This is a genomic window from Planobispora longispora (assembly GCF_016863135.1).
GTDB classification, from domain to species: Bacteria; Actinomycetota; Actinomycetes; order Streptosporangiales; family Streptosporangiaceae; genus Planobispora; species Planobispora longispora.
Genome location: NZ_BOOH01000020.1, coordinates 1 through 57671 on the forward strand (window position 1 = coordinate 1; position 57671 = coordinate 57671).

At 72.7% G+C, this 57671-nt stretch carries 46 protein-coding genes and 1 pseudogene (1 of these 47 running past the window's edge); 25 read left to right on the forward strand and 22 right to left on the reverse strand.

Annotated features, from left to right (window positions below):
- Together Plo01_RS13760 and lexA are read right to left on the reverse strand one after the other, a co-directional pair.
- A partial coding sequence (locus Plo01_RS13760; RefSeq protein WP_203890961.1) for a fibronectin type III domain-containing protein occupies nt 1-1310 on the reverse strand: 1310 nt, incomplete at its 3' end.
- Nucleotides 1311-1702: 392 nt separating this feature from the next.
- On the reverse strand, nt 1703-2413 hold the full coding sequence (gene lexA / locus Plo01_RS13765; RefSeq protein WP_239316282.1) for a transcriptional repressor LexA: 711 nt from the start codon (nt 2411-2413) through the stop codon (nt 1703-1705).
- 595 nt (nt 2414-3008) lie between these two features.
- On the opposite strand from lexA, the gene Plo01_RS13770 reads away from it, so the two are divergent.
- The 4 genes from Plo01_RS13770 to Plo01_RS13785 all read left to right on the forward strand — a co-directional run bounded on the left by Plo01_RS13770 (nt 3009) and on the right by Plo01_RS13785 (nt 7534).
- Nucleotides 3009-3278 (forward strand): hypothetical protein, encoded by a 270-nt coding sequence (locus Plo01_RS13770; RefSeq protein ID WP_203890962.1) that lies wholly within the window; start codon nt 3009-3011, stop codon nt 3276-3278.
- A gap of 368 nt (nt 3279-3646) precedes the next feature.
- On the forward strand, nt 3647-4108 hold the full coding sequence (gene nrdR / locus Plo01_RS13775; RefSeq protein WP_203890963.1) for a transcriptional regulator NrdR: 462 nt from the start codon (nt 3647-3649) through the stop codon (nt 4106-4108).
- Between the two features lie 91 nt (nt 4109-4199).
- Nucleotides 4200-7055: a vitamin B12-dependent ribonucleotide reductase gene (locus Plo01_RS13780; protein ID WP_203890964.1), complete on the forward strand. Its 2856-nt coding sequence runs from the start codon at nt 4200-4202 to the stop codon at nt 7053-7055.
- 188 nt (nt 7056-7243) lie between these two features.
- Nucleotides 7244-7534, forward strand: coding sequence for a DUF1330 domain-containing protein (locus tag Plo01_RS13785; protein WP_203890965.1), 291 nt, complete (start codon nt 7244-7246; stop codon nt 7532-7534).
- Nucleotides 7535-7595: 61 nt separating this feature from the next.
- Here Plo01_RS13785 and Plo01_RS13790 read toward each other — a convergent pair whose 3' ends face one another.
- The 3 genes from Plo01_RS13790 to Plo01_RS13800 all read right to left on the reverse strand — a co-directional run bounded on the left by Plo01_RS13790 (nt 7596) and on the right by Plo01_RS13800 (nt 10358).
- A complete protein-coding gene (locus Plo01_RS13790) occupies nt 7596-8084 on the reverse strand; it encodes a cupin domain-containing protein (protein ID WP_203890966.1) in 489 nt (162 codons plus the stop codon).
- 144 nt (nt 8085-8228) lie between these two features.
- On the reverse strand, nt 8229-9611 hold the full coding sequence (locus Plo01_RS13795) for a pyridoxal phosphate-dependent decarboxylase family protein (protein ID WP_203890967.1): 1383 nt from the start codon (nt 9609-9611) through the stop codon (nt 8229-8231).
- A 105-nt stretch (nt 9612-9716) separates the two neighbouring features.
- Nucleotides 9717-10358, reverse strand: coding sequence for a TetR/AcrR family transcriptional regulator (locus Plo01_RS13800; RefSeq protein WP_239316284.1), 642 nt, complete (start codon nt 10356-10358; stop codon nt 9717-9719).
- Between the two features lie 901 nt (nt 10359-11259).
- On the opposite strand from Plo01_RS13800, the gene Plo01_RS13805 reads away from it, so the two are divergent.
- Both Plo01_RS13805 and Plo01_RS13810 read left to right on the forward strand, forming a co-directional pair.
- Nucleotides 11260-12432 carry a DUF418 domain-containing protein gene (locus Plo01_RS13805; RefSeq protein ID WP_203890968.1) on the forward strand — a complete coding sequence of 391 codons (1173 nt, stop codon included), beginning with the start codon at nt 11260-11262 and terminating at the stop codon, nt 12430-12432.
- A 94-nt stretch (nt 12433-12526) separates the two neighbouring features.
- The gene (locus tag Plo01_RS13810; protein ID WP_203890969.1) at nt 12527-12913 is read left to right on the forward strand and encodes a VOC family protein; all 387 of its coding nucleotides are present in this window, start codon (nt 12527-12529) and stop codon (nt 12911-12913) included.
- Between the two features lie 95 nt (nt 12914-13008).
- On the opposite strand, the gene Plo01_RS13815 is transcribed toward Plo01_RS13810, so the two are convergent.
- From Plo01_RS13815 to Plo01_RS13825, 3 genes are all read right to left on the reverse strand, one after another.
- Nucleotides 13009-14172 carry a low temperature requirement protein A gene (locus Plo01_RS13815; RefSeq protein ID WP_203890970.1) on the reverse strand — a complete coding sequence of 388 codons (1164 nt, stop codon included), beginning with the start codon at nt 14170-14172 and terminating at the stop codon, nt 13009-13011.
- A 176-nt stretch (nt 14173-14348) separates the two neighbouring features.
- Nucleotides 14349-15077 carry a DoxX family protein gene (locus tag Plo01_RS13820; protein WP_203890971.1) on the reverse strand — a complete coding sequence of 243 codons (729 nt, stop codon included), beginning with the start codon at nt 15075-15077 and terminating at the stop codon, nt 14349-14351.
- A gap of 67 nt (nt 15078-15144) precedes the next feature.
- A complete protein-coding gene (locus Plo01_RS13825) occupies nt 15145-16764 on the reverse strand; it encodes an MFS transporter (protein WP_239316286.1) in 1620 nt (539 codons plus the stop codon).
- 456 nt (nt 16765-17220) lie between these two features.
- On the opposite strand from Plo01_RS13825, the gene Plo01_RS13830 reads away from it, so the two are divergent.
- The 3 genes from Plo01_RS13830 to Plo01_RS13840 all read left to right on the forward strand — a co-directional run bounded on the left by Plo01_RS13830 (nt 17221) and on the right by Plo01_RS13840 (nt 22965).
- The gene (locus Plo01_RS13830) at nt 17221-19098 is read left to right on the forward strand and encodes a hypothetical protein (protein WP_203890972.1); all 1878 of its coding nucleotides are present in this window, start codon (nt 17221-17223) and stop codon (nt 19096-19098) included.
- A 162-nt stretch (nt 19099-19260) separates the two neighbouring features.
- Entirely contained in the window at nt 19261-21600 is a 2340-nt protein-coding gene (locus tag Plo01_RS13835) for an AAA family ATPase (RefSeq protein ID WP_203890973.1), read from the forward strand.
- 258 nt (nt 21601-21858) lie between these two features.
- Nucleotides 21859-22965 (forward strand): winged helix DNA-binding domain-containing protein, encoded by a 1107-nt coding sequence (locus Plo01_RS13840; protein WP_203890974.1) that lies wholly within the window; start codon nt 21859-21861, stop codon nt 22963-22965.
- A gap of 23 nt (nt 22966-22988) precedes the next feature.
- Here the strand turns inward: Plo01_RS13840 and Plo01_RS13845 are convergent, their stop codons facing one another.
- The 5 genes from Plo01_RS13845 to Plo01_RS13865 form a co-directional block, all read right to left on the reverse strand.
- Nucleotides 22989-23858, reverse strand: a complete 870-nt coding sequence (locus Plo01_RS13845) for a 5-oxoprolinase subunit C family protein (RefSeq protein WP_203890975.1) — start codon at nt 23856-23858, stop codon at nt 22989-22991.
- A 187-nt stretch (nt 23859-24045) separates the two neighbouring features.
- Nucleotides 24046-24666 (reverse strand): 5-oxoprolinase subunit B family protein, encoded by a 621-nt coding sequence (locus Plo01_RS13850; RefSeq protein ID WP_203890976.1) that lies wholly within the window; start codon nt 24664-24666, stop codon nt 24046-24048.
- A gap of 16 nt (nt 24667-24682) precedes the next feature.
- Nucleotides 24683-25438, reverse strand: coding sequence for a LamB/YcsF family protein (locus Plo01_RS13855; RefSeq protein ID WP_203891010.1), 756 nt, complete (start codon nt 25436-25438; stop codon nt 24683-24685).
- Between the two features lie 19 nt (nt 25439-25457).
- Complete coding sequence (locus Plo01_RS13860; protein WP_239316296.1) at nt 25458-26969, reverse strand: hypothetical protein; 1512 nt, start codon at nt 26967-26969, stop codon at nt 25458-25460.
- Nucleotides 26970-27716: 747 nt separating this feature from the next.
- The gene (locus tag Plo01_RS13865; RefSeq protein WP_203890978.1) at nt 27717-27959 is read right to left on the reverse strand and encodes a hypothetical protein; all 243 of its coding nucleotides are present in this window, start codon (nt 27957-27959) and stop codon (nt 27717-27719) included.
- A 585-nt stretch (nt 27960-28544) separates the two neighbouring features.
- Here Plo01_RS13865 and Plo01_RS13870 point away from each other — a divergent pair.
- Both Plo01_RS13870 and Plo01_RS13875 read left to right on the forward strand, forming a co-directional pair.
- A pseudogene (locus Plo01_RS13870) lies at nt 28545-30638 on the forward strand (SpoIIE family protein phosphatase).
- Between the two features lie 242 nt (nt 30639-30880).
- Nucleotides 30881-32524, forward strand: a complete 1644-nt coding sequence (locus tag Plo01_RS13875; protein ID WP_203890979.1) for an RNA polymerase sigma factor — start codon at nt 30881-30883, stop codon at nt 32522-32524.
- A gap of 285 nt (nt 32525-32809) precedes the next feature.
- On the opposite strand, the gene Plo01_RS13880 is transcribed toward Plo01_RS13875, so the two are convergent.
- Nucleotides 32810-33544 carry a YaaA family protein gene (locus Plo01_RS13880; protein WP_203890980.1) on the reverse strand — a complete coding sequence of 245 codons (735 nt, stop codon included), beginning with the start codon at nt 33542-33544 and terminating at the stop codon, nt 32810-32812.
- Nucleotides 33545-33684: 140 nt separating this feature from the next.
- Here Plo01_RS13880 and Plo01_RS13885 point away from each other — a divergent pair, with 140 nt between their 5' ends.
- A complete protein-coding gene (locus Plo01_RS13885) occupies nt 33685-34428 on the forward strand; it encodes a GNAT family N-acetyltransferase (RefSeq protein WP_203890981.1) in 744 nt (247 codons plus the stop codon).
- 14 nt (nt 34429-34442) lie between these two features.
- Here the strand turns inward: Plo01_RS13885 and Plo01_RS13890 are convergent, their stop codons facing one another.
- The gene (locus tag Plo01_RS13890; protein ID WP_203890982.1) at nt 34443-34673 is read right to left on the reverse strand and encodes a DUF7455 domain-containing protein; all 231 of its coding nucleotides are present in this window, start codon (nt 34671-34673) and stop codon (nt 34443-34445) included.
- A 238-nt stretch (nt 34674-34911) separates the two neighbouring features.
- On the opposite strand from Plo01_RS13890, the gene Plo01_RS13895 reads away from it, so the two are divergent.
- The gene (locus tag Plo01_RS13895) at nt 34912-36984 is read left to right on the forward strand and encodes a DNA gyrase/topoisomerase IV subunit B (RefSeq protein WP_203890983.1); all 2073 of its coding nucleotides are present in this window, start codon (nt 34912-34914) and stop codon (nt 36982-36984) included.
- Nucleotides 36985-37338: 354 nt separating this feature from the next.
- Here the strand turns inward: Plo01_RS13895 and Plo01_RS13900 are convergent, their stop codons facing one another.
- Together Plo01_RS13900 and Plo01_RS13905 are read right to left on the reverse strand one after the other, a co-directional pair.
- Nucleotides 37339-37518, reverse strand: a complete 180-nt coding sequence (locus tag Plo01_RS13900) for a YegP family protein (RefSeq protein WP_203890984.1) — start codon at nt 37516-37518, stop codon at nt 37339-37341.
- Nucleotides 37519-37746: 228 nt separating this feature from the next.
- Nucleotides 37747-38241, reverse strand: coding sequence for a beta-class carbonic anhydrase (locus Plo01_RS13905; protein WP_203890985.1), 495 nt, complete (start codon nt 38239-38241; stop codon nt 37747-37749).
- 165 nt (nt 38242-38406) lie between these two features.
- On the opposite strand from Plo01_RS13905, the gene Plo01_RS13910 reads away from it, so the two are divergent.
- Entirely contained in the window at nt 38407-38724 is a 318-nt protein-coding gene (locus Plo01_RS13910; RefSeq protein ID WP_203890986.1) for a hypothetical protein, read from the forward strand.
- A 195-nt stretch (nt 38725-38919) separates the two neighbouring features.
- Entirely contained in the window at nt 38920-39282 is a 363-nt protein-coding gene (locus tag Plo01_RS13915) for a VOC family protein (RefSeq protein ID WP_203890987.1), read from the forward strand.
- A gap of 327 nt (nt 39283-39609) precedes the next feature.
- Here the strand turns inward: Plo01_RS13915 and Plo01_RS13920 are convergent, their stop codons facing one another.
- Both Plo01_RS13920 and Plo01_RS13925 read right to left on the reverse strand, forming a co-directional pair.
- Nucleotides 39610-42117 (reverse strand): DNA gyrase/topoisomerase IV subunit A, encoded by a 2508-nt coding sequence (locus Plo01_RS13920; protein WP_203890988.1) that lies wholly within the window; start codon nt 42115-42117, stop codon nt 39610-39612.
- Nucleotides 42118-42318: 201 nt separating this feature from the next.
- Nucleotides 42319-42897, reverse strand: a complete 579-nt coding sequence (locus tag Plo01_RS13925; RefSeq protein ID WP_203890989.1) for a GNAT family N-acetyltransferase — start codon at nt 42895-42897, stop codon at nt 42319-42321.
- A 75-nt stretch (nt 42898-42972) separates the two neighbouring features.
- Here Plo01_RS13925 and Plo01_RS13930 point away from each other — a divergent pair, with 75 nt between their 5' ends.
- From Plo01_RS13930 to Plo01_RS13950, 5 genes are all read left to right on the forward strand, one after another.
- Nucleotides 42973-43785 carry a hypothetical protein gene (locus Plo01_RS13930; protein ID WP_203890990.1) on the forward strand — a complete coding sequence of 271 codons (813 nt, stop codon included), beginning with the start codon at nt 42973-42975 and terminating at the stop codon, nt 43783-43785.
- Nucleotides 43786-43964: 179 nt separating this feature from the next.
- On the forward strand, nt 43965-44756 hold the full coding sequence (locus Plo01_RS13935; protein ID WP_203890991.1) for an SAM-dependent methyltransferase: 792 nt from the start codon (nt 43965-43967) through the stop codon (nt 44754-44756).
- A 369-nt stretch (nt 44757-45125) separates the two neighbouring features.
- Nucleotides 45126-45962, forward strand: a complete 837-nt coding sequence (locus Plo01_RS13940; protein ID WP_203890992.1) for a TauD/TfdA dioxygenase family protein — start codon at nt 45126-45128, stop codon at nt 45960-45962.
- Nucleotides 45963-46025: 63 nt separating this feature from the next.
- Entirely contained in the window at nt 46026-48095 is a 2070-nt protein-coding gene (locus Plo01_RS13945; RefSeq protein ID WP_203891011.1) for a RecQ family ATP-dependent DNA helicase, read from the forward strand.
- A 128-nt stretch (nt 48096-48223) separates the two neighbouring features.
- Nucleotides 48224-48484 carry a hypothetical protein gene (locus Plo01_RS13950; RefSeq protein ID WP_203890993.1) on the forward strand — a complete coding sequence of 87 codons (261 nt, stop codon included), beginning with the start codon at nt 48224-48226 and terminating at the stop codon, nt 48482-48484.
- 19 nt (nt 48485-48503) lie between these two features.
- On the opposite strand, the gene Plo01_RS13955 is transcribed toward Plo01_RS13950, so the two are convergent.
- Complete coding sequence (locus Plo01_RS13955) at nt 48504-48911, reverse strand: winged helix-turn-helix transcriptional regulator (protein ID WP_203890994.1); 408 nt, start codon at nt 48909-48911, stop codon at nt 48504-48506.
- 71 nt (nt 48912-48982) lie between these two features.
- On the opposite strand from Plo01_RS13955, the gene Plo01_RS13960 reads away from it, so the two are divergent.
- Complete coding sequence (locus Plo01_RS13960) at nt 48983-49783, forward strand: Rossmann-fold NAD(P)-binding domain-containing protein (protein ID WP_203890995.1); 801 nt, start codon at nt 48983-48985, stop codon at nt 49781-49783.
- A 108-nt stretch (nt 49784-49891) separates the two neighbouring features.
- Here the strand turns inward: Plo01_RS13960 and Plo01_RS13965 are convergent, their stop codons facing one another.
- Nucleotides 49892-50788: a carbohydrate kinase family protein gene (locus tag Plo01_RS13965; protein WP_203890996.1), complete on the reverse strand. Its 897-nt coding sequence runs from the start codon at nt 50786-50788 to the stop codon at nt 49892-49894.
- Nucleotides 50789-50965: 177 nt separating this feature from the next.
- Between Plo01_RS13965 and Plo01_RS13970 the strand changes: the two genes are divergently transcribed.
- From Plo01_RS13970 to Plo01_RS13985, 4 genes are all read left to right on the forward strand, one after another.
- On the forward strand, nt 50966-53623 hold the full coding sequence (locus tag Plo01_RS13970) for a bifunctional acetate--CoA ligase family protein/GNAT family N-acetyltransferase (protein WP_239316288.1): 2658 nt from the start codon (nt 50966-50968) through the stop codon (nt 53621-53623).
- A gap of 180 nt (nt 53624-53803) precedes the next feature.
- On the forward strand, nt 53804-54394 hold the full coding sequence (locus tag Plo01_RS13975) for a DUF5998 family protein (RefSeq protein WP_203890998.1): 591 nt from the start codon (nt 53804-53806) through the stop codon (nt 54392-54394).
- Nucleotides 54391-55506, forward strand: coding sequence for an alkaline phosphatase family protein (locus tag Plo01_RS13980; RefSeq protein ID WP_203890999.1), 1116 nt, complete (start codon nt 54391-54393; stop codon nt 55504-55506). Before Plo01_RS13975 ends, Plo01_RS13980 begins: the two co-directional genes overlap by 4 nt.
- Entirely contained in the window at nt 55503-56315 is an 813-nt protein-coding gene (locus tag Plo01_RS13985; protein ID WP_203891000.1) for a sulfurtransferase, read from the forward strand. The genes Plo01_RS13980 and Plo01_RS13985 overlap by 4 nt, the downstream gene beginning before the upstream one ends.
- Here Plo01_RS13985 and Plo01_RS13990 read toward each other — a convergent pair.
- A protein-coding gene (locus tag Plo01_RS13990; RefSeq protein WP_203891001.1) for a CHAT domain-containing protein crosses the window boundary here: on the reverse strand, nt 56255-57671 show its 3' portion. The gene runs 1265 nt beyond the window's last position; only the last 1417 of its 2682 coding nucleotides appear in the window; its start codon lies beyond the right edge, outside the window; its stop codon occupies nt 56255-56257. The two genes, Plo01_RS13985 and Plo01_RS13990, sit on opposite strands and share 61 nt — an antisense overlap.

Consider the following 57671-nt stretch of genomic DNA (forward strand, 5'->3'; position numbering starts at 1 on the left):
AAGCCGTCGCCGATGGTGCACCGGCCGCCCTGGACGTTGCCGAAGGCGTACATGATGTGGGTCAGCTTGGCGGCCGATCCGCTGGTCACGATGTTCTTCACGTGGTAGTTGCGCCCGTAGACGCCCCAGTTGGTGAAGTAGCCGACGAGCTTGTTCCCGCCGGTGCCGCGCTCCCTGGTGGTGACCCTCAGCTCGTTGCTCGCCCCGGACCGGTTCCCGGCGGCGTCACGGGCCTTGACCGTGTAGGTGTACTGGGTCGTGGGCGACAGGCCGGTGTCGGTGTGGCCGGTGCCGGTGACGGTGGCGACGAGGGTGGCGCCGCGGTAGACCTCGTAACCCGTGACCTTGACGTTGTCGGTCGAGGCGTCCCAGCTCAGCTCGGCGCTGTCCGCGGTGACGGTCCCGGCGCGCAGGTTGCCCGGGACGCTCGGCGCCTCGGTGTCGTCGCCGCCGCCGTCGTCCTCGGTGGTGACCTTCAGCTCGTTGCTCGGCCCGGAGCGCTGGCCGGCGGTGTCGCGGGCGCGGACGGTGTAGGCGTACTCGGTGCCGGGGGTCAGCCCGGTGTCGGTGTGGCCGGTGCCGGTGACGGTGGCGACGAGGGCGGCGCCGCGGTAGACCTCGTAGCCGGTGACGCCGACGTCGTCGGTGGAGGCGTTCCACTGCAGGGAGACACTGGTCGTGGTGGCCGCGGTGGACCGCAGGTCGCCGGGGGCGGTCGGCGGGGTGTCCCCGCCGGTCTGGCCGGTGACCGAGATCGCCGAGACGGTCGCGTAGTTGGCCCCGCCGTTCATGTTGAACTGCACGTTGAGGGCGCCGTCGGTGACCGTCACCGGGAAGGACTTGTCGCAGGCGGTCAGCCTGCCGCAGGCGGCGAAGACGTCGAAGGCGGTCAGAACGTTGGCACCCTCGGCCCGGACGTCGAACTTGCGCTGCCCCGCGGCGTTGGCCCAGTCCTCGACCATCTTCAGCGTCACCTGGTAGGTGCCGTTGGGCAGGTCGAAGCGGTAACCGCTCCAGCCGTTGAAGGTGTTGTAACTCTGGTAGAGCGCGTCGTCGTCGGTGCCGGCGATCGGGCTGCCCGTCGTGTTCGTCCCGTAGCTGGTCTGGTAGCCCCAGTCACCGCTGGTGTAAGCCTTGTCGGCCGACCACTGGACGCCCGCGCCGTCGGTGACGGCCGCGCCGCCGGAGTTGACCCGGATCGGCACGGCGGCGGCGCCGTACGCTCCCGGCGCCGTGGCGACAGCGGCTCCCAGAGGGAGCAGGAGCGCTCCCGCCGCGCCTAAAAATTTCAGGACCAGTTTGTTTCGCACGAGGAATACCTCTCCTACCTGCGTGGGGGGTGATTATTAATAGGAAGCTTTCCTATTAATGAAGCGAAGGTATCCCCCTGACCACGCTGGGTCAAGAGACCGGATCTCCCGGGGAGAACGGCGCGGTCCTGCCCCGGTGGCCCCGTACCGGCGGCGCCTCCCCGTCCGCGCCCGCGGGATCCGGGCGTCGCGGAGGGGCGGTAAGGGTGTTGTGCCGGAACGGCGGATCGGGCCGGATGATTCGGGCCTGTAAATACGGTTGTTAAGTAATGTCCGTAAACAAAACAACGACCGCCTGCCCTTGATGGACAGGCGGTCGCCGTTGAGACGCGGGGGAGGGGAGACTCGGGGGTCCGTCCCGGCTCGCCGTCGTGAACGGCGGGCCGCCGGGGTCAGAGCTTGCGCAGCACCGCCACGACCTTGCCGAGCACGGTGGCCTCGTCGCCCGGGATCGGGTCGTAGTTGGAGTTGTGCGGGACCAGCCAGACGTGGCCGTCCCGGCGCTTGAAGGTCTTGACCGTCGCCTCGCCGTCGATCATCGCCGCGACGATGTCGCCGTTGTCGGCCACCGGCTGCTGGCGCACGACCACCCAGTCGCCGTCGGCGATGGCGGCCTCGATCATCGAGTCGCCGGTCACCTGGAGCAGGAAGAGCGTGCCCTCGCCGACGAGCTGCTTGGGCAGGGCGAAGACGTCCTCGACGCTCTCCTCGGCGAGGATCGGGCCACCGGCGGCGATCCGGCCCACCAGCGGCACGTAGGCCGCGGTCGGGCGGCTGACCGGCGCCTCCTCGCTGTTCGCGTCGGGGTCGACCCACAGCACGGGCTCGCCGGGCAGGCGGACCTCCAGCGCCCGTGGGCGGTGCGGGTCACGCCGCAGGTAGCCCTTGCGCTGCAACGCCGTCAGCTGGTGCGACACGCTCGAGGTGCTGGTGAGCTGAACGGCCTCACCGATCTCACGCATCGACGGCGGATAGCCGCGCTGCTGCACCGAGTCGCGGATCACCTCAAGGATCTTGCGCTGCCTGGGGGTGAGGCCGAGGGAGTCACGCCTGCGCACCGCCAGATCGCTGACGGCCGAGCCGTTCTCTCTGTGCTCGCTCATGTGATCTTCTCGCCTCCCGGTCCGTATTCCATATGTCGCACACAGCGACCGTACTCCCGTCGAAGATCATCTTCAAACAATTGTTCGAGTTGTCCTCGAAATCAGCGACGGCGTGGTGTACAACATCGTACGGGAGTTCGATCGACATCGTGTTCGATTCGCCGATCTTTCTTCGTCCGTGTCCGGCCCGGGCGAGGGGATGGGGGCCATGATGAAGGCGACCGCACAGACACGACGACCCCGGCCTCCGCGGGCGCGAGGGGCCCGGCACCTGCGGCTGGTGACCTCCCAGCCGGCGCCGGCGGAAGAGCCCCGGCGCCCGCGGGAGGCGGGACCGCGGCAGGCGCCGGCGGAGGGGTCCGGGCGTCCGCGACAGGCGGGGCCCCGGCGGGCGCGGGCGGAGGGGTCCGGGCGGGCGCGGGCGGAGGGGTCCGGGTGCGGGAGAGTGGAGGAGATCCGGCGCGCTGGGGCGGAAGGCTCCCCCGCGGCGCGGGCGGGGAGGTCCCGGCGGGTGCCCCCGGGACGGCCCGGCCCCGGGGGGAACATCCGATATCCTCGCAGGCCTGTCCGGCTCACCCGGAGAGGGAAGATCGTGATGGTGGCCCTGCTCGTCCTGGGCGCTCTGGGGATGCTCTGGCTCGGCACCCGCATCGCCCCGGCCTCGGCCGCCGACCGCGCCGGCCGTGCGGGCCTGCCCTGGGTCGAGGCGCGTCACGGCGACGCGCTCTGGGAGGTCGCCGAGGCGGTGACCCCGGAGGGCGATCCCGCCGGGACCGTCCGCCGGATCACGGACCTCAACGGGTTGTCGGTCTCGATGATCCGGCCCGGAGGCCGGCTCTACCTGCCGGAGGGCCTGGCGGGCTGAGGGGGCGGCCCGGCGGAGCCCGGGCGGTCCCGGGGTGATCCTCGTCCCGGGCGGAAGCGCTGGGCGGGGGCCGGGGGCGGCTCCGGGGGCCGGCGGGCACGTCGCGAGGCGCGACACGCCCGGCCGGAACGGGTTCGGAGCGCTGATCAGCGACTTCGTCCGGGGGGTCGTGTCTAACTTGCGTTCATGGTCGCGCACTTCTACGGTTGGACCACAACATCTAGTGGCTTTGCCGGTGCACTCCACCACAAGTTGTGTTTCGATCGTCGCACCTCGGGGTTTTGAGGGGCGTGCGCGGCCTTGACGCGCGGGCATCGCGGGACACACGGGGCAGGCGGGCCGCTCGGCTGATCAGGGAGGCGACGCGCGTGCACTGTCCGTTCTGTCGCCACCCTGACACGCGGGTCATCGACAGCCGGTCCACCGAGGACGGCGGGGCCATCCGCCGCAGGCGCACGTGCCCGCACTGCGGGCGCAGGTTCACCACGCAGGAGACCGTGCTGCTCATGGTGGGCAAGCGTAGCGGGGTGACCGAGCCGTTCTCCCGGGACAAGGTGATCGCCGGGGTGCGACGGGCCTGCCAGGGGCGGCCGGTCAGCGAGGACTCCCTGGCCCAGCTCGGCCAGCGGGTCGAGGAGAGCATCCGGGCGACCGGGGCGGCGGAGATCCCCGCCCACGAGGTGGGCCTGGCGATCCTCGGGCCCCTCCGTGAGCTGGACGAGGTGGCCTATCTCCGGTTCGCCTCGGTTTATCGGGGGTTCGAGACGCTGGCCGACTTCGAGGCCGAGATCGAGCAGTTGCGGGCGGATCGCTCCGCCAAGCAGGACTGAAGAATTCCATCCCCGGGCGCCGGGGGACGAAAGCGGCGCGGTGTGTGGTCCGACTCGTGGGCTCGTTCGGAGCCCCGGAAGGGGAAAAGTCATGACGGAGACGGTCGGCGGTGCGGCGGTACGCGGGGGCAAGCGACCGCGCAAGGGGCTGAAGATGAAGCGCGTCTTCACCACCCCCGGCGTCCACCCGTACGACGAGATCCACTGGGAGCGCCGCGACGTCGTCATGACGAACTGGCGCGACGGCTCGGTCAACTTCGAGCAGCGGGGCGTGGAGTTCCCCGACAGCTGGTCGGTCAACGCCGCCAACATCGTCACCACCAAGTACTTCCGCGGCGCCGTCGGCACCCCGCAGCGTGAGTGGAGCCTCAAGCAGCTCATCGACCGCGTGGTGGGCGTCTACACCAGGACCGGTGTCGAGCACGGCTACTTCGCGACCGACGAGGACGCCGAGATCTTCGACCACGAGCTCAAGCACGCCCTGGTCAACCAGGTCTTCAGCTTCAACTCCCCGGTCTGGTTCAACGTCGGCACGGCCTCGCCGCAGCAGGTCTCGGCGTGCTTCATCCTCGCCGTGGACGACCAGATGGAGTCCATCCTCGACTGGTACAAGGAAGAGGGTGTGATCTTCAAGGGCGGCTCCGGCTCCGGGGTGAACCTCTCCCGGATCCGCTCCTCCAAGGAACTGCTCTCCAGCGGCGGCACCGCCAGCGGCCCGGTCTCCTTCATGCGCGGCGCGGACGCCTCCGCGGGCACCATCAAGTCCGGCGGCGCCACCCGCCGCGCCGCCAAGATGGTCGTCCTCGACGTGGACCACCCCGACATCGAGGAGTTCATCGAGACCAAGGCGCGCGAGGAGGACAAGATCCGCGCGCTGCGCGACGCCGGCTTCGACATGGACCTCGGCGGCAAGGACATCGTCTCCGTCCAGTACCAGAACGCCAACAACTCCGTGCGCGTCTCCGACGAGTTCATGCGCGCGGTGGAGAAGGGCGAGGAGTTCGGCCTGCGCGCCCGCCTGTCCGGCGAGGTCATCGAGAAGGTCGACGCCCGCGACCTGTTCCGCAAGATGGCCAAGGCCGCCTGGGAGTGCGCCGACCCCGGCGTCCAGTACGACGACACGATCAACGACTGGCACACCTGCCCGGAGACCGGCCGCATCACCGCCTCCAACCCCTGCTCGGAGTACGTCCACCTGGACAACTCCTCCTGCAACCTGGCGAGCATCAACCTGCTGAAGTTCCTCAAGGACGACGGCGCCTTCGACGTCCAGAACTTCGTGAAGATCACTGAGTTGATCATCACCGCGATGGACATCTCCATCACCTTCGCCGACTTCCCGACCGAGAAGATCGGCGAGACCACCCGGGCCTACCGCCAGCTCGGCATCGGCTACGCCAACCTCGGCGCGCTGCTCATGGCCACCGGCCACGCCTACGACTCCGACGGCGGCCGGGCCATCGCCGGGGCCATCACCTCGCTGATGACCGGCGTCTCCTACCGCCGCAGCGCCGAGCTGGCCGGGGTCGTGGGACCGTACGACGGCTACGCCCGCAACGCCGAGGCGCACAAGCGCGTCATGCGCAAGCACGCCGCCGCCAACGGCGAGCTGCGCACGCTCGACGCCATGGACCGCGACATCCACGCCGAGGCGAGCCGCGAGTGGACGGAGTGCCTCAAGCTCGGCGAGAAGAACGGCTACCGCAACGCCCAGGCGTCGCTGCTGGCCCCCACCGGCACCATCGGCCTGATGATGGACTGCGACACCACCGGCATCGAGCCCGACCTCGCGCTGGTCAAGTTCAAGAAGCTCGTCGGCGGCGGCTCCATGCAGATCGTCAACCAGACGATCCCGCGGGCGCTGGCGAAGCTCGGCTACCAGGACGAGCAGATCGAGGCGATCGTCGAGTACATCGCCGAGCACGGCCACGTCGTCGACGCCCCCGGCCTGCGGCTCGAGCACTACGAGGTGTTCGACTGCGCGATGGGCGAGCGGGCCATCGCCCCGATGGGCCACGTCCGCATGATGGCCGCCACCCAGCCGTTCCTGTCGGGCGCGATCAGCAAGACCGTCAACCTGCCCGAGTCCGCGACCGTCGAGGACATCGAGCAGGTCTACCTGGAGGGCTGGAAGCTCGGCCTGAAGGCGCTGGCGGTCTACCGCGACAACTGCAAGGTCGGCCAGCCGCTCTCGGCGGCCGGCAAGAAGGCCGAGGACAAGACCGAGGACAAGGCGGCGGCCGAGGCCGCGGAGCCGACGGTCCAGGTCGTGGAGATCAGCCGCCCGACCCGCCGCAGGCTGCCGAACCAGCGCCCCAGCACCACCACCCGCTTCACCGTGGGCGGCGCCAAGGGCTACATGACCGCCTCGTGCTACCCGGACGACGGCCTCGGCGAGGTCTTCCTGAAGATGTCCAAGCAGGGCTCGACCCTCGCGGGCGTCATGGACGCCTTCTCCGTGGCCATCTCCATCGGCCTGCAGTACGGCGTGCCGCTGGAGACCTACGTCGGCAAGTTCGTCAACATGCGCTTCGACCCGGCGGGCATGACCGACGACCCGGACGTCCGCATGGCCGCCTCGGTGATGGACTACATCTTCCGCCGCCTGGCCCTGGACCACCTGCCCTACGACGACCGGGCCGCCCTCGGCATCTTCTCCGCCGACGAGCGGGCCGCCCAGCAGCGGGGCGAGGACCCGGCCGCGCTCCACGACGACACGGTCATCGCGGAGCTGGCCACCTCGGCCCCGATCGAGAGGCCCAAGCCCTCCGCCGAGGCCCGGTCCGAGGCCGAGCTCCTGCCCGAGCCGGTGCGCGGCGGCTCCCTGGAGTCCCACCAGGGCCGCACCGCCGACGCCCCGCTCTGCATGACCTGCGGCACCAAGATGCGCCCGGCGGGCAGCTGCTACGTCTGCGAGGGCTGCGGCTCCACCAGCGGCTGCAGCTGAGGGCGGGCGCCGTCCACGGCGTGAAGGCCCCGTGAGAGCGGGGAGCCCGGAAGAGTGAGGGCGGGGAGCCCGGCGGAAGGCCGGCTCCCCGCTCTCGTTCCGCCGATCGAGCGCGGCCGGAGCGCCGCCCGCCGGCCGCCGCCGGGCGCCCGCACCTCCTGCAGAATCTTGTTCTGTACGATCTCCGCATGACCGTCTACGCAGTCGCCCAGATCTCGATTCACGACCGGCAGCGCTACGACAAGTACGTCGCGGGGTTCATGGACGTCCTCGTCAAGTACGGCGGGCGGTTGCTGGCCGCCCAGGAGAACCCCGAGGTGGTCGAGGGGGAGTGGCCGCACGAGAAGATCATCCTGCTGTCCTTCGAGGACCGCCGGGCCTTCGAGGTCTGGGCGGGCTCCCCCGAGTATCAGGAGATCTCCAAGGACCGCGTGGCCGCCACGGACGGCGTCGTCCTCGCGGTGGACGGCATCGCCTGAACCGCGTGCGCCTCCCGGATCCCCGGCCGCCGGAGGGCGGACTGAAGATCCAGGGATCGCGCTAGAGCCAGTAGTTGTCGTGGCGGAGGTAGAACTCCGCCAGTTCCTCCTCGCCGGGCCGGCCGGACACCGCGAACTCGGCGAGCCCCTCGAAGTAGCCCTCCCGGGGCGCCCCGGGGGAGAAGTGCAGGAGCATGGAGGCCGGCTCGCCCGACTCGTTGCGGAAGGCGTGGATCCCGCCCTCGGGGACGTGGATGAAGTCGCCCGGGGTGGCGTCGATCCAGCGGTCGCCGGTGAAGATCCGCACGGTTCCGGTGAGGATGAAGAACGACTCGGAGATCGACCGGTGGAAGTGGGGGCCGGGACCGGAGGGCTCCGGTCCCATGTTCCACCGGTAGAGGCCGAACTTGCCGCCGGTGGAGGCGCCCGTTGCCAGGTAGTCCACCGTGTTGCCGCTCTGGTAGGTCAGTTCGGGCTCGTGGCCCGCGGGACGGAAGGTCGCACTGATCTCCCCTTTGTCCCCGAAATAGCTCGGTTCCGGATATGTCATGATCCATACCCTAGGCGGTCCGTCCCCGGCCGGAGAGGCGGGGCGGGCGTGTCACGGGACCGCTCCGGGGGCGTCGCGGCGAGCCGTCCCGGGGGCCACGGTGCGCGCCGTTCCCGGAGTTTCACGGTGCGAGTCGTCCGGGGGTCACGGCGCGAGCCGTCCCAGGAGCCCGGCCACCCGTTCGACGTCGGCCTCGGTGGTGCGCCAGTTGCTGAAGGCGGCGCGGAGCGCGGGCACGCCGTCGTAGACCGTCGGGGTGAGGAACGCCTCCCCGGACTCGGTGATCGCGGTGACGAGCTCACCGACGCGCTCGGGGGCCTCGGCGAGGGTGAAGCAGACCACGTTGAGCCGGACCGGGGCCAGCAGCCGGTACCCGGGCAGCGCGGCGATGCGCTCGCCGAGCAGCTCGGCGAGGGCGATGTCCCGCCGGACGACCTCCGCGTGCCCCTCCCGCCCGTAGGCGGCGAGGGTGAACCACGCGGGGACGGCGTGCAGGCGCCGGGAGTTCTCGGGGGTCAGGTGCACGGGGTCGGGATCGTCGCCGACGGGGCCCAGGTAGGCGGCGGCCGAGTTGGCGAAGACCCGGGCCTGCAGGTCGCGGCGGCGGGTGAACTGGATCGCGCTGCTGTAGGGGACGTTCAGCCACTTGTGCAGGTCCACGCAGACCGAGTCCGCCTCGCCGAGCCCGTCCACCAGATGGGCGTGTGCGGGGGAGAGGGCGGCGAAGGCCCCGAAGGCGGCGTCCACGTGCAGCCAGAAGGGGTGCCGCTCGCGCAGGGCGGCGATCGCGCGCAGGTCGTCGAAGTCGACGGTGTTCACCGTGCCCGCGTTGGCGACCACGATCGCGGGCCGTCCCCCGAGCTCCTCCAGGGCGTCGGCGAGCCGCGCCACGTCGACGGCCTCCCGGCCGGGCAGCGGGTCGACCCGCCGGATCGCCGAACGCCCCAGCCCGAGCAGGGACAGGGCCTTGCCGATGCTGGAGTGCGGAGTCCCGGAGAGCACGGTGACCGGGCCGAGCGCGGCGACCCCCCGCTCGGCCACCGGGACCCCGTACCGCTCGCCCAGCCACTCGCGGGCGACGGCCAGGCCGGCGACGTTGGACATGGTCGCGCCGCTGACGAACACGCCCTGGTGCTCCGGGGGCAGACCGAACAGCTCGCGCAACCAGGAGGCGGCCTCCCGCTCCAGGTCGGGGGCGGTGGAGTCGGCACGGGAGGTGGGGTTCTGGTCGAGGACGCCGGTCAGCCAGTCGCCCGCCAGCGCGGCGGGGGTGGCGCCGCCGGTGACGAAGCCCAGGTAGCGGGGCCCGGCGCTGGCGGCGAAGCCGGGCTCCCACCGCTCGGCGAAGGTCTCCGCCGCCCCCTTCAGGCCCGTGCCCTCCACGGGCAGCGGCACGGGCTCGCGCCGTACCGGCGCCTGCGCGGCGGGCCGGTCGTCCAGACCCGCCAGGAGCCGTACGGCGTAGGCCCGCGTCTCGTCGAGCAGTTCGGGCAGGCGTGCGAGGTCGTCACGGAGAAGTGGATGCATGGGCCATCACCGTAGGAGAGCGGCGGCGTTCCGTCCCGGTCCAATATCGGATAATGGCCTTGATTCTCTCTCGTCCTCGGAACGGCTCCCGGGACGCCGGGCCCGTCAGGCGACGATCCAGCGGCGGCCGATCTCCTCCGCGGCGGGCGGCGGCCCGGGCAGCGGCTCGGCCGAGGTCAGACGGAGGCCGTCGAGGACCAGCGCCAGGTAGCGGTGCCGCATCTGCGCGGTGCGCTCCTCGTCGCCGAGGTGGATGGCGGCGATCTGCTCGAAGAGCATCGACAGGTCGGCGACGTCCAGGCCGGGGCGGAGGACGCCGGCGTCCCTGGCCCGCTCGAAGACCCGCGTGGCCAGCCCCTCGGCGTACGCCGACTCCCGGAAGAGATCCTCGTCCGGGGTGAAGGTCCCGGCCAGGCTGAGGGTGAGGGAGTGGGTGTCGGCGTCCACGATGCGGCGCATGAAGTCGGCGAAGACGGTCCAGGGATCGCGCTCGTCGGCCAGCGCCGCCTCGGCCTCGGCGATGTAGAGCTTCAGGCCGTCGGAGCAGAGCTTGCGCAGCAGGATCTCCTTGCTGGCGTAGCGGCGGTAGAGGGCGCTGATGCCCACTCCGGCGCGCTCGGCCACGGCCGAGATCGGCGCGCCGGGATCGGCGACGAAGACCGCCCGCGCCGCCTGGAGGATGGTGTGGTCGTTCCGGGCCGCCTGAGCCTTGCGTCCGCTCATCGGGGCCGAGGTCGTTGTCTCCATGCCATCACTGTAACCCACGGAACATAACATTCCGTTCTAAGATTCGACGAATCCTCTGAGCGTGGGCTTCCATGAGTGGGTCTGCGGGGACCGCCCGCGGCCGAGGCGCCGCGGGGCTTCACGCCGCCGGAGTGGGGCCGCTCGGGCGTGGGAAACGGATGATGTTGCGACCTGTGTAGGCGCGAAGGTCGATGACCTTGGCGTCGCCGGGAGCCCTGCGGCGTGTCGCGGAACGGATGTCCCTGATCTTGATCCGCGCGACATATGGTGGCACAGCCACAAGTCTCTTCATTGAGCCCCCCGGCGTGATGATTCTGTTACACGCAATATGGACGCAACCGCATAAAACGGCCGTAAAGATCTCGTCAGTAGGGCAGCCGACGGCCCGACGGGGACCGCAGATCCAGCTCGGGAACGCGGATGGGGCGGCGGGTCTGCGGCCGCTTGATTCTGATGCGTCTCATGGCCTTGCCTCCTTCCTCGCTGCCACTGTGGGTGGCGCCACTTGACGTCCGGTTGGCGACCGCTTGCGGGCTGCCTCCCCGGAGGTCCATGCGGGCAAACCTATCGGGGTGGCGTGTCCCGGTTCAATAGGTTTGGTAACTCAGAGAATCCGTATTTTTACGTGTAGTGATGCGATGTGCCGGGCACCGGCCCCGGCCTGGGGCGACGTCGGCCCCGGTCTCGGCTCCGGCGACGGCCTCCCGGTGGAGGGGCCGTGCTTCCCCTTATGTCTTCACCGTAGTTCGACCGACCGACATTCCTGGACTTATCCGACGCCAGATCATCCTTTCGGTCACCGGCGGTGGATCCATCGGCTAACCCGCTCCCCTTGGGGTCGCACTCCCGGATCGGCATCGGGAGTGATCTATCGGGGCGGCGCCGTCCCTACGGTCGAACCATGAATCCGTTGAATTCCCCGAGTCCGCCTGGTCTCCCCGGAAGCGCCCCGATCCGGGCCTCCGTCCCCCGCATCGCCGCCCTCGACGTCCTGAGAGGGTTCGCGCTCGGCGGCATCCTGATGGTCAACATCGGCCCGATGGCCTACCTCCTCGGGTTCGGCGACGGCCCGGCGGAGGAACTGGTGAACGTGCTGTTCGCCGGCAAGTTCTACGTCCTGTTCTCCTTCCTGTTCGGTTACTCGTTCACGATGCAGCTCCGCTCGGCCGAGCGGGACGGGACCGGCGCCGCGGCCCGGACGGTGCGGCGCTGCCTGACGCTCATCACGCTGGGCGCGTTGCACGCGGTGTTCCTGTGGCTCGGCGACATCCTGCTGCTGTACGGGGTCGCCGGCCTGCTCCTGCTGCTGACGCGCTCGATCCGGCCCCGGACCGCGCTCATCGTCGCCGGGGTCCTGCTGGTGGCCAGCACCCTGCTCTACCTGGCGATGAGCTTCGTGGAGGGCGACCCCACCGGCGGCCTGCTCGGCGACGCCAACCAGGCGAGGATGCTCGCGGAGTTCCGCTCCGGCTGGCTGGAGGCGGCCGGCGTGCGCTGGGATCTGTACGCCTCGATCGGCGTCTTCCTGCTGGTCTTCCAGCTCCCGAGCGTGTTCGCCATGTTCCTGGTCGGCCTGGCGGCGGGCAGGAGCCGGGTGCTGGAGGATCCCGCGCGCTATCTGCCGTTCCTGCCCCGGCTGCAGCTGGCCGGGTTCGGGATCGGCGGCACGGTGACCGCGCTGATCGCCGTCTCCCGCTGGGCGGGCTGGGGCGCGGCCCCCTACCTGGAGCCGCTGGCCGAGCTCGCCTCACCCCTGCTCGCGGCGGCCTACGCGGCGACGGTCCTGCGCCTGATGCACCGCTACCCGGCGGTCCCGGCGGCGCTGGCCCCGGCGGGGAAGATCGCGGCGTCCAACTACATCGGCCAGTCGGTGGTCACCTCGATCCTGTTCACGGTCGTGGCGCTGGAGCTCTCCCCGTGGGCCGTGCTGGCGGTGGCGGTGGCGATCTACGCGCTCCAGCTCCCGCTGAGCGCCTGGTGGACCCGGCGGCACCGGTACGGCCCGGTCGAGTGGGTGTTGCGCACGGCGACCTACGGGCGGCGCCGGAAGCCCGGAGCGACCGCGGGAGCGTAGGAATGGGAGGGCCGGAGCCGCTGTTTCCGGGGTCGAGGGTTCTCACACTCGGCTGAGAACGCGAGAGCGCGACGTTCACCCGGAGGAGTTCACCGTGGCGGTCGAACTGAACCACACCATCGTCATGGCCCGTGACAAGAAGGCGTCCGCCGACTTCACGGCCACCATTCTGGGGATGGAGGTCGGCCCGCAGTACGGGCCGTTCCTGCCGGTCCAGACGGACAACGGCGTCACCCTCGACTTCATGGACGCCGGCGACGGCCCGATCACCCCCCAGCACTACGCCTTCCTGGTGTCCGAGGAGGAGTTCGACGCGATCTTCGCCCGGATCCGGGAGGCCGGGATCACCTACTACGCCGATCCCGGCCACCGGCAGGAAGGCCGGATCAACCGCAACGACGGCGGGCGCGGCCTGTACTTCGAGGATCCGGACCGGCACAACCTGGAGATCATCACTCGCCCGTACGGCAGCGGCGGCTGAACCCCCCCGGGCGCACGGGCCGGCTCCCGTCCGGTGGATCTCCTCGCCCGCCGCGGCCGCCGGCCGTCACGCGGGTGGAGATCCACCGGATCGGCCTAGGCTGCGGAGCGGACCGGGGCGGCCCTGCGCTCGAGGACGACCACCCCGGCGACCAGGACCACCAGCGCGGCGATCTGGGCCAGGGCGGACCAGACCCCGAATGCGACGGTCGCCGGCGCGGCCAGCGCCCCCACGGTCCGGAACCGGTTGCCCGCGATGCCGAGCACCCGGCGGAACCAGGCGTTGCCCGCCAGGAACAGGGCGACGCCCGCGGCGAGCGTCACGGCGGCGCTGAGCTTCAGCGGGTCCACCGGGTGCGCGATCGCCTTCTTGACCCCCGCGGCGACCGCGACGACGCCGAGCATCATCGGGATGTGGGCGTAGAAGTAGGCGCCGAGGACCAGCCGCGTGCGCCGTACCGGCTCACTGCTCTCCAGGGCGTGTTCGGCGTGCACCTCGTCGTCGCCGCCGAAGTAGATCCACCACAGGCCCGCGGCCAGGGCGAGTCCCAGCACCGCCGTCAGGCCCAGGGCGAAGCCGACCGGCAGGCCCTCGGCGCCGATGCCGATCGCCACGATCGACTCGCCGAGCACCACGATCACCAGCAGCCCGTGCCGTTCGACGATGTGCCCCGCCTTGAGCGCGAAGCCCTTCTGCCCGATGAAGTACGGGCTGCCCCAGAGCAGGAGCACCGCCGCGCCCCAGAGCAGGTAGTCGTAGGGCGCGTCGAACAGGCTCGCCACGCCGATCAGCGCGGCTCCGCCGAGGTTGAACGGCAGCACGCGGGCGAAGGCGGCGGTCGCCTGCAGGTACAGCCCCGCGTGGACGAGGATCAGCACGAGGTAGCCGAGTGTGAAGGCGACGCCTCCGCCGTCGAAGGCCGAGGGGATCGCCAGTGCCACGATCAGGAAGCCGGCCATGCCCAGCAGGATCAGCACCCGCCGGGCGGGCCGCACCGGGGGGATGGCGTTGGTCAGCCAGGCGTAGCCCGCGTACATCCACCAGATGACCCCGAACACCAGCAGCGCCTGCAGGGCGCCCAGGACCGGGGAGCTCTGCCCGGTGTCGTCGGGGGTCATGCCGGTGACGAGCAGCAGGGTGAGCTGGGTGACGGTGAAGACGAAGACCAGGTCGAAGAAAAGTTCGAGTGTGGAGACGCTCAGTTCGGTCTCGGGGGGTGCGGGTTCGGCCCGCTCGGCGAACCAGCCAGGGAGGCGCATGCCGCTCATTGTGTCCCGGATGCGGGGAATCGTGCTTTGGCTTCGCTATGCGTGAACGATCATCGTGTGGCGCCCGGCGGCGGACGCCCGGGTGACCTGATCCCGCCCGGGGCCGTCCGGGACTGCCCGGGACCCCGGGACCGGCCGGCGGGGCCGTCGGCCCGGCCGGTGCCGGCTCAGTCGTCCGCCGGGGCGTCCTTGCCCCTGGCGACCAGGGTGTCGCCGCGCTTGGCGGGGGTGGCCTGCTCGGTGGGGCGGCGACGGGGCCGGGGGCGGGGGGAGGGGTATTCGGCGGTGTCGGTGTCGCGCTCCGGATCCTCGGCGCTCTCCGGGGCCGTGCTCCGGGAAGCCGTGCGCTTGGCGGCGGGCGCCGGCGCGCCCTCCGGTTCGGCGGCGGGAGGGATCGGTTCCCCGGGGGCGATCGCCTCCGGCTCGCGCAGCGAGGCGAGGACGTCGTCGGCCTCGGAGTCGGCGGCGAAGTCCTCGGCGGCCTCGGCCTCGCGACGTTTGATCACCACCATGTGGTCGACCGAGAGCCGCCCGGCCCCGTTGACGGCCAGCATGATCGAGGCCGCGCCGAGCGCGACGATCAGACTGACCTCGCCGCCGGTCAGCGGCAGGCCGCGTTCACCGCTGGCGACGATGAACACCGCGAGGGCCTCGACGAACAGCAGCAGCCCGCAGGCGGGTACGGCGAGCCCGGCGATGAGCAGGGCGCCGCCGAGGAGTTCCATCAGCATTGTGACGGCGGACCAGAGCTCGGGCAGGGGCGCGCCCAGCGCGGCGAACTGGGTCTCGGTCGCGTCCAGGCCCGCCCTCAGCTTGGTCCAGCCGTTGGCGAAGAAGATCCCGCCGACTCCCAGCCTGGCGGCCAGCGCGGCGAGATCGCGGAGGGATTGTCGCACGGCTCCTCATTCTGGCTGGATTCGCTGCCATTGCCCATAGAAAGCGGCGATGGACCAGCCAAATCTGTTATTCCGGATTGGTCTGAACCGCGGTGAGCGGGAGGTGGCGATCCCGGCCGTGCCGGGGCGGACCTGCGGGGACGGGCCCGGGCGACCGGCGCCCACGAGGAACCAGGAACGCCACGGCGGCGGCGGTGGCGCCCAGCAGCAGCACGCTCACCACGATCGTGGAGTGCAGCCCGGCGACGAACGCGACCCTGGCCCGCGCCAGCAGCTCGGCTCCGGCGGCGCCGCCGATCTCCCCGGCCACGTGGGCGGCGGCGGCGAGCGACTCGCGGGCCTGGGCCATCGGCCCGGCCGCGACGCCCGCGACGGACGGCAGCGAGGGGGCGTACACGGCGGCGGTGATCGTGCCGAGCACCGCGACGCCCAGTCCGGCGCCCAGCTCGTAGGCCGTCTCCTCGATCGCGGCGGCCCCGCCCGCGCGGGACTCGGAGGTCGAGGACATGATCGTGTCGGAGGCGGCCAGGAGCGCGACCTGGATGCCGAAGCCGATGCCGACGAAGCAGAGCGCGAGCCCCACGGAGTGCCGCTCGGTGCCCCAGGAGAGCGTGGGCGCCAGGGACGACGCGGTCAGCGCCAGCCCGCCGCCCATCGTCGCGCGCAGCCCGAAGCGGCTCAGCAGGTGCGCGCCCGCCAGGCCGCCGGCGACCGAGGCCACCATCAGCGGGAGCATGCGGACGGCGGCGCCGGGCGGGCTGTCGCCGAGCACGAGCTGCAGGTACTGGGCGAGCATCAGCTGGAGGCCGACCAGGGCGAAGACCGTCAGCAGCACCGCGATCACCCCGACGGTGAACGCCCGCCGCCGGAACAGGTCCAGGTCCAGCAGGGGGTGGGCGAGCCGCCGCTGCCTGCGTATGAACCAGGTCAGCAGCGCCAGGCCGGCCAGGAACACGACGCCCCCCGCCGGATGGCCCGTGCCCGCCTCCTTCAGCCCGAAGGCCAGGGCGAGGATGCCGAAGATCGACAACAGCGCGCTGGGGACGTCCCAGGGCTGCCCGGGGCGCGGGCGCGACTCGGGCAGGAGCCGCGCCGCGGCGGGGAGCAGCGCCAGCAGGATCGGCACGTTGATCAGGAAGACGGCCCCCCAGTAGAAGCGCTCGACGAGCAGGCCGCCGATCAGCGGTCCGGTCGCGGCGCCGGCCGCCGCGACCGCGCTCCACACGCCCAGCGCGATCGCCCGCTCGCGCCGGTCGGTGAAGACCTGCCTGATGATGGAGAGGGTGGCGGGCATGATCATCGCGCCGCCGACTCCGAGGAGCGCCCGCGCGCCGATGAGGGCGTGGGGGGTCGGGGCGAACGCCGCCGCGGCCGAGGCGGCCCCGAACACCAGGTAGCCGATCAGCACCAGCCGCCTGCGCCCGAAGCGGTCGCCCAGCGTGCCGAAGGTCAGCAGCAGCGGGGCGACCACCAGGGAGTAGACGTCGATGATCCACAGCAGCTGCACCGAGCTCGGTTCGAGCGCGGAGGTCAGCGCCGGGACGGCGATGTGCAGGACGGTGGCGTCCACCGTGATCAGCAGGAGGCTGAGGCACAGCAGGACGAGGACCGACCAGCGGCCGGTCCTGGGTGAGTGCCGGCCGGTCTCCGCGCGCGCCGCGCGGACGTCGACCTCCACGGCGGTCACGGGGCTAGGGGGTACCGGCCTGGGAGAACATGCGTGGCAGCTTAGGGCAACTTCCGTACCGGATGAGAGCGTATCGGCAGATCGATTCGGGGCGATATGCGACTCGGGGGGCCGGGAACCGCGACCTCTCTAGAGAGATAGAGCCCTGTATCGGGGATCTAGGCAAACGGCGGAGCCGCACGGACCATGGCGGTCGTGGGAGTCGGCGCGAGGGTGAGCCGTCGTGGTGAGGGTGAGCGAGGTTCGTGGGTTCCCGATGATGAACAGGCGCGAGGTTCGCGAGCCGCGATGGTGAGCGATTCCGATGATTCCGTCGGATACGGAGGCTCCGGCGGACCCCGAGACTCCGGAGGCTACGAGGACTCTGACGCCTATGAGGGCGCCCATGAGGACTCCGGCGGCGGCGATCCGGACGCGGTTCCGCGGGATCCGGGCGGTCCCCGGGAGTGGTGCGCCGTGGCGGCCGCCCGGCTCGGCCGCGGCCAGCCGGAGGCCGCGCTGGAGGCGGCCCGCCGGGCGGTGGACCTCGACCCCCGGGCCGAGGCCGGGGCCGACTGGGGATACCGCCTGGCCAGCCTGGCGTTCGAGCGGCTGGGCCGGGACGCGGAGGCCGTGGCCGCCGCGGAGGAGGCCGTACGGCTGGCGCCGGGCTCCTGGACCGCGCGGCTGCGTCTGGGAACGGCCCTGCGCCGGATCCCGGGGCGGTGGACGGAGTCGCGGGCGCAGGCGGCCCGGGCGGCGCGCTACGCCCCCGAGGAACCCGATCCGCACGTGCTCGTGGGAGACCTGTCGCTTCTGCGCGGGGACTACGCCCAGGCCCGGACCGCCTACCGGCACGCGCTGCGCCGCCGGGACGACCATCCCGGCGCGCGGATCAACCTCGGCCTGGCGCTGCTGCGCTGGGAGCGGTCCCGCGGGCACCACGACCCCGCCTGGCCGGTGGACCCCAGGGAGACCGGCCGGGCCCGCCGCGCCCTGGAGGTGTGGTCCCGCCAGGTCCGGCTCCTGCTCGCGGTGGCGCTGCTGGGGATCGCCGCGGCCGTCTTCGGCCCCGGCCTGGCCGCCGCGCTGGGCGAGGGGGGAGCGGCGGCCTTCGCGCCCGGCCTGCTGACCGAGGCCAGGGTCGGCGGGGGAGCGGCGCTCGCCGCCGTCCTGGTGATCACCCTCCGGCAGGCCCGCAGGGTCAGGCTCTGGCCGTACGTCCCCGGCATGCTCGTCCGCGACCCGTGGCTCTTCCTGAGCGTCGTGATCACTCTGCTGGCGGTCGCCGCCTACGGCGCGGCGCTGGCCACCCTGCCCCGCGCCGCGCGGCAGCTCGCGTCGGCGGTGACGGAGGCGGACCCGGCGGATCTGCCGGAGAACCTGCTGGGGAACGTGTGGGCGGTCCCCGTGCTCCTGGTGCTCCTCAACGGCGTCGCCCTCCCCGTCCTGCGCACGCTGGCCGAGGCGTGGCGCGGGCGGCCGGTCAGGGCGCTGGCCCAGTTCACCGAGGCCGACGAGGACCGCACGGCCGGACGCGACATCGACGTGACGCTCTGGCTCGTGGCGGTCCGGGCCTGGTCGGCCCTGGCCGCGGTCGCGGCGGCGGCGTGGTTCCTGGAGGACGGGCGCTGGGCGTTCACGGCCCTGGCCGTCCCGGTCGTGCTGCGCTGGGCGTACGGCAGGGCCGGCCGGCCCTCCCGGCTGCGCGGGGTGCTCGCCGGCGACCGGTGGCTCGCCGGGGTGCTGACCCTGCTCGCCGCCGCGTCGCTCGTGCTCGCCGCGGCGGCGGCCGTACGGGCTCTCGGACTCCCCGGTCCTCTCGATCGCCGGGCGTGGCAGGTGGGGATCGGGGTTCTGGCGGCGGTGGTGGCCGCCTACGTCGCCAGGGCGGCCCGGGCGTGGTGGCAGGGCACGCCCGGGCCGGGGCGCGCCTCGCTGATCATGTGCGAGAGCTGCGGGCGGCGCCTGCCCGGCGACGCCCGCCCGCCGGTGGGGCTCAGCGGCGAGGTGCGCCGGGCCTTCGCCGACGGTCGCGGGGTGGTGCTCGCCTACGCCGACTCGACGGGGCCGAGAGCGCTGCCCGTCGGTTCGGTCGGCTCGGTCGGCCCCGGCGGCGAGCTCCGCCTGATCGCCGCCGACGACGCGTGGGAGGCGGCCGAGCGCGACCCGAGGGTGGCGGTGTTCGTCGCCGATCCGTTGGAACGCCGTTTCTGGGCCGAGGTGCGCGGCGTCGCGGTCGGGGACGCCGAGGCCGAGGTGCTCCGGGTCACCCCCAAACACGTCATGGTCGGCGACTATCCCGGACGCCACCAGGGACGGCTCCGCCCCCGGGACGGCAGTCCGGCGCGCTGACGCCCGCTGCGTACTTGCCTGGGGGTGACAGTTCCTCATCGTGTGAATCGTCCGCACTCGTCCGTTTGCTGGATTGTGTCGGCGCGACGGCGTGGCGTAGTGCCGGGGCGCCCCCAAATCTCCGTCCGGTGCGGTATAACCGGGGGCGACCGGGGAGGCGTGATGCGGGACTCCGACAGGGCCAGGCCGGCCGGGCGGGCGGCGGCACGGGATCTGTTCGAACAGGTGCGGGTGCGCTACTTCCACCTTTCCCCAGCCCTGCGGAGGCTGCTCCACGTCGCCGCCTTCCTGACCGCGATGACGCTGGCCGCGGTGCTGGGCTGGCCCCTGTTCACCACCGCCCTCGTCGCGATCGCGCTGCTCGGCTTCGTGGCGCTGACCCTGCGCTTCCCCCGCGCCGCCGCCACCGTGCTGGTCCTGGCCGGATGGACGCTCGTCCTCGGCTTCTTCATGGGCCTGTACGGCCCGCAGTCGCCCGCCCCCCCGCTCCTGCTGGTCCTGGGCGTGGCCGTGGCCGGGGTCGCCCACCTCATCCGCTGGGTCCCGCCGTGGCTGACCACGCTGATGGCGCTGGTCCCCGCCGCCGTGGCGGCCTTCGCGCTGTTCTTCCTCGCGCCCGCCGCCGGCCCGTGGGCCGCGTACGGCGTGGCCGCCGCGGTGCTGGTCCACCGCTTCCTCGCCGCCCGCCGGGTCAGGGGGATGCTCTCCGACCACGAGCAGCAGGTCAGGGTCCGCGTCCAGGAGGGCGGGCCCCAGGTCCACGGGCACGGCGGCAGGTCCGCGCCGCCGCCGATCTCGGTGGAGGAGGCGCTCGGCGAGCTCGACGCCATGATCGGCCTGGATCCGGTGAAGGAGCAGGTGCGCTCGATCGCGGCCTCGATCGAGGCGTCCCGCCTGCGCAGGGAGGCGGGGTACGCCACCGAGCCGCCGATGCGCCACTTCGTGTTCGTCGGCCCGCCCGGCACCGGCAAGACCAGCGTGGCCCGCACCGTCGCGAAGATCTTCTACGCCTTCGGCCTGCTGGAGACGCCCTACGTGGTGGAGGCCCAGCGCGCCGACCTCGTCGGGGAGTTCCTCGGGGCCACCGCGATCAAGACGAACGAGCTGATCGACCGGGCGCTGGGCGGGGTGCTGTTCATCGACGAGGCCTACAGCCTGATCAACTCCGGTGACGGGCAGCCCGACCGGTTCGGGGCGGAGGCCGTGCAGACCCTGCTCAAGCGGGCCGAGGACGACCGCGACCGGCTGATCGTCATCCTGGCCGGCTACGAGAAGGAGACGACCTCCTTCCTGACCTCCAACCCCGGCCTGTCCAGCAGGTTCGCCACCCGCGTCCGCTTCCCCGGCTACGCGCCCGAGGAACTGGTCCAGATCACCGACCTGCTGCAGCGGCGCCGGGGCGACCGGCTGGCCGAGGACGCCAGGCCCGCCCTCCTGGCCCGCTTCGCCGACGTGCACCGCCGCGGCCTCGTCGACGAGCTGGGCAACGCCCGGTTCGTCCGCAGCCTGGTGGAGGCCGCCGCGCAGGCCCGCGACGTGCGGGTGGTCGGCGCGGGCGGCTCGCCCACCACCGAGGACCTGGTGACCACCACCGGGCCGGACGTCGCCAAGGCGTTCGAGGAGCTCACCGCCCGCTACCGCGGCTACCAGGCCACGCCGACGCTGGAGGAGGCCCTGGCCGACCTGGACCGGATGGCCGGTCTGGAGCCGGTCAAGCGGCAGGTCCACGCGATCGCCGCCCAGCTGCGGGTGGCCAGGATGCGACAGGAGCGCGGGCTGCCCACCCCGCCGCAGATGCGGCACTTCGTCTTCACCGGTCCGCCCGGCACGGGCAAGACCACCGTGGCGCGCATCCTCGGCCGCATCTTCGCCGCCCTGGGCCTGCTCGCCCGGCCCGACGTGGTGGAGGCCCAGCGCGCCGACCTGGTCGGCCAGCACCTGGGCGCCACCGCGATCAAGACGAACGAGCTGGTCGACCGGGCGCTGGGCGGGGTGCTGTTCATCGACGAGGCCTACAGCCTGGTCAACAGCGGTTACGCCGGGGGTGACGCCTTCGGCGCCGAGGCCGTGCAGACGCTGCTCAAGCGGGCCGAGGACGACCGCGACCGGCTGGTGATCGTCCTGGCGGGATACGAGCGCGAGATGAACGCCTTCCTGGCCACCAATCCGGGCCTGGCCAGCCGGTTCAACCAGCGCGTGCAGTTCCCCTCCTACGCCCCGGACGAGCTGGCCGAGATCGCCGGGCTGCTCGCCGACGGGGCGGGCGACCGGTTCGACGACGAGGCCAGGCAGAACCTGGCCGAGGTCTTCACCTGGGTCTGCGAGGACGGCCTGATCGACGGCCTGGGCAACGGCCGTTTCGCCCGCTCGTTGTTCGAACGCGCCGCGATGCGCCGCGACGTGCGCCTGGCGGACCTGGGCGGCCCCGCCAGCGCGGCCGAGCTGACCACGATCACCGGCGCGGACGTGCGCACGGCCGTGGACGAGATCTCCGGCCGCTGACCGGGCCTTCCGGCCTCCGCCGCCCGAGGGCCCCGTAGCCCCCTGCGGGCGCCGCTCCGCCGGCCGCGGACCGTACACCGCGGCGGGGAAGGACCCGCGGGGGCGCCTCCGCTGGAACGCGAACCTCGGCCGCATCGGCTCCCGGGAGATCGACGCCGCGCTGGACCGGGCCGCCGCCGAGCCGGACCCGGTCCGGGTCCGCCCCTCCGCGCCCGTCCCGGGCCGGGGAATGTCGGCCGCCGGGTGTAGGAAGGGGGCATGGCGATCTCGGTGACCTGGCCCCAGGTGCTCGCGTGGCGGTTGAAGCGGCAGTTCGTCGATCCGGCGGCCGGGGAGGACGCGGTCTCGGTCATCCGGAGGCTGACCGGGGTCCAGGCCCAGGTGGCCTCCTCGGCCGAGCTGGCGGTCGCCGTACGGCGGGCGGAGCCCCGGCGCGGCGAGATCGACCGGGCCCTGTGGCAGGAGCGCACGCTGGTCAAGACCTGGACGGCGCGCGGCACGCTCCACCTCGTCCCGTCCGACGAGCTGTCCTGCTACGCCGCGGTCCTGGGCTCGTTCCGCCACTGGGAGAAGGGGTCCTGGCAGCGCGGCCACGGGGTGACCGCCGCCGAGGTCGCGGCCATCCTCGACGCCGTCCCCCGGGCGCTCGCCGGGCGCACCCTCACCCGGGAGGAGCTGGTCGAGGCCGTCATCGAGGCGGCCGGCGACGAGCACCTGAGAGAGGCGCTCACCTCCGGCTGGGGAGCGCTGCTCAAGCCGCTCAGCTTCCTGGGCGAGCTCTGCTACGGCCGGCCGCGTGAGGGGCGGGTCACCTTCGCCGCCCCGCGCGACCAGGTGCCGGGCTGGCCGGCCGCGCCGCCCACGGCCGAGGAGGGCGGCCTGGTCCTGGTCCGCTCCTTCCTCGGCGCCCACGGCCCGGGGGCCCCCGAGACCTTCGACGCCTGGCTCTACCGGGGCGCCGCCCGCAAGGCGACCCTGCGCGGCTGGTTCCGCGATCTCGCCCCCGAGCTGGCCGAGGTCGAGGTCGAGGGCCGTCCCATGGTCCTGCTCGCCGAGCACCTCGACGACCTGGTCGCGACGGAGCCCGCCGCCGGCGTGCACCTGCTGCCCGGCTTCGACCAGTACATCCTGGGCGCGCCCCGCGACCTCGAACCCCTCCTGCCCAAGGAGGCCAGGGCGAAGGTCAGCCGCGCCGCCGGATGGATCTCCCCGGTCGTGATCCACGGGGGCCGGGTCGCCGGAGTCTGGGAGGCCAAGAACGGCGAGATCACCCTCGACCTGTTCGAGGACGTGCCGGCCGCGCCGCTCAAGGCCGAGACCGAGCGCGTCGCGGCGCTGCTGGGGTCTCGCGAGGTTTCCGGATAGCGGAGACGGATCTCCCCGGGCGGTCACAGGCGGAAGCGGACCGCGTCCCCCGGGCGGAGCTGCGCGGCGCGGGCCAGATCGGCCGGGGACAGGACCGCGATGACGGGATAGCCGCCGGTCGGCGGGTGGTCGGCGAGGAAGACGATCGGCTGCCCGTCCGGCGGCACCTGCAGGGCCCCGGCGACCATGCCCTCACTCGGCAGCTCCCCGTCCCGGACCCGCTCCAGCGCCGCCCCGCGCAGCCGTACGCCGACCCGGTTGCTGTCCTGGCTCACCTCGTACGGCCCCGCGCACAGCGCGGCCGGCGCCCCCGGTGCGAACCAGTCGTCCCGGGGGCCGGGGATCAGGCGCAGGGGCCGCGACTCGGCGGGGCCGGGCGGGGCGGCGTCCACCGTGATCGGCGGCAGGCCGCGGACCGGGCCCACGGGCAGGACCAGACCGGGGGCGAGCGGGGCGGGGCCCAGGCCCGACAGCGAGTCCGTCGAGCGGCTGCCCAGGACCGGCGGCACGTCCACCCCGCCCCGGACCGCGAGATAGGTCCGCAGCCCGATCGCGGGCGTGCCCACGCCCATCTCCCCGCCCTCGGGGACCCAGAACGGCGCGCGCATGCCCGCCCTCGCGTCCCGGCGGCCGCCCTCCCCGGGGAGGAGCAGTTCGACGGGGCAGGGGGCTCCGGCGAGCGCGACCCACGCACCGGCGGAGAAGCGCAGCCGGCACCCGCCGAAGGTCAGCTCGATCCCGGCGGCGGCCTCGGGGTTGCCGACCAGGCGGTTGGCCAGCCGCAGGCTCGGCGCGTCGGCGGCGCCGGAGCTGGGCACCCCGAGGTGACCGTATCCGGGGCGGCCGAGATCCTGCACCGTGGCGTACGGCCCGGGCGCGATCACCTCGATCATGCGGCCGCCGGACGTGCCGGAACGCGGCCCGGCCCGCGGTGAGGCACGGAGCGTGCGCGCAGGAGCCGGGTGGCCGTCCGGGAGACGGGATGCGTCGGGGCAGACCGGGCGGCCGTCCGGGAGGCGTGGCGCGTCGGGGCAGACCGGGTGGTCCTGCGGATGGAGGGCGCCGGAGCGGGCCGGGCGATCATTCCGGGACCGCCCGGAAGCGTACGCGCGTGCCGGGGGTCAGCAGGGCGGGCGGGTCGGCGGTCACGTCCCACACCGGAAGCGGCGAGCGGCCCAGCAGCCGCCAGCCGCCCGGCGAGGCCGAGGGGTAGACCGCGGAGTACGGGCCGGCGATCGCCACCGCCCCGGCGGGCACCGAGGTCCGGGGCGTGGCCAGCCGCGGCACGTGGAGAACCGGGTCCAGGCCGGTGAGGTAGGCGAAGCCCGGGGCGAACCCCAGCCAGCCCGCCACCAGCTCCCGGCGCGTGTGCCGGTCGATCACCTCCGCCGGTGTCAGCCCGGTCAGCTCGGCCACCTCGGACAGGTCGGCGCCGTCGTAGACCACGGGGACCGTCACGGTCCGTTCCCGGGCGGCGGCCCGCGCGCCGGGGGCGCGCGCCGTACGGGCCAGGAGGGAAAGCGACGAGCGGAGCCCGGCCGGATCCGCGCCCGGCGCGACGACCAGCACGGTGGCGGGACCGGGGACGATCTCGGTCACCCCGGCCGGGCGGTCGGCCCGCAGCAGGGCGTCCAGCCGGTGCGAGACCTCCAGCGTCCCCGTCTCCACCAGCAGCCCGTGCTCTCCCGCCTGTCTGATCACAACCGCCGCCCCGGCCTCACGTGAACGCCTTGAGGGCCACCCCGGCCTCGGCCAGGCTCTCGCGGACGGCCCGCGCCAGCCGTACGGAACCGGGAGTGTCGCCGTGCACGCAGATCGAGCGGGCCTGCACCGGGACCTGGGAGCCGTCCACGGCGGTCACCACGTGGCCGGTCGCCATGCGCACGGCCCGTGCCGCCACCGTGCCGGGGTCGTGGAGCACCGCGCCCGGGGAGCGGCGGGGGACCAGCGCGCCGGCGGGAGTGTAGGCGCGGTCGGCGAACGCCTCGGTGACGGTGGCGATCCCCTCGCGGGCGGCGACCTCGTGGACGGCCGAGTCCGGCAGGGTGAGCACCGGCAGGCTCCGGTCGTAGTCGAGGACGGCCGACACGACCGCCTCCGCCTGCCCCGGGTCGCGGCAGATCCGGTTGTAGAGCGCGCCGTGCGGCTTGACGTAGGAGACCCGGCCGCCCATCGCCCTGGCGATGCCGTCCACCGCCGCCAGCTGGTAGAGGACCTCGGCGCACAGGTCCTCCGGATCCACCTCCATCTCGCGGCGGCCGAAGCCGGCCAGGTCCCGGTAGGAGACCTGGGCGCCGATGGCCACCCCCCGGTCGACCGCGGCCGCGCAGGTGCGGCGGATCGTGGCGGGGTCGCCCGCGTGGAACCCGCAGGCGACGTTGGCGCTGGTCACCACGTCGAGGAGCGCCTCGTCGTCGCCCAGCCGCCAGATGCCGAAGCCCTCGCCGAGGTCGGCGTTGAGGTCGATCTCCACATTGATCACCGTGCCTCGCCTATACCGGAGGTCCGTCGGGGATGTCGGCGATGTCGTCGAGGGCGATGGCGAGCTCCTCCGGGTCGTCGCCGATCCGCTCGGCGATCTCGATCAGCACGTGGAGCACCTCGTGCCGGTCGTGCCCGAGGTCCAGCAGCCGCTGGGCGGCCTCCCACAGCTGCGGCGGGTCGCCCTCCCACAGCCGCGCGGCGATCTCCTCGTGCCAGGCCAGGTGCTCGTCGTAGTCGAACCGGTCGCGGTCGTCCGCGTGGTCGATCTCCAGCAGGACCCTGCGGTCGGTCTCGTCGGAGGGGTTGAGCAGGTCCAGCTTGATCTCTCCGTGCATGCCCTGCAGGAAAGGGAAGGCGAAGACCCTCCGGGCCAGCGCCGACAGGTCGCCGTCCGGCAGCAGCCGCTCCACCAGGCGGCGGTCGAGGCCGAAGGTCGTCGGGTCGCGGTAGGTCTCGGCGAACTTCCCCGTCGCCTCCCAGACCCCGTCCAGGGTGGCGCGCAGCCCTTCCTCCGCCAGGCCGGTACGGCGCGCGGCGAAACGCGCCCAGGCGCCCAGGACGTGCGGCATCGCCTCCTGCTCGGCCGGGCTCAGCATCACCTTGCGCGGCAGCCAGTCGAGCAGGAACGTCTCGCACTTGGTCGGGCTGACCCGCAGCGGGCGGCCGAAGTCCTGCTCGCAGCCGTAGTCGATGATGTGGTCGGCGCAGCGGGAGGCGGCCGACGGGTCCGACAGGTGCTCGGCGGCGTCCGAGGAGAGGAACTCGGCGGCCAGCATCGCCCGGCGGTCGCGGCTGTAGGGGGCCTCGCTGTGCAGCGGGGCCGGACGCTTGCGGCCGGGCGGCAGCGCCTTGATCCGGGAGCGGGCGAAGGCGTGGTAGGCGCTGTAGCTGTCGCTGACCGGGGCGGTCGTCTTGCGGTCGCCGTACTCGGCCGTGGCCTTCATGGCCGACTCCAGCAGGGCCCTGGCCTGCTGCGGCTCGATCTCCTCGAAGCGGAGCAGCGGGTTGGCCTCGGCCTCCGCGCGCGCCTGGTCCAGCAACTTGTCCACCTGCGAGGAGACCCACGCGTCACGGGCGATGCCCCGCATGTTGTAGTCGACGACCACGACCAGCGCGTGCCGGTCCTCGCTGCTGTCGGAGCCCCGGTAGCCGAAGGTGCACACCACGGTGTCCTGGTCGCCGTAGGCGTCGCGGGAGACGTAGCAGCCGGTCGGCTTGACCACGCCCAGTCGGTCGGCCCAGCGGGGCCGGGCCACGCCGCGCTCCATGAGCGCCAGCGCCGCGCCCTCGGCCTTGGCGGCCTGACGCGCGGTGCCCAGGTAGGCCAGCGCGATCAGCAGGGTCAGCGCGGCCGGGGAGCCGGCCTTGGCGGCGTAGTCGACCAGTCCCTCGCCGAGGACCTGCTCGGCGTCCCCGCGCCGCAGCCGCCGCCCCCACCACGCCCCGACCATGTCGGAGACCATCAGCTCGGCGTCCAGCGGGCTGCGTACGGCCAGCAGTTCGCGGGCGGCCAGCAGCATCTCGGAGAAGACCTCGTCCGGCGCCTGGGTCTCCCGGGGGTCCCTGCGATGTCGGCGGCTCAAGCGGCTTCCTCCACCGGCCCTGCGAGCCCGGGTCTGTGAGGGGCGTCGTGCCCTGGGGCTCGCTCGCTCATTTCGACTCCTCCCTCTCGTGAACCGAAAGGGATTCCTGGCTCACGCCGCTCGATCGACCGGCGGACGATCAAGTCTTACGCGATCAGCACCAGCCGGGACGAGACCCGCCCGGACCAACATCATATGCGGGGAGCGCCCGTCCCTCGGGGGTACGGCTCCGCCGGTGGTGACATCACCCCTCCTCGAAGGGAGCAGCTTCTCACTCCCGGGGGAGGGAGACGACGGCCAAGCCTTGACCATCCAAGCACCAGAACCATAACAGGGAAGCGGTTCCCACGCCGGATAAAACCGGCCGCCCCGCCGGACGAACCTGGAGCTCCGCACGCCGGGCCCCTCGCCGGGAGCGCGCGACGGGCCTCCCTGGGGGCGGGCCGCGGAACCTCCCGGGGAACAGGCCGTGCGGCCTCTCGGGGAGCGGACCGCGCAGCCTCCCGGCGAGTCAGGGCGGAGCCTCTCGGGGAGCGGGCCGCGCAGCCTCCGGCCGGGGACGGGCCGAAGGCCGGTCCCGCGGGCGGCGACGGCCGGTTCGCGGTCCCGTCGCAGGTGGGACCGGTCACCGGCCGCCGGGGCGGGACCGGCCTTCGATCACGGCGCCGGCCGGTCGATCGTCTCCTACCGGAAGCCGCGCGGCGGCGGCGCGGAATTGACGATGGCCAGGAGATGTTCGCGGGCGACGCGCTCGACCACCTCGGGCGTGGCGTCGACGCCGAGATGCTCGGTGCAGGCGCGGACATCGGCCACACACCTGTCCACGGTGTCAAGAGGGACGGTGAGGAACTCGGCGGCCAGACGGGTGCTCACGGGCTCCTGCGTCGCCGTGGTGGCGCCGGTGAAGTGGATGGCGAGAGCGGGCATGGAGGTCACATTCCTCCCGGTTACCAGGGACATCGCCCCGGGTGGGCGGCGGGGACGTGCGCTTTCATTCCACAACGTATCGCGGTGGTGTCAAGACTCCGATGGGCGAGAGGGAAAGTTGACCCATATCTTGACTCAAGGCGGTATAGGGAAGGTAAATGGGTGTTCCGGAAGGGGCAGCCAAATCGGGCCCGAATCAGTAGCCTGATCTTGTCAGGGACGTCGGCGGAGGCGAGGTGGGCGATTGTCGGGACGGTCAGGCTCGATCCTGCTAGTGTCCTGGCCGCGAGCGCTCGAAGACGCCGAAGGTGAGCGCGCCGGTGGGGTGGGGGCGGTGAGTCAGATGGTTCTGGAACCCCCGTGGGGCGTCAGGCCCCGGTGCTGGGATCCCAGCGCGTTACCGTGGGCATCCCGGTCCCTGGGCTGGGCAGTTTCATCGCACTTTGGGCGGGACTTCCGCCCGTAGGTGCCCATCGCCGATGATGTAGGGCGGGGTCCGGTTCTCCGGAGCTCTGCTACGCCGAATTTCGCAAGTTTGGAGATGTGCCTCGTGGGAGACCCTGGCACGCGACGGAGGTGCCGACCATGAGCGCCGAAACCTCCGTGCCCCGTCCCCGGGAGTCGGGTGTGGACATCTCGGACTCCGGCCTGTTGCAGGGCCTGTTGTCGCAGTCGCCGTTCGCCTTCGCGTTCTTCGACCCCGCCGGTCGCTTCCAGCGGGTGAACGAGGTCTTCGCCGGGCTGGTGGGCCTGGCCGCCGAGCGGCTGGCCGGCCGTGATCCGGGCGAGATGCTCTCCGCCGACCTCACCGCCCTGATCACGGGCTCCGTCCGGTCCGTCGTGGAGGGCGCGCCGATCGAGGGGGACCAGCGGATCCGGGTGCGCACGGCGGGCGGTGACACCCGTCACTGGTCCCTGACCTTCTCGCCGGTCCACGACGACAAGGGCGCGCTGCGCGCGGTCTGCCTGGTCGGCGCGGACGTCACCGAGAGCAAGCAGGTCGAGGAGGACCTGCGGCGCAGCGAGGAGCGCTACCGCTCGCTCGTCGAGGCCCAGTCGCAGCTGGTGTGGATCACCGCGCCCAACGGCGGGATCCTGGAGGACGCGCCGCAGTGGCGGGCCATCACCGGCCAGGGGCTGGAGGACTACCTCGCCTACGGCTGGCTGGAGGCCGTCCACCCCGACGACCGTCCGCACACCGAGGACGCGTGGCGCGAGGCGCTGCGCGGGCGGACGATGTTCGAGTGGAGCTACCGCGTCCGGACCCGCGCCAGCGGCTACCGCCACTTCGAGGTCCGGGCCGTGCCGATCATCCGGCACGGCAAGGTGGTCGAGTGGGTCGGCGCGAACACCGACGTCACCCCGCAGCGTGAGGCCGAGGAGATGCGCGGCCGCCTGACCGACCAGCTCGGCGCCGCGGCCCTGCGCACGGCGCGGCTGCAGGGGGCCACGGCGATCCTCGCCGAGGCGCTCACGGTCGAGCAGGTCGTCCAGGTCATCATCGACGTGGGCCGTACGGCGCTGGCCGCCGACCGCTCGGCGGTGGCGCTGCTCGACGCCGACCGGGCCGTGCTGAAGCTGGTCAACGGCGGCGGCATCCCGGACGTCCCCGGCGCGCCCGGCGACGAGATCCCGCTCTCGCACTCCAGTGTGATGACCATGGCGGTCAACAGCCGCCGCCCGGTCTTCGCCGAGTCGCCCGAGAGCCTGCTGTCCCAGCTCGTGGACGCCGGCGGGGACGAGGAGGCCATCAGCGGGTTCATCGGCCACAGCGACGAGCGGGCGTGGGTGGGCCTTCCCCTGCTGGCCGCGGGACGGGCCCTGGGCGCGCTCCGGTTCTCCTTCACCCGCCCCCAGAAGATCTCCCAGGAGGACGGCGTCTTCCTGGAGGCCCTCGCCGGGCAGTGCGCCCTCGCTGTCGAGCGGGCCACCCTTTTCGAACGGGAGCACCGCACCGCCGAGACGCTCCAGCGCAGCCTGCTGCCCGATCGCCTGCCGGTGGTCCGGGGGCTGACGCTCGCCCAGCGCTTCCGCTCCGGCAGCCGTCACGTGCAGGTCGGCGGTGACTGGTACGACGCGTTCGTCCTGCAGGACGGCCGGGTCGCGGCGGTGGTGGGCGACGTCATGGGCAAGGGCGTCAAGGCGGCGGCCGGAATGGGCCGCATCCGCAACGCGATGCGCGCCCTGGCCCTGACCAACCCGCCGCCCGCGGCGGTCCTCACCGGCCTGGACCGGGTCTTCGAGGCCACCGAGGAGGAAGAGCAGGTCACCACCCTCGCCTACATGGTGGTCGAGCCGGGAACGGGGTAGGGCACGCTGGCGCTGGCCGGTCACCCGCCGCCCCTGCTGGTCTCACCCCAGGGCGTGCCGCTGCTGTGCGAGGGGGAGCCGGGCACCCCGCTCGGCTGGCCGGCGAGCCGCCGCCAGTTCCGGTTCTGCGTCCCGCCCGGCCACACCGCGGTCCTGTACTCGGACGGTCTGGTGGAGAACCGGAAGCGAGGGCTGGATGCCGGACTCGCCGAACTTTGCTCTGTTGTGACCGAAGCGCCTCCCGAAGTGGTGGGAAGTCCGCATATGCTGTTGGATTTCCTGGTAGATCGCATGCTGGCGGGGTATGAGCAGGATGATGACGTCACGGTGCTGGCAATTCATGTCCCTCCGACGACGAAGAGTGACTGAATGAAACAGTCATAAGGGTTGCTTTCGGGTATCGGTGCGCTCCTTCCGTACGCACTACTGTCTTCGTCGGCCTAGGGTGGAGAGCAACCGCCAGGAGGCGGCCGTATGGATCACGGTGTCATGCCAGAATGCTGGGCAGGTGCGTCGCGGTTCGCACGGCCTCGCTGACCACAACCTAGAGGCATCCGCCCCTAGCGGGCATCTGAGTCCATTCTCGTCTCGCTTTCCTTCGAGAGGTGTTCGTGTCGCCTGCAAGTTCGACTCGCTCGAAGCCATCCGAGCTGAACGAGCCCGTCATTCAGCAGCTGATGGAGCGGGGGCGCTCGCAGGGGTTCCTCGAGTCCGAGGATGTCCGCAAGGCCGTCGAGGAAGCGGACATCCCGATGGCGCAGGTCGCTGGGATCCTGCGCAGCCTCAGCAAAGAGGGCATCACCGTACGACTGACTGCTGAGGACTCCGCGGCCCCCAAGAAACGGCCCCAGGCCAAGCGCCGGACCGCCGCGCCCGCCGCTCCCGTCAAGAAGACCAAGACCGCCGCGGCGGCGGCAAAGGAGCCGCAGCCGGAGACCGTCACCGCGGTCGTCGGCGGCTCCGAGCCCGCGCCCGTGGCCAAGAAGCCGGTCCCCGGTCCGCCGAAGAAGGCAGCTCCGGCGAAGAAGCCGGTCCCCGGTCCGGAGGCCGTGGGAACCGGGCCTCAGCCCCCCGCCGCCGCGCCCAAGGCCGACTCCAAGCCGAAGGCGATCGACGCCGAGGACGAGGAGGAGATCGACCTCGAGGACGTCGAGCTGGAGGACTTCGACCTGGAGGCGGAGGCCGAGGAGGTCGAGGTCGAGGTCGAGGCCGAGCCGGAGGCCGACGAGGAGCCCAAGGCGGAGGCCGAGGCCGAGGCCGTCGTCGTCCAGAGCGACGACGAGGTCCTGATCCTCTCCGATGACGACGACGACGCCCCCGTGGCGCAGGTCGCCGCCGCCGGCGCCACCGCCGACCCGGTCAAGGACTACCTCAAGCAGATCGGCAAGGTCCCCCTGCTCAACGCCGAGCAGGAGGTCGAGCTCGCCAAGCGCATCGAGGCGGGCCTGTTCGCCGAGGAGCAGCTGGCCAACGACGGCGACAAGCTGCCGGTGGACGTCCGCGCCGAGCTGGAGTGGATCGCCGAGGACGGCCGCCGGGCCAAGAACCACCTGCTGGAGGCCAACCTCCGTCTGGTGGTCTCGCTGGCCAAGCGCTACACCGGCCGCGGCATGCTCTTCCTGGACCTGATCCAGGAGGGCAACCTGGGACTGATCCGCGCGGTGGAGAAGTTCGACTACACCAAGGGTTACAAGTTCTCCACCTATGCCACCTGGTGGATCCGGCAGGCGATCACCCGCGCCATGGCCGACCAGGCGCGGACCATCCGCATCCCGGTCCACATGGTGGAAGTGATCAACAAGCTGGCCCGCGTCCAGCGGCAGATGCTGCAGGACCTCGGCCGCGAGCCGACCCCCGAGGAGCTGGCCCGCGAGCTCGACATGACCCCCGAGAAGGTCATCGAGGTCCAGAAGTACGGCCGCGAGCCGATCTCCCTGCACACCCCGCTGGGTGAGGAGGGCGACAGCGAGTTCGGTGACCTCATCGAGGACTCCGAGGCGATCGTTCCTGCGGACGCGGTCAGCTTCACGCTCCTGCAGGAGCAGCTCCACTCCGTTCTGGACACGCTGTCCGAGCGCGAGGCGGGGGTCGTCTCCATGCGGTTCGGTCTCACCGACGGCCAGCCGAAGACCCTGGACGAGATCGGCAAGGTCTACGGGGTGACGCGCGAGCGCATCCGCCAGATCGAGTCGAAGACCATGTCCAAGCTCCGTCACCCGTCCCGGTCCCAGGTCCTGCGCGACTACCTGGACTAGGAACGGCCCCGCGCCCGTGCCGGTGATCCCGCCGGCGCGGAGGGCGGGACCCACGAGCAGCGCCGCCGAGCGGCCCGCGCCGTCCGGCGCGGGCCGCTCGCGGTTTCACGCGGTTCTCTCCGGTCGCGAGGGTTCTCGCGGAGCCGCGCTCTTCGGGGCACGTTCTGCGGGGGCGTGCTCTTTGAGGCACGCTCTGTGGGCTCGCGCCCTTCGAAGGCGTGCTCTTCGGGCGCGCGTTCTGCGGGGGCGCGCCCCACGCCCGCCGAGCGGGCGTGGCCGCGCTCGTCAGGCCGGCACGTCGAGGACCCACGGGCGCCTGCCGGACGGGGCGGGGCCGAGGCTGACCGTGTGGCCGAGGTCGTCGAGAACCTTGGCCAGCTCGTCCGGGGTCTGCGGGTCGGCGTCGCACTCCAGCAGGCGGCGGGCGACCGCGCCCCGGGTCGCCTTGGCCATGTGGCTGACGACCTTGCCGTCCTTGAGCACCCGCACCGCCACCGCCCGGCCGCCCGGCTGCCAGGCGGCGGCGTAGGTGCTGGAGCGCAGGTCGACCACCAGGCCGGGACGCGCGTCCAGGAGCGGGGTGATCGAGCGGCGCCAGAAGGCGCCCAGCCCGCCGAGCGGCGGCAGCTTCACGCCCATGGAGAGGCGGTACGGCGGGATCCGGTCGGTGATCCTGAGCAGCCCCCAGAGTCCGGAGAAGACGAGCAGGCTCTCCTCGGCCCGGGCGGCGGCGTGCGGGGACAGGGACGCCAGGCCGAGATTGTCGTAGAGCACCCCGGTGTAGAGCTCGCCGGCCGGCAGGGTGGCCGCCGTCCGCAGCCGCCGGTTCTTGGCGATCTCGTCGGCCTGGCCGTCCGAGAGACCGAGGACGGCCTGCGCCCGCGGGGTCTCGCACAGCGCGACCAGCGCGTCCAGGACGGTCTGGCGGGGCAGGGACGGGAAGCTCAAGGCGGACAGGTCGAGGGCGGGACCGTCGCCCGCCCCGGCCTTGCCCTCCGACGGAGGCAGCAGGATAAGCACGGTCTCCGAGCATAGGCGGTGCGCGAGAGCCCCCCGGTCCGCTCCGGCGCGGCCGCTTCCGCCGTACCGCGGGACAGGCTCGGCCCGGGCGGCCGTGGCGGGCGAGAAGGCCCGTGAGGCACGCTCTAGGATCTGCTGGTGTGATCGATGGGACGTTCGACCGGCTGGTCGACCGGGCATGGCCGGCGTTCGAGCGGGTGGAACGGGACGGCTGGACGCTGCGGACCGCGGACGGGGTGACCAAGCGGGCCAACTCCGTGCTTCCGCTCGGGGCGCCGGCCGACCCGGAGGCGGCGGTGGGCCGGGCGGAGGAGTTCTACGCCTCGCGGGGGCAGCCGTGCGTGTTCTCCATCGGCCGGGGCGCCACCGCGGGGCTGGACGCCCTGCTTGATGCGCGCGGCTACCGGCTGGTCGACCCCACACTGGTGATGACCGCGCCGCTGGCGGGAGCCGTGGCGGACCGCTCCGAGGGCGGCGCGGACGGCGAGAGCCCCGGGACGGAGGTCCGGTTCGCGACGGCGCCCGGGCGGGAGTGGATGGACGTCTGGTGGAGTGTGGACGGCAGGTACGGCCCGGGCCGGGACACGGTCATGCGGATCCTCACCGGTGTGCCCGCCGTCTACGCCTCCCTGGACGGCGAGGCCGTGGGCCGGGGAGTCTCGCAGGGGGAGTGGTTCGGGGTCTACTGCATGGCCACGCTGCCGCACGCGCGGCGCCGCGGTCACGCGGGGCGACTGCTGGACGCCCTGCTCTCACACGGGCGAGAACAGGGCGCGGAGCAGGCATATTTGGTCGTGGTGGAGGCGAACACCGCCGCCCGGTCGCTCTACGAGCGGCTGGGCTTCACGGTGGCGGGCCGATATCACTATCGGATCCGCGGCTGACCTCTACCGTTCGGTCATCTCTCGTCGCTTGGCGCGACCGCGGGAGTGGCGCTGAGGCGCGCCGACTCGTCCTGGATGTCGGCGCCCTTGTCACGCAGCACGGCCACGTGCTGACGCCCGTGGTGAGCGCAGAACAGCAGCTCCCCACCGACGGGAAGGGTCGCGCGGATGTAGGCCTGGGCGCCACACCGGTCACAACGGTCCGTGGCCTTCAGGGGCTTGGCGGGGGCGAGGGCTCCAGTCACGTATCGCCTTTCGGGTCATCCCCGGGGTAGGGGATCTGGCGTCAGTCACTTGAGACAACATCTAACCGGATACGGGCGTTCCCAACCGACCCATGAGTACGCCGAGAGCGGAATGTATCTCTTGGTGATGGGAATCGCGCCCGATGTAACGCTGACAGGGCCCTGATGGCAAGCTATGACGCGCCACATCGGGAAGAACGGTAGGCTGCGCACAAGTGTTCGAGCAGAGGGAGTGGGTGTGACCGCAGTTAGCACGGAGACGGGTTATACGGCTCGTCATCTGTCGGTTCTGGAGGGTCTCGAGGCCGTCCGCAAGCGCCCGGGCATGTACATCGGGTCCACCGACAGCCGCGGTCTCATGCACTGCCTGTGGGAGATCGTGGACAACGGCGTCGACGAGGCGCTGGCGGGCCACTGCGATCGCATCGAGGTCGAGCTGCACGCCGACGGCTCGATCGAGGTCCGCGACAACGGCCGCGGCATCCCCGTGGACATCGAGCCGAAGACCGGCCTGGCCGGCGTGGAGCTCGTCTACACCAAGCTCCACGCGGGCGGGAAGTTCGGCGGCGGCTCCTACGCCGCCTCCGGCGGCCTGCACGGCGTCGGCGCCTCCGTGGTCAACGCCCTGTCCTCCCGGCTGGACGTCGAGGTCGACCGCGACGGCCGGATCCACGAGATCAGCTTCCGCCGGGGCGTCCCCGGCGTCTTCGACGGCGACGGCCCCACCGCCAAGTTCAAGAAGAAGTCCGGCCTGCGCGACGGCGGCCCGCTGGCCCGCAGGGGCACCGGCACCCGCGTGCGGTTCTGGGCCGACCGGCAGATCTTCCTGAAAGAGGCGGAGGTCTCCCTCGACGAGATCCACGTCCGGCTGCGCCAGACCGCGTTCCTGGTCCCCGGCCTCACCCTGACCGTGCGCGACAGCCGCGGCGAGGAGCCCGTGGAGGAGGAGTTCCGCTTCGACGGCGGAATCTCCGAGTTCACCGACTTCCTCGCCCGCGACGAGGCCCTCTGCGACGTGCTGCGGCTGCAGGGCGTCGGCCACTTCCACGAGACCGTGCCGGTCCTGGACGACCTGGGGCACATGCACTCCACCGAGGTCCAGCGCGAGCTCACCGTGGACGTCGCGCTGCGCTGGGGCAAGGGCTACGACACCACCGTGCGCTCCTTCGTCAACGTGATCGCCACCCCCAAGGGCGGCACCCACGTCAACGGCTTCGAGCGGGCCATGGTCCGCACGGTCAACGAGCAGCTGCGCGAGACCCGCCTGCTCAAGAACGGCGACGCCCCGGTCACCCGGGACGACATCTTCGAGGGCCTCACCGCCGTGGTGACCGTGCGGGTGCCCGAGCCGCAGTTCGAGGGGCAGACCAAGGAGGTCCTGGGCACCTCGGCGGCCAGCCGGATCGTCTCCCACGTGGTCTCCAGGGAGCTCAAGGAGCTGTTCACCAACCCCTCGCGCACGCTCAAGCCGCAGCTGCGCGCGGCGCTGGAGAAGATCGTCGCGGCGGCCAAGGCGCGCATCGCCGCCCGTGAGCACCGCGACAACCAGCGGCGCAAGACCGCGCTGGAGAACTCGGCGCTCCCCGCCAAGCTGGTCGACTGCCGCAGCGACGACGTGGACCGCAGCGAGCTGTTCATCGTCGAGGGCGACTCGGCGCTGGGCACCGCCCGCGCCGCCCGCGACTCGGAGTTCCAGGCCCTGCTGCCGATCCGCGGCAAGATCTTGAACGTGCAGAAGGCCTCGGTCTCCGACATGCTCAAGAACGCCGAGTGCGCCGCGATCATCCAGGTCATCGGGGCCGGCTCGGGCCGGTCGTTCGACATCGAGGCCGCCCGGTACGGCAAGGTCATCCTGATGGCCGACGCCGACGTCGACGGCGCGCACATCCGCTGTCTCCTGCTCACCCTCTTCCACCGCTACATGCGTCCGCTGGTGGAGGCGGGGCGCGTCTTCGCCGCCGTCCCGCCGCTGCACCGGATCGAGATCACCAATCCGGGCCGGGGCCAGGCGAAATACGTCTACTGCTACTCCGACGCCGAGCTGCACCGGGTCCTGCGCGACCTGGAGCGCCGCGGCAAGCGCTGGAAGGATCCGGTCCAGCGCTACAAGGGTCTGGGCGAGATGGACGCCGACCAGCTGGCGGAGACGACGATGGAGCCCCGCCACCGCACCCTGCGCCGGGTCCGGATCGAAGACGTCGAGGCGGCCGAGCACATCTTCAACCTGCTCATGGGCAGCGACGTGGCCCCGCGCCGGGAGTTCATCGTCAGCAGCGCGGCCGAGGTCGACCGCGACCACATCGACGCCTAGAGCGCACCTTACGGATCTCCGCGCCGGCGGTGATCCGCATGGTGCGGCCACAGGACGCGCCCCGGATCCCGGCTGTCGTACGGCAGGCGGAAGACCCGGGAGACGCGCTCCAGGCGGACGTCGTTCTCGGAGAAGACGCGCTCCAGGCGGACGTCGCCCCCGAGAGAGGCGTGCTTCAGACGGACGTCGCCCCTGGGAGAGGCGCACTCCGGGCGAATGTCGCTTCCAGGGCGGGCGCACCGGTTCAGAGCAGGGGCGCCGATCTCCATGGCTGCGCCTGCCGCCGGGGCGCCAGTGGCTCTTGCCCCGGTGCCCCGGCGGTGGACGGCTCACGGGCCGCCGGCCCCGGCGGCGTCAGTTGCCGGTCTGGTCGTCGACGGGGGCGTTGGCATTGGCCTTGACGGCCTCGATGCCCTTCAACGCGCCGGCCTTCGTCGTGTACGACTCGCTGGTGGCGATGATCTCACCGTTGCCGGCCACCAGGTTGAAACGGAATCCCGCAGAGGTCTTCTTCACCACGTACCGCGCTGCCACGAGACAACTCCTTGCCGAGAATTGACCGGATGATTGCGTCTGCCCGTTCCCGGCACGGGCGCCGGTATTCCTCTGGCTTGCCAGACCCTGTCCCCGGAGGGGTGCGCCCGGCGGATCGCGTGGCCGCGGCGGGGGTGCGATCCGCCGGGTCCACGCGATCCCCCAGGCGCGTGGCCGCGGTGGGGACGGCGCGGCGGCCGTCCGGCGGTCACCGTACGGCCGGAGCCGTCACAGCTCGACGGGGAGGATTTTCCCGGTGCGCACGTCGTAGATGGCCCCGCCCACGGGCATGTCCTGCGGGAGGAACGGGCTGGTCCTGATCCGGACCAGGTCGTGCCGGAGGGCGGCGTCCTGGTCGGGGACGGTGTGGAACTCCAGGCTGCGGGTGTCCACCCCCCGTTCGGCGGCGAGGCGGTGCACGTCGTCGTCGGTGACCTTCGCCATCCCGCAGTCGGTGTGCGGCATGACCAGCACCCGGCTCACGTTCAACAGAGTGACCGCCAGGACGAGGGTGCGCAGGACGTCGTCGGTGACCCGGGCCCCCGCGTTGCGCAGGATCTTGGCGTCGCCCGGCTTCAGGCCGAACACCCCCAGCGGGTCGATGCGGGAGTCCATGCACGTGACGATGGCCAGCCCCTGGGCCGCTCTCCCGGTCAGCTCCGCGTCGGTGAACGTGGCGGAGAACTCCTCGTTGGCGGCCAGCAGGTCGTCGAAGGCGGTCACCTGATACACCTCTCGGTCAGCGGAATCATCGGGTTAATGATCCCTCATGCCCGTTTCGTAGATATTTCCGGGGGGCCACCGGCGGCCAAGTTACAGAAGATCGCGCGATCATCGCTCGCTATAGGTAATGATGCCGTGACGCAAAGCAATCACATGGAGAGAGTCATGAGCAGGAGCGAATCCCTGGCCGGCTATCTGCGCGAACAGGCCAGAAGGAAGCTGGACCGGGTGGAGGTCCGCGACAGGGGGCGCAACGCGCGTTCGGCGCTCGCGCTGCTCGACGCGACCGCCTATGTCGAGACGCTGGCCGACGACGACCCGTTCCTGGAGGCGCTGGCGGCGGCGGGACGCTTCGGCCCGCATGGTTTCGGCGATTTCCAGCCCGGTGATGAGATCGCCAAACTGGTGCGCTTCTGGGAGACCGGAGAGCCCAGGCAGTTGCTCACCGAGATCACCTCCCTTCTTCAGGGTTCGCCGGTCTGAACGGCCGCCTTCGGTCTGAACGGCCGCCTCCGGTTTGAACGGCCGCCTCCGGTTTGAACGGCCGCCCGGGGCGTCGGACGCCGCCTCGGCGGTCGCGATCCTGACGCATGTCCGCGCGGGGTCGGGGCAGTTTCCTGGCGAATCGATCGGAACACCGTCATCATCTGTTTGATGGTGTCTCGCGTGGGAGGAATCATGGGAATCGCCCGGATGCGATCCGTCGTCATCGACTGCCCCGACCCGAAGCGCCTGGCCGACTTCTACAGCGCCCTCGTCGGCTGGGAGATCACCAGCGTCGAGGACGACTGGGTGGTGGTCACCGACGGGACGGGGCGCCTCTGCTTCCAGCTGGCGGCCGACCACCAGCGGCCCGACTGGCCCAACCCGGACCGGCCGCAGCAGTTCCACCTCGATGTGACCGTGGACGACCTGGACAGGGCCGAGGCCGAGGTGCTGGCCATCGGCGCGGTCAAGCACGAGCACCAGCCCAGCGAGGACGGCGAATTCCGGGTCTACCTCGACCCCGCCGGTCACCCCTTCTGCCTCTGTCTGCCCTGAGGTCACCCCGGAACGTCCTGAGGTCACCCCGGAACGTCCTGAGGTCACCCCAGGACGCCCTGAGACCGCCCCGGAACGCCTTGAGCCGCATCCCGAGGGGCTGAGTCGTGCCCTGAGGGGCTGAGGTGCATCCGAGGGGTATTTGGTCCTCCCGGGCCGGAACCGCACTCAGGGGGCGCGTGGCCGCTTCCTGGGCCGGGTTGCGGCTTGGAGCCCACGTCGCCTCGCGGGGCCCGCTTCGCACGTCTTCTCGCCTGCCGCGGCCGCCCGATCGGCGGTCACGGCGAAGATCTGTGAGGCGGCCCCGGCGGAGGGCGTCGTCCCCCGCTATTCCTCGCTCTCCCCGGCGGACCTGGGCTCGCCGGCGGGCACGTGGACGGTCGTTCCCAGGGCGCCGCCCACCGCGGCCACGGTGTGGGTGAGGCGGAGGCCGGAGCCGTCGCGGCGGCCGAGCTCATCCGGGAGCGGGACCGGCTTGCCGGTGGCCGAGACGGCGCGGGCCGGGCCGGGGCCGGCCCAGGCGAGCAGCAGCACGTCTTCGCCCTTGAGGAACCGCTGGGCGCGCACGCCGCCGGTGGCACGGCCCTTGGGCGGGTATTCGGCGTAGTCGGAGATCTTCGCCCCGCCGATCTGAGTGCCGGGCAGGGCGGTGGAGGATCCGGCGATCGTCACGACCCGGGACTCCAGGGCCGGGTCCACGGCGCCGAACCAGATGACCCGGGCCGAGTCGTCCAGCCGGACTCCGGCCATGCCGCCCGCCGGGCGGCCCTGCGGCCGGACGACGGAGGCGGAATACCGCAGGAGCTGCGCGTCGGAGGTGATGAAGACCAGGTCGTGGTCTTCGGAGGTCAGCTCCACCGCGCCGACCACGGTGTCGCCGTCCTTGAGCCCGATGACCTCGAACTCGTCGCGGTTGGGCGGGTAGTCGGGCACGACCCGCTTGACCACGCCCTGCGCGGTGCCCAGCGCCAGGCCGGGCCCGTCGGGATCGAGGGACCCGATGCCCACGACCGTCTCGCCGGGGTTCAGCGTGACGTACTCGGAGATCGGGTGGCCGCCGGACAGCGACGGCAGGCCGGTCGCCGGCGGCAGCGTCGGCAGGTCGACCACCTGGACGCGGATCATCCGGCCCTCGCTGGTGACCGCGCCGATCTCGCCCCGCACGGTGCTCCGCACCACCGAGACCAGCACGTCGTGGGTCGTGCGCCTGCCCTCGCCCGGGAGCGGGGTGGCGTCGGCCGTGCGGGCCAGCAGGCCGGTGGAGGAGAACAGCACCAGGCACGGGTCGTCGGCCACCTCCAGCTCCAGCGGGGCCGCCGTCTTCTTCGTGACCCCCGAGGCCTCCACCAGGACCGTGCGGCGGGGGGTGCCGTAGGTCTTGGAGACCTGCGCGAGCTCGCTGGAGACGACCTTGCGCAGCTGGTTCTCGGAGGACAGGATCTCGGTCAGCTCGGCGATCTCGTCGAGCAGGGTCTGCTTCTCCCGGTCGAGCTCCAGCTTGTCGTAGCGGGTCAGGCGGCGCAGCGGGGTGTCGAGGATGTAGTTGGCCTGGATCTCCGAGAGCTCGAAGGTCTCCATCAGGCCCTGGCGGGCCTGGGCCGAGTCGTCGGAGGCGCGGATGAGCCGGATGACCTCGTCGATGCTGAGCAGGGCGATGATGAGGCCCTCGACGAGGTGGAGCCGGTCCTCCCGCTTGCGGCGGCGGTGCGCCGAGCGGCGGCGGACCACGTCGAGGCGGTGGTCCACGTAGACCTGGAGCAGCTCGCGCAGGCCCAGCGTGCGCGGCTCGCCGTCGACCAGGGCCACGTTGTTGATGCCGAAGCTCTCCTCCATCGGCGTCAGCCGGTAGAGCTCCTCCAGCACGGCCTCGGGGATGAAGCCGTTCTTGATCTCGATGACCAGGCGCAGGCCCCGGTGCCGGTCGCTGAGGTCCTTCAGGTCGGAGATGCCCTGGAGTTTCTTGGCGGTGACCAGCTCGCGGATCTTGGTGACCACCCGCTCGGGGCCGACGTTGAACGGCAGCTCGGTGACGATGATGCCCTTGCGGCGGGGGCTGACCTGCTCGATCGAGCACGTGGCGCGCATCCGGAAGGTGCCCCGGCCGCGCGCGTAGGCGTCGCGGACGCCGTCCAGCCCCATGATCATGCCGCCGGTGGGCAGGTCGGGGCCGGGGACGAACTGCATCAGCTCGTCGAGCGTGGCGTCCGGCTTCTTGATCAGGTGGCGGGCGGCGGCGACCACCTCGGCGAGGTTGTGCGGCGCCATGTTCGTGGCCATGCCGACCGCGATGCCGGTGGCCCCGTTGACCAGCAGGTTCGGGAACGCCGACGGCATGACCGTGGGCTCGGTCTCCTGGCCGTCGTAGTTGGGCTTGAAGTCGACGGTGTCCTCGTCGATCGACTCCACCATGGCCATGGCCGAGGCGGCCAGGCGGGCCTCGGTGTAGCGCATCGCGGCGGGAAGGTCGTCGGGGGAGCCGAAGTTGCCGTGCCCGTCGACCACCGGCAACCGCATCGAGAACGGCTGCGCCATGCGGACCAGCGCGTCGTAGATGGCGGTGTCGCCGTGCGGGTGGAGCTTGCCCATGACGTCGCCGACGACCCGCGACGACTTGACGTGTCCCCGGTCGGGCCGCAGGCCCATCTCGCTCATCGAGTAGAGGATGCGGCGCTGCACCGGCTTGAGACCGTCGCGGGCGTCGGGCAGCGCGCGCTGGTAGATCACCGAGTATGCGTATTCCAGGAAGCTGGTGCGCATCTCCGCGGACACGTCGATATCGACGATCCGCTCCTCGAAGTCCTCGTCAGGCGGGGGTGTGGTCGTCCGTCGGGCCATGTCGAACATTCTGCCGAAGTCTGGGGGGTGCCCGCGACTTCACCGTGGTGACGGACCGTTATGTGGGGATATGGGGTGGCGGTTGACCGGCGGATACGGCGATTCGCGACCGGAGGCGGATGATCTCCGCGGTGGGCGCGGGCCCCCGGTCGTCATGCGGACGGTCCCCGCGGCGGGCGTGGCTCCCCGGCCGCCGTGTCGTCATGAGCCGGCGCGCGGGCCGGCGCCGGGCCAGGGGCCGGGGGTGACGCCCTCGTCCTCGTCGCCGGGCACGTTGAGCCTGCTGTCGTAGATCCGGAACCCGCGTGCCTGGTAGGCCGGGAGCGCCGCCGGGCCGTCGAGGGAACAGGTGTGCAGCCAGACCCGGCGGGTCGGCTCGCGGTCGGGGCGGCGTTCGGCCAGATCCCAGGCGCGGGCCGCGCAGAACTCCAGCAGGCGCCCGCCCGCGCCCTTGCCGATCGCCCAGTGCATGAGGCCGAACGAGGCCACCTCGACCGCCGCGCCGTCCTGCGGGACCAGCTCGGCGTATCCGGCGGGCGTGCCGCGGTGGTAGGCCACCCAGGTCTCCACGCCGCGGCCGAGCCACTCGCTCCACTCCCGCCAGGTCCACGGCAGCCGCTCCGTCCACTGCCAGTCGCCGCCGACGGCGGTGTAGAGGAAGCGGTTGAGCTCGGGGGAGGGGATCTCGGCGCGGACGATGTCCAGCTCGATCGCCGAAGGCTTGGCGGGGATCAGATCGGCGGGGGAGGTCTGCTCGAGATACCAGGTGGTGACGTCCATAGTGGCCCTCATGAAACCACGGCCCGAAGGTCTCACCGGGCGGAGGGGTGGGTGGTTTATCACTAATATCCCGCCATGCTGAGACGAGCGATGATGACGATCACGGCGGCCCTCCTTGCGGGGACGCTGGCGGGCTGCGGAATCGCCGGAGGCGTCCTGGCGGAGATGGCCGACCCGGCGGTGATCACCGCCGATGCGCCGTTCAGGGGGTCGCCCGCGGAGAAGTTCGCCGACGGCGCCGCGGGGATCGCGGTTCCCGAGGCCGAGGCCGTGGGGAGCTTCTCCGCCGAGGACGTCCGTTCGGCCCTGGAGACCAGCAGCCGCCTGCTGCAGGCCGCCTACCTCGACCGGCAGACGCTGCTCGGCGGGAAGCCGGACGCCTACGCCGCGCTGCTCGATCCGGAGCAGCGCAAGGGTTTCCTGAAGGACCTCGATCACAAGGACCCGGAGAAGGACACCCGGGGGTGGGTCAACAGCTTCGCGCCGGGGACGACGGAGCTGGTCGGCGACGTGATCAAGGTTCAGGGGAGGCTGACCCCCGTGGCCGCCAAGGACGCGGACGGCGAACCGGAGCTGAGGGTGGACTACGAGGCCCGTTTCGTCTACGCCGTACGGCCCGCCGGCAAGCAGGAGCCGATCGTCAGGGTGATGACCTACGTCAAGGCGCATCACCTGTTCTGGCGGGACAGGCCCGGGGGCAAGCTCCGGAACTGGGATGGCGAGACGGCGAACGCGTGGAGCGCCGGGATCCGGTGCGACTCCACCGGCGCCTTCCTGCAGCCCGACTTCACCTTGCAGGAGGGAGGGGACGGTCCGGTGACGGACGCCTACGACGGTGAGTCGGCCCCGATGAAGGAAGGGGAGTGCGGGTCGGTCGAGGAGATCTGATGGCCCCCGCTCGGGCTCGTCCCTCTGACCTCCTTCCGGCGACACGCCGCGTCCGGCTCCACGGGGCGGTACGGCGACGGCACGGCGGTGCGGTCTCCGCCGGTCTATTGCCGCTCATGTCGTGACACGGCATGATCAACACCGGATCTTTCCGTACCTTCCCCCCTGACGGAGCAGCCGTGTCCGACGACAGTCAGCATTCCGCGCCCGACCTGGGAATGGGCCGCCCGCACCCCGCCCGGATCTACGACTACCTGCTCGGCGGCAAGGACAACTTCCCGCCGGACCGCGCCGCCGCGGAGCAGGGGCTGGCCGCCGCCCCGGACGTCAGGGACATCGCGCTGGCCAACCGGCGCTTCCTGGTGCGCGTGGTGCGCCACCTGGCGGGGCTGGGGGTGCGCCAGTTCCTCGACGTCGGGACCGGGTTCCCGACCAGTCCCAACGTGCACGAGATCGCGGGGGAGGACTCCCGGGTCGTCTACGTGGACATCGATCCGGTGGTCGTCAATCACGGCAGGGCGCTGCTGGCCAAGCGCGCGGGCGTGCGCATGCTCGAGGGGGATCTGCGTGAGCCCGAGGCGGTCCTCGCCGAGGCGGGGGAACTGCTCGATCTGGGCGAGCCGGTGGCCCTGCTGGTCGTCTCGGTGACGCACAACGTCACCGACGCGGAGGATCCGGCGGGGATCCTCGCCCGTTACATGAAGGCGCTGGCCCCCGGCAGCTACCTGGCCGTCTCGCAGATGGCCTCCGACGTCAGCCCCGAGCGTTCGGCGGCGCTCGCCGACGTCGCCGCCCGGCAGAGGACGACGCTGCTGCCGCGCACCCACGCGGAGGTGCTGAGCCAGTTCGGCGGCCTGGAGCTGCTGGAGCCGGGACTGGTCCAGGTGCCGCTCTGGCACCCGGACGAGCAGGAGAAGGGCGTGGACCTGTCGCGCGTGTGGACCTACGGCGGTGTGGCGCTGAAGGCGTGACCGCCCGCCGGCTCCCGGCGGGCCGCCGGGTTCTGACGATCTGCCGGGCTCCGGCGCTCCGCAGGATCTGACGGTCCGCCGAGCTCTGACACTCCGCCAGGCCCGGCGCTCCACCGGGCCCCGGCAGTCCGCAAGCCCCGGCGCCCCGTCGGGCGCCGGGGCTTGCGCATGCGGGGAGCCCCCGGCCCACGCGGAGATTCTCTCCTGCGAGTGACCCACGTCACTCTCTTCCGGGACGCGGTTCGGGCATATGCTTGACCAAGCGGTTGCTTGATTGGCGCGGTCGGGCTCCGCTTGGGACAACGGGTCACGCGCGGCCTGGCCGCCTCCGTGACCGGCATGCGGCCACCGATGGAGGAGCGTCCGGACATGATCGAGTTCAAGCAGGTGACCAAGCACATCGGCGCCGAGGTGAGTGGCGTCGACCTGCGCAAACCGCTGTCGCAGGGCGAGGTCGACGAGATCCGCCAGGGCTGGCTGAAGCACAAGGTCCTGTTCTTCAGGGACCAGCAGATCACCGACGAGGAGCACATCCGCTTCGCCGAGAACTTCGGCACGATCAACCACCCGGCCTTCAAGAAGGACAGCGGCTCCGCCATCCACGTCCTCGACCAGATCGACCCCAAGGGCGAGGGCGGCGACGAGTGGCACAGCGACAACACCTTCGAGCCGATCCCGCCGATGGGATCGCTGCTGCGCTGCGTCCAGCTGCCCAGCGTCGGCGGCGACACCCTCTGGGCCAACGCCTGCATGGCCTACGAGGCGCTCTCCCCGTCCATCCAGCGGCTCTGCGACGAGCTCACCGCCATCCACGACATCACCGCCTCGATGAAGAAGGCCATCTCCAAGGGGCACGACTTCGACCTGGCCGAGATCCAGGCCAAGTGGCCGCCGATCGAGCGGCCCGTCGTGCGCGTGCACGCCGAGACCGGGCTCAAGGCGCTGTTCGTCAACCGCGCCTCCACCACCAGGCTCGTCCAGCTCAACGACCGGGAGAACGAGGCGCTGCTGCCGTACCTGATCGACCACATCCGCTCCCCCGAGTTCCAGGTCCGGCTCAACTGGCGTCCGGGCACCCTGGCCTTCTGGGACAACCGGGGCACCCAGCACTACGCGGTGGCCGACTACACCGAACGGCGCCGCATGCACCGCGTCACCATCAACGCCTTCCCCGAGCACCTGGACCCCGAGTACCGGACCAGCTGAAATCCGGCGGCGGGGCGAAACGTCACCGGGACCTGATAACAAGGACCGGTGAGCGAAGAGCTGATGCTGCGGGAAGAGGCCGAGGAGCGGCTGCGCGCGCTCGCCGGAGAGCACGCCAGGCTGCGCGAGGACCAGTGGTCTGCCATCAAGGCGCTGGTCATGGACCGGCGCAGGGTGCTGGTGGTGCAGCGCACGGGCTGGGGCAAGTCGGCGGTCTACTTCGTGGCCACCGCGCTCCTGCGCGAGCTGGGCGAGGGGCCGACGGTCATCGTCTCGCCCCTGCTGGCGCTGATGCGCAACCAGATCGCCGCCGCCGAGCGCGCCGGGATCCACGCGGTCACCGTCAACTCGGCCAACCCCGAGGAGTGGGAGGAGATCTACGGGCAGGTCGCCGACGGCCTGGTCGACGTGCTGCTGGTCAGCCCCGAGCGGCTCAACAACCCCGACTTCCGTGACCAGGTCCTGCCCGCGCTCGCCGAGAGCGCGGGCCTGGTCGTGGTGGACGAGGCGCACTGCATCTCCGACTGGGGCCACGACTTCCGCCCCGACTACCGGCGGCTGCGCACGCTCTTCGAGAACCTCCCCGAGGGCGTGCCGATCCTGGCGACCACCGCGACCGCCAACGCCCGCGTCACCCACGACGTCGCCGAACAGCTCGGCGAGGAGACGCTCGTCCTGCGCGGGCCGCTGGAGCGCGAGAGCCTCCACCTGAGCGTCGTACGGCTGCGCGGCGCCGAGCAGCGTCTGGCCTGGCTCGCCCGCACCCTGCACGAGCTGCCCGGCTCCGGGATCGTCTACACCCTCACCGTGGCCGCCGCCCAGGAGATCGCCGCCTACCTGCGGGAGCAGGGGCACGAGGTGGCCGCCTACTCCGGCCAGACCGAGCAGGCCGAGCGGCTCGCCGCCGAGCAGGCCCTGCTGGACAACAAGATCAAGGCTCTCGTCGCCACCTCCGCGCTGGGCATGGGCTTCGACAAGCCCGACCTCGGGTTCGTGGTCCACGTCGGCGCCCCGCAGTCCCCGGTCGCCTACTACCAGCAGGTCGGCCGGGCCGGGCGCGGGGTCGAGCGGGCCGAGGTGATCCTGCTGCCCGGCGCCGAAGACCGCGAGATCTGGGCCTACTTCGCCTCACTGGCCTTCCCGCCGGAGCCGGTCGTGCGGAGCGTGCTGGACGCGCTGGCCGAGGGCGGGGTGATGTCCACCGCCGCCCTGGAGAGCCGGGTCGACCTCAGCCGCACCCGCCTGGAGAGCATGCTCAAAGTCCTCGACGTGGACGGCGCGGTCCGCCGGGTCCGGGGCGGCTGGGAGGCCACCGGCGAGGAGTGGGTCTACGACGCCGACCGCTACGCCAGGGTCGCGGCCGAGCGCGAGGCCGAGCAGAAGGCCATGCTCGACTACCTCGGCACCACCGGCTGCCGCGAGGAGTTCCTCCGCCGCCTGCTGGACGACGAGTCGGCCGCGCCCTGCGGACGCTGCGACAACTGCACCGGCGTGCACCGCTCGCCCGAGGTCGAGGCGGACGCGGTCGAGCGCGCGTCCCAGAGCCTGCACCGGCCCGGCGTGGAGATCGAGACCCGCAAGCAGTGGCCCATCGGGCTGAGCGACCTCAAGGGACGGATCAAGCCGGAGCTGGGCGCCGAGCCCGGCCGGGCGCTGGGCCGCCTCACCGACATCGGGTGGGGCAACCGCCTGCGCGGCCTGCTCGCCGACGGCGCCCCCGACGGCCCGGTCCCCGACGACGTGTTCGCCGCCGTGGTCACGGTGCTGTCGTCCTGGGAGTGGGAGCAGCGCCCGGTCGCCGTGGTCGGGGTGCCCTCGGCCGCCCGCCCCCAGCTGGTCCGCAGCCTGGCCGAGCGGCTGTCCCAGGTGGGCCGCCTGTCCTACCTGGGCGACCTGGGCTACCGGTCGGGGCCGCCCGCCCGGCGCTTCAACAGCGCCCAGCGGGTCCAGGCCGTCCGGGGCACCCTCGCCATGCCCGCCGCCCTGGGCCCGGCGGTCGCCGCGGCCGGCGGCCCGGTCCTGCTGGTGGACGACCGCGTCGACACGGGCTGGACGATGACCCTCGGAGCCGCCCTGCTCCGCCACGCCGGCGCCCCCGCCGTGCTGCCGCTGGCCCTGGCGGTGACGAGCTGACCGCCGAGCCGCCGGGCCCGCCCGACACTTCGGCCGCCGCCGTCGCCGTGCGTGCATCGTTGACGGCGGTCCCGTCACGCGGGCCGTACGCCCCGGTAGAAGCAGGGCCGCCGGGGTAGGTGAGCGCCATGAGCGACACCGAACGTGACGACAGCTGGGCCTCCGACCCCGGCACGCCCGCCGACCAGCGGATGGAGGACACCGTCGGCAGCGCCGGCTCGCCGCTGGAGACGTCCTATCCGGACGCGGAGACGAATCCGGCCGACCGGGCGCACGGCACCGGCTCCGCCATGCCGCCGGGCGCGGCCGGCCTGGGCGAGACGACCGGTGAGGGCGCCGATGTGAAGGCGGACGGAGCGGACGGGGGCTCGGCGCGCCAGGGGGAGTGATCTCACCGGGGCGGCGGGGTCAGTGGACGCCGGAGCCGGGGTTCTCGGCGTCCCAGCGCCGGCGGGATTCGGCGATGCTCTCGCGGTGCGCGGCCGACCAGTCGGCGAGGGCCTTGAGCAGGTGGGTGAGGCTGTGGCCGGTGGCCGTGAGCTCGTATTCCACCTGCGGCGGGACTGTCGGGTAGACGGTGCGGCTGACCAGCCCGTCACGTTCCAGGCGGCGGACGGTCAGAGTGAGCATGCGCTGTGAGATGCCGTCGACGGCGCGCAGGAGTTCACGGAAGCGGCGTTTGCCGTGGGCCAGTTCCACGACCACGAGCACGGACCACTTGTCGCCGATGCGGTCGAGCACGTCGCGGATGCCGCAGTCCTCGGCGCAGGAGACGGCCGGTGCGGGGGTGGTTACCGCGGTGTGCGTGGCTGACATGAATGTGCCTCCTTACGCGGGCGCGGCTGGGAGCGCCAGGGTGGTTCTCCAGGAGAACCACCCTAAGGGGGATGAAAATGCTTCTGGTGACGGGCGTCTCGGGTGAGCTGGGCACATTGATCGCGGCGGGGCTGGCCGGGCGTGCGGATGTGGTGCTCGCCAGCAGGAATCCGGAGTACGGCCGGCGCCGGGTCGACTTCGACGACCCGGCGAGCCTGGACTTCGCCGGCGTGACCACGCTGCTGCTGATCTCGGCCGGGTACGGCGAGGACGACGTGGTGATCGCCCGGCACGGGGCGGTGATCGACGCCGCGGAGCGTGACGGGGTGGGGCACATCGTCTACACCAGCCTGGCCTCCGCCGGAGACCACCTGCCGTACGCGCTGCCCCACCGCTGGACCGAGCGGCGCCTGCGGTCCGGCACGGCGGCATGGACCATCCTGCGCAACGGTCTGTACGCCGAGCTGCTCGCGTGGCTGGCGGCTCCGGACGCCGAGGGACGGATCACCGCGCCGCTGGGCGGGGGGAAGCTGGCGGCGGTCGCCCGCCGGGATCTGGCCGACGCGGCGTGCCGTGTCGCCCTGGATCCGGCCCCGCACGCGGGCGAGGTGTACGACCTGGTCGGGGAGGAGGCCGTCGGCGGCGCTGAAGTGGCCGAGGCGCTGGGCGGGGTCTACCGGCCGGGCACGATGGCGCAGGCACGCGCGCGCATCGCGGCCTCCGGCGCCGCGCCGTTCCAGACGCCGATGCTGGTGGGAACGTATTCGGCGATCGCCCACGGATTCCTGGACGGTACGGGGGGCGAACTGCGCGCGGTGCTCGGCACGGCGCCCAGGAAGGCGCTGGACGTGATCGCGGGGAAGGCCGGCTGACGGTTCGGGAGCCGGGGATGAGGACGGACCGGGCGCCGGAGCGGGCCCGGCCGGGGCCGGAGACGGAAGGAGGGAACCGGGCCCCGGAGCGGGGCCCGGCCGGGAGCGTCAGAGACGCGGGCGGGCGCCCAGGTGGGCGAGGGCCTTGACGGCCAGGCCGTTGCCCGCGGCGAGGGAGTCGGCCGGGGGCTTGCCCTCCAGCCAGGCCGGGAGGAAGCCCGCGACGAAGGCGTCGCCCGCACCGGTGCCGTCGACCACGCGCTCGATCGACTCGGCGGGGGCGCGGACCGGCTCGCCGCGGTTGCTGGCGCTGTACCACAGCGCGCCCTCGGCGCCGAGCTTGATCACGACCTGGGGGAACCAGGCGGTGAGCACCTTGGCGGCGGCCTCGGGCTCGTCGCGGCCGGTCAGGACCTTGGCCTGGTCGGCGTTGGCGAACAGCAGCTTGGCGCTCTGGGTCCACTCCAGGAACGGCTCGGCCCCGGTGCGCTCCAGCGGGGCCGAGGAGGAGCAGTCGACCGAGATGGACATCCCGGCCCGGTGGGCCATCTCCAGGGCCGCGAGACCCGCCTCGCGGGACCCCTCGTTGATCAGGGTGTAGCCCGAGACGTGCAGGTGACCGCCCTGCGAGAACAGGTCGCGGGGGAGGTCCTCGGGGGACAGGGCCGCGTTGGCTCCGGGATCGGAGAGCATGGTGCGCTCGCCCTTGTGCGTGACGAGCACGACGCAGGTGCCGGTCGGCCGCTCGGGGTCCATGACGAGGCGGGCGTCGACGCCGTACCCCATCAGCTCCATGTCACGGTTGCGGCCGGTGATGTCGGCGCCCCGGCGGCCGATGAAGGCCACCTCCGCGCCCTCCACCGCGAGCCAGGAGGCGATGTTGGCCCCGGAGCCGCCGCCGTGCATGGTGACGATGGCCGGTGTGTCACTGGCTCTTGCCAGTGGGTAGCGGGCCCGCGCGACCGCGTCGGTCATGAGATCGCCCACCACGACCACCCGCGTCATGATGTCACCACCTTGTTGCCTTCGATGCCGACGTGCTTATGGAGCCGTCAAAAACCTAACAGCTTCCGGCCAGGTAATGGGGCTCGGATCGAAGACCGGGTCGTAGTCGATGCACAAGCGTTGCGTGAATCCGCCCGGCTGATCCCACATGTGAGATTCGCGTCTACTCTCGGGACTGTGGATGCTCAGTATCCCGCCCACTGGGAGGCGGACGTCGTCTTGTCCGACGGGGGCACGGCGCACGTGCGCCCGATCAAGCCCGCCGACGCGGATCGGCTGCGGGCCTTCTACTCCCGGCTCTCCGAGGAGTCGATCTACTTCCGCTTCTTCGGGCCCCGGCCCCGGCTGTCGGACCGCGAGGTGACCTGGTTCACCACCGTCGACTACGTGGACCGGGTCGCGCTGATCGCCACGATCGGCACGGAGATGGTGGCGGTGATCCGCTACGACCGGATCGAGCCGGGCGAGGCGGAGGTGGCCTTCCTGGTCGAGGACGCCCACCAGGGCCGCGGCGTCGCCTCGGTGCTGCTGGAGCACCTGGCCGAGACCGCCAGGGAGAACGGCATCGCCAAGTTCGTCGCCGACGTGCTGCCCGCCAACCAGAAGATGATGGCGGTGCTCAAGCAGGCCGGCTACACCGCGCAGAGCCGCTTCGCCGACGGCGTCGTACGGATGACGCTCGACCTCACCCCGACCGAGACCTCGCAGGCGGTGACCGCCTCCCGCGAGCACCGGGCCGAGGCCCGCTCCATCGAGCGGCTGCTCACCCCGGGCTCGGTGGCGGTCGTCGGCGCGGGCCGCGAGCCGGGCGGCGTCGGCCAGACGGTGCTGCGCAACCTGCTCGGCGCGGACTTCACCGGCCCGGTCTACCCGGTCCACCGCGAGGCGCGGGCGGTGGCCGGGGTGCGGGCCTACCCGAACGTGACGGCCATCGACGGCGAGGTGGACCTCGCCGTGCTCGCCGTACCGGCCGACGCGGTGATCGACGTCGTGAAGGAGTGCGCGGAGAAGGGCGTGCGCGGGCTGATCGTGGTCTCCTCCGGGTTCGGCGAGACCGGGTCCGAGGGACGGGCCCGCCAGGACGAGCTGGTCCGCATCGCCCGCGCGTACGGCCTGCGCGTCGTCGGCCCCAACTGCCTCGGCATCGCCAACACCGACCCCGCGGTCCGGCTGAACGCCACCCTCGCCGCGACCATCCCCGGCCGGGGCCGGGTCGGCTTCTTCAGCCAGTCGGGCGCCCTGGGCACGGCGCTGCTGCAGCGGGTCGCCCAGCGGGGCATGGGCATCTCCTCGTTCGTCTCGGCGGGCAACCGCGCCGACGTCTCGGGCAACGACCTGCTCCAGTACTGGGAGGAGGACCCGGCCACCGACGTGATCCTGCTCTACCTGGAGTCGCTGGGAAACCCGCGCAAGTTCGCCCGCCTGGCCCGCCGGATCTCCCGGCGCAAGCCGATCGTGGTGGTCAAGAGCGGCGGCACCACCCAGGGCGTGCCCACCGGTCACGCCGCCCCCGTGCTCGGCCTGCCCGACACCGCGCTCAGCGCGCTGTTCGAGCAGGCCGGGGTGATCCGGGTGGACGACCTGATCCAGCAGTTCGACGTGGCGCAGCTGCTGGCCTGCCAGCCGCTGCCTGCGGGGCCCCGGGTCGGCCTGGTGAGCAACTCCGACGCGCTGGCCCTGCTCGCCGTCGACGCCTGCGCGCGGGCCGGCCTCGAACCGCGCCCGCCGGTCAACCTCGGCGCGCGGGCCGGCGCCGCCGAGTACGGCACGGCCCTGGCCTCCCTGCTGCCCGAGGTGGACGCCGTCGTCGCGATCTACATGCCGCCGATCCCGGGCCGGGCCGCCGAGGTCGCCGCCGAGCTGCTGCGCGTCTCCCGGGAGGGCGGCAAGCCGGTCCTGACCACCTTCGAGGGCAAGCTCGGCATGCCGCCCGAGCTGCGCACCGGCCCCGCCCCCGAGCAGGGGTCGATCCCGTCCTACGCGGCCCCGGAGGAGGCTGTCCGCGCCCTGGCCCACGTCGTGCGGTACGCGCGCTGGCGCGAGCAGCCCGCGGGGACGCCGGTGGAGATCGGCGACGTGGACGCCGCCGCCGCGCGGGAGCTCGTGGAGCGGATGATCGAGAATCCGCCGCACACCGGCCCGCTGCGGGAGATCCCCGGCGAGCACGTCCGGACCGAGGTCGAGGCGTCGGAGCTGCTGGCCCGCTACGGGCTGACGATCTGGCCCGCCGAGGTGGTCTCCTCGCCGGAGGAGGCCGTGGCCGCGGCCGAGCGGCTGGGCTGGCCGGTGGTGCTGAAGGCCGCCGACCCGGAGGCGGCCAAGCGGGCCGGGACGGTGCGGCTGGGCCTGGCCGGGCCCGACGGGGTGCGGGACGCCTTCGCGGACCTGACGCGCCAGCTCGGCCCGGACGCCGTGCTGGCGGTGCAGCGCATGGTGCCCCAGCCCGCGGTGCCGACCGTGGTGAACGTCGTGGACGATCCCGCGTTCGGCGCGGTCGTCTCCTTCGGGCTCGGCGAGGTGACCGCCCGCCTGCTCCGCGACGAGGTGTACCGGCTCGCCCCCCTGACGCCCGAGGACGCGGCGGCGCTGGTGCGGGCGCCCCGCGCGGCCCCGCTGCTGTTCGGCGAGTACGGCTACCCGCCGGTCGCGGTCGAGGCGCTGGAGGACCTGCTGGTCCGGGTCGGGAAGCTGGCCGACGATCTGCCCGAGGTGGCGCGGCTCGACCTCGACCCGGTGCTGGTGGGGGAGTCCGGGGTGATCGTGCTGGGCGCGCGCGCCGTCCTGCGCAGCCCCGAGGGGCCCCGGCCCGACGACGGCCCGCGCCGTCTCAGCTGAGGGGCTCTTGACCGGCCGGTCGTGTCTGACGGCTTCCACCTGGCGGCCGGCCCGGATGGTCCGGATGGTCCGGGCGTTCGGGCGGTTCGGGTGGTCCGGGACCGGGTTCGGGCCCGGCGGAGGCCGTACCGAGAGACGCTCGGGATGAAACCGCCACCCCGGACAGGGCAGGATGGACCCATGAGGGAAACCCGACTCCCGTCCGCCGGCCTGCGCGACGCGATCGACCGCAGTGGCTACTACCCCGACCTGGTCGCCGACGCGGTCGAATCCGCCCTGGGCAAGGAGCAGGTGAACGCCTACGTGGTGCACCACGAGGCCACGTTCGACCCGGCCATGGAGGTGCGCAGGCACGTCACCGTGCTGGTGCTCTCGCCCACCCGGCTGCTCGTCTGCCATACCGACGAGCACCCCGCGGTGGAGGGGGTCTCGGCCGCGCACGCCTCCACGACCACCGAGGCCGTGCGCCTGAGCCGGATCCAGTCCGTCGCCGTGACCCGGGTCGTCCCCGACCCCGCCTCCTACGTGCCGGGCGTGCCGCCCACCGAGGTCACGCTCACCATCGGCTGGGGCGCGATCTCCCACGTCGACCTGGAGCCGGCCACCTGCGGCGACGAGAACTGCGAGGCCGACCACGGCTACACCGGCGCCATCACGGCAGACGACCTCTCCCTGCGGGTGAGCGAGGCGGCCGACGGGCCCGAGGCGGTCTCCCACGTGCTGGCCTTCGCCAAGGCGCTGTCCGAGGCGACCGCCCGCGCCGCCTCGTGAGCCCCCTCGTCCCGGCGTACGGCGAGGCCTCGCTCGCCGACCTGTCCGCCTCGCTGCTGGCCGTCCTGGGGATGGACTCCGCCAACCCGCTCGGGCTCGCCCCCGCGGAGCGGATCCTGCTCTTCCTGGTCGACGGCCTGGGCGCGGAGCTGCTGCGCGCCCACCCGGAGACGGCCCCGTTCCTGTCCTCCCGGCTGGACCGGACGCTCACCGCGGGGTTCCCCGCCACGACCGCGACCAGCCTCGGCACGCTCGGCACCGGCCTGCCCCCGGGCGAGCACGGCATGCTGGGCTACCAGGTCGCCGTGCCCGGCGCGGGCCACCTGTTCAACTGCCTGCGCTGGACCACTCCCGGCGAGCCGATCGAGCCCGAGGACTGGCAGCCCACCCCGACCGTCTTCGAGCGGGCGGCGGCGGCCGGGATCTCCGCCAGTTACGTCGGCCCCGCCTACTTCGAGGGCACCGGGTTCAACCGGGCCGTCTACCGGGGCGTGCGCTTCATCGGCGCCGACGAGGTCGACGACCGGATCGAGGGAGTCCGCCGAGCCCTGGCCGAACCGCGCGCCCACGTGACGGTCTACTACGGCGACCTCGACTCCTTCGGCCACCTGTGCGGCTGGGGCAGCCCCGAGTGGCTCGACCAGCTCGCCCTGGTGGACCGGATGGCCGAGCGCCTGGCCGGGACGCTCCCGCCCGGCTCGGCGATGTATGTCACCGCCGACCACGGCATGGTCAACGCCGCCGAGCGCGTCGACGTCGACGCGGTCCCCGAGCTGCGCCGGGGCGTCGCCCTGCTCGGCGGGGAACCCAGGGCCCGGCACGTCTACGCCGCGCCCGGAGCCGCGGGGGCCGTGCTGGAGACCTGGCGCGGCCTGCTGGCGGGCAGGGCGTGGGTGGCCTCCCGGGAGGAGGCCGTGGCCTCCGGCTGGTTCGGGCCGCGCGTGCGCGACGAGTGGCTGCCGAGGATCGGCGACGTGGTCGCCGTGCCCAGCGACGACGCCGTCATCGTCGCCTCGGAGGCCGAGCCGCTGGAGTCGTCGTTCACCGGATACCACGGTTCGCTGACCCCCGCGGAGCAGTACGTCCCGATGCTGGAGGTGAGCACCCGATGAACCCGCTGATCACACCCGCGGACCTGGCCGCGCTGGACGGGGCCGTCATCCTCGACGTGCGCTGGAAGCTCGGCGGGCCGCCCGGGCGCGACTCCTACCGCGAGGGGCACGTCCCCGGCGCGGTCTTCTGCGACATGAACGCCGACCTCGCCGCCCCGGCCGGGCCCGGGGGCCGTCACCCGCTCCCGGAGACCGGCCGCTTCCAGGAGGCGATGCGCCGCCTGGGCGTCTCCGGCTCCCGGCCCGTGATCGTCTACGACGAGGCCGACGCGATGGCCGCCGCCCGTGCCTGGTGGACGCTGCGCTACTTCGGCCACTCCGACGTCCGGGTCCTCGACGGGGGCCTGCGGGCCTGGAGAGCCGAGGGCCGCCCCCTCTCCGCGGACGTGCCGGAGCCCGCGCCCGGCGACTTCACCGCGCGCCCGGGCGGCATGCCCATGCTCGACGCCGACACGGCCGCGAAGCTGGCCTACGACGGCCTGCTCCTGGACGCCCGCGCCGCCGAGCGATACCGGGGCGAGGTCGAGCCGATCGACCCCGTCGCCGGGCACATCCCCGGCGCGGCCAGCGCGCCCACCACGGAGAACGTCGACCCCGCCGGCCGCTTCCACCTGCCGGAGTTCCTCCGCGAGCGGTTCAACACGCTCGGCGCGGTCCCCGGCGTCGACGTGGGGGTCTACTGCGGCTCCGGCGTGACGGCCGCCCACCAGGTGCTGGCCCTGGAGGTGGCGGGCATCCCCGCGGCCCTCTACGTGGGGTCCTGGTCCAACTGGGTGGCCGACCCCTCCCGGCCGGTCGCCACCGGCTGATCGCCGTACCCGAAGCAGACGAACCCGGCGACCCCGCCCAGCCCGGTCCTCCCGCCCGCCAGGGCCAGCGCCCGGGCGGGCGGGTGACCGGCGGCCAGCAGGCCGTGGAAGGCCGTCATCAGCGTCAGGGTCTCCTCGTCGCGCACCGGCACCAGGCCCGCCACCACGCACCGCGCCCCCCGGTCCAGGAACGTCCCGGCCAGCCCCAGCGGCGCCCCGTCGGCCGGTGCGCGCGCCATGCCCGTATCGCACGCCGACAGCACCACCAGGCCCGGTGACAGGCGGAGCCGGAGCAGGTCGTAGGCCATGAGCCGGCCGTCGTCGAGGTCGATGCCGGACAGCAGCGGGCTGTGCGCGCAGAACGTGCCGTGGGCGGCCAGATGCGCCACCGCCGCCCGCTCCAGCGCCGCCGTGACCGCCCGCCGCGTCGCCGCGACCCGCTCGGTCCCGGGGCGGTGCGCGGCGACCATGCCCGCCTCGGCCTCCGCGCACCGCACTCCCGGGCCGGCCACCACGACGGTCCCGGCGCCGTTCCCACCCCCGCCGGGTAGGGCGTGCGCGCGGCGCGCGGCCAGCCAGGCGGCGGCGCTCGCCGCGACGGTCACCGGCCGGTCCGCGTTCGCCGGGAGCGCCGGCCAGGGCAGGGTGTGCAGGGCGCCGGTGGGCACGACCACCAGCGGGCGATCGCCCAGCAGGCGCAGGAACGGGCCGAGGACCAGCCGTTCCACCGCGGCGGCCTCCCCCGCCGTGCCGGACGCGGGGCCGTCCCGCAGGTGCGCCCGGCGCAGGCCGTACCGGAGCCTGACGGTCGCCTCGGCGACGGCGGCGCGGGAACCCAGCCGGCGCAGGGTGATCCGGCCGGGGGTGACGGCCACGGCGACCAGGTCGTCACCGTGCCGGACGAACTCCACCAGCGCGCTCTCGCCCAGAGCGGCCCGCAACTCCCCGGGATCGGGTGCGGAGGGCCGCCCCGCGCCGCGGACGACGGCCCGCCACCGTTCCGCCCAGGCCAGCACTCTCTCGCCCCGGTTCGTCTCCAGCGCGAGGGACAGGCCGAGCCCGGCCAGCGGCTCACCGGCCCGTACGGCGTGCGCACGCACCGCGGGATCACTCAGCCGCGCCGCGTCCGCGCCCACCCCGGCCAGCCCCGTGCGGATCGCCGCGAACGCCCCGCGCCGGTCTCCCGCCGCCGCCCGCCGCAGGGCGGTCGCCTGCCGCGCCACCACCCCCCGCCCGGCCGAGGCGAGCCGGTCGAGCTGCGCGTGCGCGGTGCGGCCGTCACCCAGGTGGAGCGCGAGCTCCGCGGCGGTGAGCCGGAGGGACTCCGACGGATGACCCGCCGCCTCGAGGTCGCCC

Excerpts from the sequence above, each read along its gene's own strand:
- lexA (WP_239316282.1), bottom strand. The coding sequence starts at position 2,413 with ATGAGCGAGCACAGAGAGAACGGCTCGGCCGTCAGCGATCTGGCGGTG.
- Plo01_RS13770 (WP_203890962.1), top strand. The coding sequence starts at position 3,009 with ATGGTGGCCCTGCTCGTCCTGGGCGCTCTGGGGATGCTCTGGCTCGGC.
- Plo01_RS13780 (WP_203890964.1), top strand. The coding sequence starts at position 4,200 with ATGACGGAGACGGTCGGCGGTGCGGCGGTACGCGGGGGCAAGCGACCG.
- Plo01_RS13785 (WP_203890965.1), top strand. The coding sequence starts at position 7,244 with ATGACCGTCTACGCAGTCGCCCAGATCTCGATTCACGACCGGCAGCGC.
- Plo01_RS13790 (WP_203890966.1), bottom strand. The coding sequence starts at position 8,084 with ATGACATATCCGGAACCGAGCTATTTCGGGGACAAAGGGGAGATCAGT.
- Plo01_RS13795 (WP_203890967.1), bottom strand. The coding sequence starts at position 9,611 with ATGCATCCACTTCTCCGTGACGACCTCGCACGCCTGCCCGAACTGCTC.
- Plo01_RS13800 (WP_239316284.1), bottom strand. The coding sequence starts at position 10,358 with ATGGAGACAACGACCTCGGCCCCGATGAGCGGACGCAAGGCTCAGGCG.
- Plo01_RS13805 (WP_203890968.1), top strand. The coding sequence starts at position 11,260 with ATGAATCCGTTGAATTCCCCGAGTCCGCCTGGTCTCCCCGGAAGCGCC.
- Plo01_RS13815 (WP_203890970.1), bottom strand. The coding sequence starts at position 14,172 with ATGCGCCTCCCTGGCTGGTTCGCCGAGCGGGCCGAACCCGCACCCCCC.
- Plo01_RS13835 (WP_203890973.1), top strand. The coding sequence starts at position 19,261 with ATGCGGGACTCCGACAGGGCCAGGCCGGCCGGGCGGGCGGCGGCACGG.
- Plo01_RS13840 (WP_203890974.1), top strand. The coding sequence starts at position 21,859 with ATGGCGATCTCGGTGACCTGGCCCCAGGTGCTCGCGTGGCGGTTGAAG.
- Plo01_RS13845 (WP_203890975.1), bottom strand. The coding sequence starts at position 23,858 with ATGATCGAGGTGATCGCGCCCGGGCCGTACGCCACGGTGCAGGATCTC.
- Plo01_RS13860 (WP_239316296.1), bottom strand. The coding sequence starts at position 26,969 with ATGCTGCTGGCCGCCCGCGAACTGCTGGCCGTACGCAGCCCGCTGGAC.
- Plo01_RS13865 (WP_203890978.1), bottom strand. The coding sequence starts at position 27,959 with ATGCCCGCTCTCGCCATCCACTTCACCGGCGCCACCACGGCGACGCAG.
- Plo01_RS13910 (WP_203890986.1), top strand. The coding sequence starts at position 38,407 with ATGAGCAGGAGCGAATCCCTGGCCGGCTATCTGCGCGAACAGGCCAGA.
- Plo01_RS13915 (WP_203890987.1), top strand. The coding sequence starts at position 38,920 with ATGGGAATCGCCCGGATGCGATCCGTCGTCATCGACTGCCCCGACCCG.
- Plo01_RS13920 (WP_203890988.1), bottom strand. The coding sequence starts at position 42,117 with ATGGCCCGACGGACGACCACACCCCCGCCTGACGAGGACTTCGAGGAG.
- Plo01_RS13925 (WP_203890989.1), bottom strand. The coding sequence starts at position 42,897 with ATGGACGTCACCACCTGGTATCTCGAGCAGACCTCCCCCGCCGATCTG.
- Plo01_RS13930 (WP_203890990.1), top strand. The coding sequence starts at position 42,973 with ATGCTGAGACGAGCGATGATGACGATCACGGCGGCCCTCCTTGCGGGG.
- Plo01_RS13940 (WP_203890992.1), top strand. The coding sequence starts at position 45,126 with ATGATCGAGTTCAAGCAGGTGACCAAGCACATCGGCGCCGAGGTGAGT.
- Plo01_RS13945 (WP_203891011.1), top strand. The coding sequence starts at position 46,026 with ATGCTGCGGGAAGAGGCCGAGGAGCGGCTGCGCGCGCTCGCCGGAGAG.
- Plo01_RS13950 (WP_203890993.1), top strand. The coding sequence starts at position 48,224 with ATGAGCGACACCGAACGTGACGACAGCTGGGCCTCCGACCCCGGCACG.
- Plo01_RS13955 (WP_203890994.1), bottom strand. The coding sequence starts at position 48,911 with ATGTCAGCCACGCACACCGCGGTAACCACCCCCGCACCGGCCGTCTCC.
- Plo01_RS13960 (WP_203890995.1), top strand. The coding sequence starts at position 48,983 with ATGAAAATGCTTCTGGTGACGGGCGTCTCGGGTGAGCTGGGCACATTG.
- Plo01_RS13965 (WP_203890996.1), bottom strand. The coding sequence starts at position 50,788 with ATGACGCGGGTGGTCGTGGTGGGCGATCTCATGACCGACGCGGTCGCG.
- Plo01_RS13975 (WP_203890998.1), top strand. The coding sequence starts at position 53,804 with ATGAGGGAAACCCGACTCCCGTCCGCCGGCCTGCGCGACGCGATCGAC.
- Plo01_RS13985 (WP_203891000.1), top strand. The coding sequence starts at position 55,503 with ATGAACCCGCTGATCACACCCGCGGACCTGGCCGCGCTGGACGGGGCC.